The sequence below is a fragment of the Cupriavidus sp. YAF13 genome, from assembly GCF_052113425.1.
GTDB lineage: Bacteria > Pseudomonadota > Gammaproteobacteria > Burkholderiales > Burkholderiaceae > Cupriavidus.
In genome coordinates, this window is record NZ_JBFRDD010000009.1 from 55075 (window position 1) to 112339 (window position 57265).

48 protein-coding genes and 1 pseudogene (2 of these 49 running past the window's edge) are annotated in these 57265 nt (G+C 66.0%); 35 read left to right on the forward strand and 14 right to left on the reverse strand.

What is annotated here, in order from left to right:
- From panC to AB4061_RS10085, 3 genes are all read right to left on the reverse strand, one after another.
- Positions 1-746: the 5' portion of a pantoate--beta-alanine ligase gene (panC, locus tag AB4061_RS10075; protein WP_043348819.1), read on the reverse strand. Its footprint begins 103 nt before the window's first position; only the first 746 of its 849 coding nucleotides appear in the window; the start codon lies at positions 744-746; its stop codon lies beyond the left edge, outside the window.
- Positions 747-884: 138 nt separating this feature from the next.
- The gene (locus AB4061_RS10080) at positions 885-1766 is read right to left on the reverse strand and encodes a segregation and condensation protein A (RefSeq protein ID WP_174422669.1); all 882 of its coding nucleotides are present in this window, start codon (positions 1764-1766) and stop codon (positions 885-887) included.
- Between the two features lie 46 nt (positions 1767-1812).
- Entirely contained in the window at positions 1813-2001 is a 189-nt protein-coding gene (locus AB4061_RS10085) for a DUF3460 family protein (protein ID WP_006160566.1), read from the reverse strand.
- A 254-nt stretch (positions 2002-2255) separates the two neighbouring features.
- Here AB4061_RS10085 and AB4061_RS10090 point away from each other — a divergent pair, with 254 nt between their 5' ends.
- From AB4061_RS10090 to bamE, 3 genes are all read left to right on the forward strand, one after another.
- Positions 2256-4112, forward strand: a complete 1857-nt coding sequence (locus AB4061_RS10090; protein WP_441633285.1) for an autotransporter assembly complex protein TamA — start codon at positions 2256-2258, stop codon at positions 4110-4112.
- A gap of 85 nt (positions 4113-4197) precedes the next feature.
- Positions 4198-8271: a translocation/assembly module TamB domain-containing protein gene (locus AB4061_RS10095; protein ID WP_441633287.1), complete on the forward strand. Its 4074-nt coding sequence runs from the start codon at positions 4198-4200 to the stop codon at positions 8269-8271.
- A gap of 67 nt (positions 8272-8338) precedes the next feature.
- A complete protein-coding gene (gene bamE / locus AB4061_RS10100; RefSeq protein ID WP_441633474.1) occupies positions 8339-8881 on the forward strand; it encodes an outer membrane protein assembly factor BamE domain-containing protein in 543 nt (180 codons plus the stop codon).
- On the opposite strand, the gene AB4061_RS10105 is transcribed toward bamE, so the two are convergent.
- The 3 genes from AB4061_RS10105 to AB4061_RS10115 form a co-directional block, all read right to left on the reverse strand.
- On the reverse strand, positions 8878-10746 hold the full coding sequence (locus AB4061_RS10105; RefSeq protein ID WP_441633289.1) for a SulP family inorganic anion transporter: 1869 nt from the start codon (positions 10744-10746) through the stop codon (positions 8878-8880). The genes bamE and AB4061_RS10105 overlap by 4 nt on opposite strands.
- Before the next feature lie 140 nt (positions 10747-10886).
- The gene (gene metG / locus AB4061_RS10110; RefSeq protein ID WP_441633291.1) at positions 10887-12956 is read right to left on the reverse strand and encodes a methionine--tRNA ligase; all 2070 of its coding nucleotides are present in this window, start codon (positions 12954-12956) and stop codon (positions 10887-10889) included.
- 325 nt (positions 12957-13281) lie between these two features.
- On the reverse strand, positions 13282-13914 hold the full coding sequence (locus AB4061_RS10115; RefSeq protein WP_441633293.1) for an OmpA family protein: 633 nt from the start codon (positions 13912-13914) through the stop codon (positions 13282-13284).
- 328 nt (positions 13915-14242) lie between these two features.
- Here AB4061_RS10115 and apbC point away from each other — a divergent pair, with 328 nt between their 5' ends.
- The 16 genes from apbC (at position 14243) to AB4061_RS10195 (ending at position 31341) form a co-directional block, all read left to right on the forward strand.
- The gene (apbC, locus tag AB4061_RS10120) at positions 14243-15331 is read left to right on the forward strand and encodes an iron-sulfur cluster carrier protein ApbC (protein ID WP_441633295.1); all 1089 of its coding nucleotides are present in this window, start codon (positions 14243-14245) and stop codon (positions 15329-15331) included.
- Positions 15332-15336: 5 nt separating this feature from the next.
- Positions 15337-15909: a DUF3305 domain-containing protein gene (locus AB4061_RS10125; RefSeq protein ID WP_441633297.1), complete on the forward strand. Its 573-nt coding sequence runs from the start codon at positions 15337-15339 to the stop codon at positions 15907-15909.
- A 16-nt stretch (positions 15910-15925) separates the two neighbouring features.
- On the forward strand, positions 15926-16570 hold the full coding sequence (locus AB4061_RS10130; protein ID WP_441633299.1) for a DUF3306 domain-containing protein: 645 nt from the start codon (positions 15926-15928) through the stop codon (positions 16568-16570).
- Between the two features lie 101 nt (positions 16571-16671).
- Positions 16672-18846, forward strand: a complete 2175-nt coding sequence (locus tag AB4061_RS10135; RefSeq protein WP_441633301.1) for a 4Fe-4S dicluster domain-containing protein — start codon at positions 16672-16674, stop codon at positions 18844-18846.
- Positions 18847-18878: 32 nt separating this feature from the next.
- The gene (locus AB4061_RS10140; RefSeq protein WP_441633303.1) at positions 18879-19517 is read left to right on the forward strand and encodes a TorD/DmsD family molecular chaperone; all 639 of its coding nucleotides are present in this window, start codon (positions 18879-18881) and stop codon (positions 19515-19517) included.
- Between the two features lie 136 nt (positions 19518-19653).
- Positions 19654-19872: a formate dehydrogenase gene (locus tag AB4061_RS10145; RefSeq protein ID WP_441633305.1), complete on the forward strand. Its 219-nt coding sequence runs from the start codon at positions 19654-19656 to the stop codon at positions 19870-19872.
- 55 nt (positions 19873-19927) lie between these two features.
- Positions 19928-22951 carry a molybdopterin-dependent oxidoreductase gene (locus AB4061_RS10150; protein ID WP_441633307.1) on the forward strand — a complete coding sequence of 1008 codons (3024 nt, stop codon included), beginning with the start codon at positions 19928-19930 and terminating at the stop codon, positions 22949-22951.
- A gap of 37 nt (positions 22952-22988) precedes the next feature.
- Complete coding sequence (gene fdh3B / locus AB4061_RS10155; RefSeq protein ID WP_441633309.1) at positions 22989-23657, forward strand: formate dehydrogenase FDH3 subunit beta; 669 nt, start codon at positions 22989-22991, stop codon at positions 23655-23657.
- Positions 23654-23887: a hypothetical protein gene (locus AB4061_RS10160; protein WP_441633311.1), complete on the forward strand. Its 234-nt coding sequence runs from the start codon at positions 23654-23656 to the stop codon at positions 23885-23887. Before fdh3B ends, AB4061_RS10160 begins: the two co-directional genes overlap by 4 nt.
- Before the next feature lie 52 nt (positions 23888-23939).
- On the forward strand, positions 23940-25160 hold the full coding sequence (locus AB4061_RS10165) for a formate dehydrogenase subunit gamma (RefSeq protein ID WP_441633313.1): 1221 nt from the start codon (positions 23940-23942) through the stop codon (positions 25158-25160).
- Between the two features lie 36 nt (positions 25161-25196).
- Entirely contained in the window at positions 25197-25598 is a 402-nt protein-coding gene (locus AB4061_RS10170) for a hypothetical protein (RefSeq protein ID WP_441633315.1), read from the forward strand.
- A 13-nt stretch (positions 25599-25611) separates the two neighbouring features.
- Positions 25612-26151, forward strand: coding sequence for a superoxide dismutase family protein (locus AB4061_RS10175; RefSeq protein WP_441633317.1), 540 nt, complete (start codon positions 25612-25614; stop codon positions 26149-26151).
- A gap of 69 nt (positions 26152-26220) precedes the next feature.
- Positions 26221-27051, forward strand: a complete 831-nt coding sequence (locus AB4061_RS10180; RefSeq protein WP_416049447.1) for a formate dehydrogenase accessory sulfurtransferase FdhD — start codon at positions 26221-26223, stop codon at positions 27049-27051.
- A 192-nt stretch (positions 27052-27243) separates the two neighbouring features.
- Positions 27244-27810: a dCTP deaminase gene (gene dcd, locus AB4061_RS10185; RefSeq protein WP_017230746.1), complete on the forward strand. Its 567-nt coding sequence runs from the start codon at positions 27244-27246 to the stop codon at positions 27808-27810.
- A gap of 142 nt (positions 27811-27952) precedes the next feature.
- The gene (locus tag AB4061_RS10190) at positions 27953-30217 is read left to right on the forward strand and encodes an arginine/lysine/ornithine decarboxylase (protein WP_183036612.1); all 2265 of its coding nucleotides are present in this window, start codon (positions 27953-27955) and stop codon (positions 30215-30217) included.
- A 143-nt stretch (positions 30218-30360) separates the two neighbouring features.
- A complete protein-coding gene (locus AB4061_RS10195; protein WP_441633320.1) occupies positions 30361-31341 on the forward strand; it encodes a quinone oxidoreductase family protein in 981 nt (326 codons plus the stop codon).
- 120 nt (positions 31342-31461) lie between these two features.
- Here the strand turns inward: AB4061_RS10195 and AB4061_RS10200 are convergent, their stop codons facing one another.
- The 5 genes from AB4061_RS10200 to AB4061_RS10220 all read right to left on the reverse strand — a co-directional run bounded on the left by AB4061_RS10200 (position 31462) and on the right by AB4061_RS10220 (position 36789).
- Positions 31462-33213: a TRAP transporter large permease gene (locus AB4061_RS10200; RefSeq protein WP_441633322.1), complete on the reverse strand. Its 1752-nt coding sequence runs from the start codon at positions 33211-33213 to the stop codon at positions 31462-31464.
- Entirely contained in the window at positions 33210-33752 is a 543-nt protein-coding gene (locus AB4061_RS10205) for a TRAP transporter small permease subunit (protein WP_183036609.1), read from the reverse strand. The genes AB4061_RS10200 and AB4061_RS10205 overlap by 4 nt, the downstream gene beginning before the upstream one ends.
- Before the next feature lie 217 nt (positions 33753-33969).
- Positions 33970-35379 (reverse strand): argininosuccinate lyase, encoded by a 1410-nt coding sequence (argH, locus tag AB4061_RS10210; RefSeq protein WP_441633324.1) that lies wholly within the window; start codon positions 35377-35379, stop codon positions 33970-33972.
- Positions 35380-35524: 145 nt separating this feature from the next.
- The gene (locus AB4061_RS10215; RefSeq protein ID WP_441633326.1) at positions 35525-36271 is read right to left on the reverse strand and encodes an anti-sigma factor; all 747 of its coding nucleotides are present in this window, start codon (positions 36269-36271) and stop codon (positions 35525-35527) included.
- The gene (locus AB4061_RS10220) at positions 36268-36789 is read right to left on the reverse strand and encodes a sigma-70 family RNA polymerase sigma factor (RefSeq protein WP_441633476.1); all 522 of its coding nucleotides are present in this window, start codon (positions 36787-36789) and stop codon (positions 36268-36270) included. The genes AB4061_RS10215 and AB4061_RS10220 overlap by 4 nt, the downstream gene beginning before the upstream one ends.
- 279 nt (positions 36790-37068) lie before the next feature.
- Here AB4061_RS10220 and AB4061_RS10225 point away from each other — a divergent pair, with 279 nt between their 5' ends.
- Positions 37069-37704, forward strand: coding sequence for a ferritin-like domain-containing protein (locus tag AB4061_RS10225; RefSeq protein WP_441633328.1), 636 nt, complete (start codon positions 37069-37071; stop codon positions 37702-37704).
- A 173-nt stretch (positions 37705-37877) separates the two neighbouring features.
- Here the strand turns inward: AB4061_RS10225 and ppc are convergent, their stop codons facing one another.
- On the reverse strand, positions 37878-40892 hold the full coding sequence (gene ppc, locus AB4061_RS10230; protein ID WP_441633330.1) for a phosphoenolpyruvate carboxylase: 3015 nt from the start codon (positions 40890-40892) through the stop codon (positions 37878-37880).
- A 79-nt stretch (positions 40893-40971) separates the two neighbouring features.
- Between ppc and hemC the strand changes: the two genes are divergently transcribed.
- Genes hemC through AB4061_RS10245 form a run of 3 tightly spaced genes read left to right on the forward strand, consistent with a single transcriptional unit; the run spans position 40972 to position 45339 of the window.
- Positions 40972-41973, forward strand: a complete 1002-nt coding sequence (gene hemC / locus AB4061_RS10235) for a hydroxymethylbilane synthase (protein ID WP_441633332.1) — start codon at positions 40972-40974, stop codon at positions 41971-41973.
- 9 nt (positions 41974-41982) lie between these two features.
- On the forward strand, positions 41983-44145 hold the full coding sequence (gene hemDX, locus AB4061_RS10240; protein WP_441633334.1) for a fused uroporphyrinogen-III synthase HemD/membrane protein HemX: 2163 nt from the start codon (positions 41983-41985) through the stop codon (positions 44143-44145).
- Between the two features lie 3 nt (positions 44146-44148).
- Entirely contained in the window at positions 44149-45339 is a 1191-nt protein-coding gene (locus AB4061_RS10245) for a heme biosynthesis protein HemY (RefSeq protein ID WP_441633336.1), read from the forward strand.
- Between the two features lie 390 nt (positions 45340-45729).
- Here the strand turns inward: AB4061_RS10245 and AB4061_RS10250 are convergent, their stop codons facing one another.
- Positions 45730-47280 carry a cryptochrome/photolyase family protein gene (locus tag AB4061_RS10250; RefSeq protein ID WP_441633338.1) on the reverse strand — a complete coding sequence of 517 codons (1551 nt, stop codon included), beginning with the start codon at positions 47278-47280 and terminating at the stop codon, positions 45730-45732.
- A 183-nt stretch (positions 47281-47463) separates the two neighbouring features.
- Between AB4061_RS10250 and AB4061_RS10255 the strand changes: the two genes are divergently transcribed.
- The 7 genes from AB4061_RS10255 to AB4061_RS10285 all read left to right on the forward strand — a co-directional run bounded on the left by AB4061_RS10255 (position 47464) and on the right by AB4061_RS10285 (position 53175).
- Complete coding sequence (locus tag AB4061_RS10255) at positions 47464-48171, forward strand: pseudouridine synthase (protein WP_441633478.1); 708 nt, start codon at positions 47464-47466, stop codon at positions 48169-48171.
- 137 nt (positions 48172-48308) lie between these two features.
- A complete protein-coding gene (locus AB4061_RS10260; RefSeq protein ID WP_043348720.1) occupies positions 48309-48881 on the forward strand; it encodes a YqgE/AlgH family protein in 573 nt (190 codons plus the stop codon).
- Entirely contained in the window at positions 48874-49311 is a 438-nt protein-coding gene (gene ruvX / locus AB4061_RS10265; RefSeq protein WP_441633340.1) for a Holliday junction resolvase RuvX, read from the forward strand. Before AB4061_RS10260 ends, ruvX begins: the two co-directional genes overlap by 8 nt.
- Positions 49308-49835, forward strand: coding sequence for a bifunctional pyr operon transcriptional regulator/uracil phosphoribosyltransferase PyrR (pyrR, locus tag AB4061_RS10270; RefSeq protein ID WP_174422641.1), 528 nt, complete (start codon positions 49308-49310; stop codon positions 49833-49835). Before ruvX ends, pyrR begins: the two co-directional genes overlap by 4 nt.
- Positions 49836-49940: 105 nt before the next feature.
- On the forward strand, positions 49941-50912 hold the full coding sequence (locus tag AB4061_RS10275) for an aspartate carbamoyltransferase catalytic subunit (protein ID WP_043348713.1): 972 nt from the start codon (positions 49941-49943) through the stop codon (positions 50910-50912).
- A gap of 75 nt (positions 50913-50987) precedes the next feature.
- Complete coding sequence (locus AB4061_RS10280) at positions 50988-52262, forward strand: dihydroorotase (RefSeq protein WP_441633343.1); 1275 nt, start codon at positions 50988-50990, stop codon at positions 52260-52262.
- A gap of 64 nt (positions 52263-52326) precedes the next feature.
- Positions 52327-53175, forward strand: coding sequence for a lysophospholipid acyltransferase family protein (locus tag AB4061_RS10285; RefSeq protein WP_441633345.1), 849 nt, complete (start codon positions 52327-52329; stop codon positions 53173-53175).
- A 23-nt stretch (positions 53176-53198) separates the two neighbouring features.
- Here AB4061_RS10285 and AB4061_RS10290 read toward each other — a convergent pair whose 3' ends face one another.
- Positions 53199-54029, reverse strand: a complete 831-nt coding sequence (locus AB4061_RS10290) for a symmetrical bis(5'-nucleosyl)-tetraphosphatase (protein ID WP_441633347.1) — start codon at positions 54027-54029, stop codon at positions 53199-53201.
- 151 nt (positions 54030-54180) lie between these two features.
- Between AB4061_RS10290 and AB4061_RS10295 the strand changes: the two genes are divergently transcribed.
- The 5 genes and pseudogenes from AB4061_RS10295 to AB4061_RS10315 form a co-directional block, all read left to right on the forward strand.
- Positions 54181-54462: a sugar nucleotide-binding protein gene (locus AB4061_RS10295; protein WP_441633349.1), complete on the forward strand. Its 282-nt coding sequence runs from the start codon at positions 54181-54183 to the stop codon at positions 54460-54462.
- A gap of 180 nt (positions 54463-54642) precedes the next feature.
- Positions 54643-54765 (forward strand): annotated as a pseudogene (locus tag AB4061_RS10300) (dTDP-4-dehydrorhamnose 3,5-epimerase family protein); the annotation flags it as partial.
- Positions 54766-54992: 227 nt separating this feature from the next.
- Positions 54993-55715 carry a WbqC family protein gene (locus AB4061_RS10305; RefSeq protein WP_441633351.1) on the forward strand — a complete coding sequence of 241 codons (723 nt, stop codon included), beginning with the start codon at positions 54993-54995 and terminating at the stop codon, positions 55713-55715.
- A complete protein-coding gene (locus tag AB4061_RS10310; RefSeq protein WP_441633353.1) occupies positions 55712-56656 on the forward strand; it encodes a glycosyltransferase family 2 protein in 945 nt (314 codons plus the stop codon). Before AB4061_RS10305 ends, AB4061_RS10310 begins: the two co-directional genes overlap by 4 nt.
- A protein-coding gene (locus AB4061_RS10315) for a phytanoyl-CoA dioxygenase family protein (protein WP_441633355.1) crosses the window boundary here: on the forward strand, positions 56653-57265 show its 5' portion. It continues 215 nt past the right edge of the window; 613 of the gene's 828 nt are visible here — the first part of the coding sequence; the start codon lies at positions 56653-56655; the stop codon falls past the right edge of the window. The genes AB4061_RS10310 and AB4061_RS10315 overlap by 4 nt, the downstream gene beginning before the upstream one ends.

Sequence of the window (57265 nt, forward strand, 5' to 3'; positions counted from 1 at the left end):
AGGTCCACGCGCTTGCGGATGGATACGTAGTCGGGTTGCCAGCCACGGGCTTGCAGGGCGGCCTTGGCGCTGGCTTCGATGGCGGCGAGGTCCGCGCTGGCGCTGTTGGCGGCCAGGACGGTATCGCGGACTTCGTGCAGTGTCTTGTAGAGCACCGGGGCTTCGGTGCGCTCGTCGGGCGTCAGGTAGCGGTTGCGCGAGGACAGGGCCAGGCCGTCCTCGGCGCGCACGGTTTCGGCGGGGACGATGTCGATCGGCAGCGCGAACTGATGGACCATGCGGCGCACGATCATCAGTTGCTGGTAGTCCTTCTTGCCGAACACGGCAACGCGCGGCTGCGCGCAGGACAGCAGCTTCATCACTACCGTGCACACGCCCTTGAAAAAGCCGGGGCGGAACTCGCCTTCCAGGATGTCGCCCAGGTCGTGCGGCGGCTCCACGCGATATTCCTGCGGCTCCGGGTACATGTCGCGCTCGGTGGGCGCAAACAGCACGTAGACACCTTCCTTTTGCAGCTTCTCGATGTCGTCCTGCAGCGTGCGCGGGTACTTGTCGAAATCCTCATTGGGGCCGAACTGCAGCCGGTTGACGAAGATCGACGCGACCACCGGGTCACCATGCTGGCGCGCCAGGCGCATCAGCGACAGGTGGCCTTCGTGCAGGTTGCCCATGGTCGGCACGAACGCCGCCCGGTTCTGCCCGCGCAACTGGTCCCGCAACTCGTGAATGGAGGAGATGACTTTCATGAAGTTGGTGTGCTGGTCGTGGTAGGAATGCCCCGGCGCGGGGGTGCGCCGGGAGGCCGGTCCGGTGCTCTAGGTGGCGCCGATTGTCGGCGGATTGTAGAACATGTGGCCCGAGGCGGGCGGCGCTATTGGTGCGGCTTAGCTGGGAATGTACGCCAATCGCACATAAATCGGTGCGAAGGGTTCGGCCTGGGTGATCTCGACCAGGGCTTCGCGCGATAGCTCGAGCATCGCGATGAAGTTGACCACCACCACGGGCACGCCCTTGCCCGAACGCACCGCGTCTTCGAAGAGCTCGCTGAACTCCATGAAGCGGGCATGCTGCAGGCGGCGCAGGATGTGGCTCATGTGCTCGCGAACGGACAATTCCTCGCGCGAGATCTTGTGGTGCTGGTTGAGCCTGGCGCGCTTGATCACGTCGGCCCAGGCGGCCTGCAGGTCCACCACTTCCACATCGGGGAAGCGCGGCGCAATGCTCTGCTCGATGTAGACCTGCGAGTGCAGGAAGTCGCGCCCGAGCTGCGGCACCTGGTCGATGCGCATGGCCGCCAGCTTCATCTGCTCGTATTCGAGCAGACGGCGGACCAGTTCGGCGCGCGGATCCTCTTCTTCGTCGTCGCTGTCGGACTTTTTCACCGGCAGCAGCATCCGCGACTTGATCTCGATCAGCATGGCGGCCATCAGCAGGTACTCGGCGGCCAGCTCAAGATTGCTCTTGCGGATCTGCTCGATATACGTGAGGTACTGACGCGTCACTTGCGCCATCGGGATATCGAGGACGTTGAAGTTCTGCTTGCGGATCAGGTAAAGCAACAGATCCAGCGGCCCCTCGAACGCTTCCAGGAAGATTTCCAGCGCATCCGGCGGGATGTACAGGTCCTGCGGCAGCTTGAACAGAGGCTCGCCGTACAGGCGCGCGAACGCCATGCCGTCGACGGCGGCCGGCGTGGAATCCTGCTCGGGCGTCACGCTCGGCAGCTCGATCGCCGGCTTCAGCTTGTCCTGCTCGCTCTGGTTCATCTAGGGGCGGGCGCTCGGAGGTGGGGCGGTGTGGCGGGTAAGGGCTTTAGTCCAGCGAGTAGACGTATGGCTTTTGCGCCACGCGCGAGGCGTCGGCACGGGCACGTTCTTCGAGGTTGATCGGGCTCTTGTCCCACAGCAGGGCGCGGCCCTGGCGTTGTTCCGCTTCCAGGGAAGGGCGCTCGTCCTTGAGCGACTTCAGGAACTGGGTGATATCCGATTCGTAGGCAGCCATGGCGGGAAACAGGGTGAAATTAACAAACAGCGAGGATTTTACCGTATCGGCGGGCCTGGCAACGGGATTGCGCGCGATTCTGCCGTTTTCATCCCGTGCCTAGCCTTCGGCGACGGTTGTGGCGACGGCTGTGGTGACAGTCGCGCCGGTCTTTTTGGCGGCGCCGCACAGGCCGGCCGCGCGGGTGTGGTCAAATATCGACTTTGCGCGACGTGCATCAATCGATGAGGATGGACCCAGGGACCCCGTGCACCATGCCCGCCGGCCTTGCCGCCCCTGCCGGCGGACTGCCGGTGGCGCCGGCCGTGCTGCGCCGCCTGATGCACCCGCTGCTGGCGGCCCTGATGCTATCCGCGTGGCCCGCTGCCGCCGCCTATAAAGTCGAGGTAGACGCGCCCAAGCCGATCAAGGAAATCCTGCAGGACCACCTGGACCTGTCGCGCTACCGCACCCGCGACGATATCTCGCCCGACCAGTTCAACTACATGGTCGAGACGGTGGGCGAGCAGGTCCGCCAGTTCACTTCCACCGAGGGTTATTTCGATCCGCAGACCACCACCAAGGTGGACGGCAGCGGCGACGAGCGGACCGTGCACATCACGGTGGAACTGGGCGCGCGCACGGTGATTCGCGCCGTTGACGTGAATGTGACCGGCCCGGCCGCCAGCCAGTCGCCGGAGCGGATCGCCGAAATCAGGGCCAAGTGGGGCCTGCCGGTAGCCGCGCCGTTTCGCCAGGCGGACTGGGACAAGGCCAAGGAAGATGCGCTGGTGGCGCTGCAGAGCAATACCTACTATGGCGCCCGCCTGACCGGCTCGCAAGCCCGCATCGAGCCGGACGAGCACGCGGCGGACCTGAGCGCGCACTTTGCCAGCGGCCCGGCCTACAGCATGGGGCCGTTGAAGATCAGCGGGCTGCGGCGCTATCCCGAGCAGATCATCCGCAACGTCAATCCGCTGTACGAGGGTGAGCCGTACCGCGTGGAGCGCTTGCTGGAGTTCCAGCGCGCGATCCAGAACCAGCCGTACTTCTCCAATGTGCAGATCGACCTTGGCGAGCAGGAATCGACGGAGGACGGCAAGATTGTCGACACCAATCCGGACCGGGTCGCCGAGCCCAAGGCCGACATGCGCGCCGACAAGGTCACCGTGCCGGTGTACGTCCGGGTGCGGGAGTATCCCGTCAATCGGCTGTCATCCGGCGTGGGCTATACCACCGATACCGGCGCCCAGGTCGAAGGCCGGTATTCGTACTACAACCTGTTCAACCGCGCCTGGCTGTTCGACTCGCAAGCGCGCATCGAACAAAAGCGCCAGTACGCGTTCGGCGAGATCGCGATGCCGCCGGACAGCAGGACGTACCGCAACAGTGCCTACGCCAGCTACGAACGCACCATCGACCTCGAAAGCACCGACCTGACCAGCCTGCGCACCGGCCTGAAACGGTCCCGCTCCCGCGAGAAGTACGACACCACCATCTCGCTCGACTATTACTACGACAACCTGCAGCCCTTCGGCGAGGCGAACCAGCTGAGCCGGGCGCTGGTGCCTGCCTTTGCCTGGACGCGGCGCGACGTGGACAACCCGGTGTTCCCGCGCCGCGGCAACGTGATCAACACGCAGGTGGGGGTGGCCGCCAAGCACATGCTGAGCGACGAAACCTTCTTCCGCCTGTACGGGCGTATCCGCCAGTACGTGCCCGTGGGCAAGCGCGACCTGGTGGTGGCCAGGCTGGAGCTCGGCGCGGATATCACCAACGGCGACGTCACCAAGATCCCCGCCTCGCTGCGTTTCCGGGCGGGCGGCACGGATTCGATCCGGGGCTACGGCTACCAGTCGATCGGTACCCGCAACGGCGCCAGCGTGCTGCCGGCCAAGTACCTCGGCACGGCGGGCCTGGAATACCAGTACTGGTTCCTGCATGACTGGGGCGCCGCGATCTTCTGGGACGTGGGCACCGCCACCGACAACCTGACGGGCGTCAAGCTCTACAACGGCGTGGGCATCGGCGCGCGCTGGCGCAGCCCGGTGGGGCCGGTGCAGCTCGACGTGGGCTACGGCATCCAGGCAAAGCAGTTCCGCCCGCATATCTCGCTGGGAGTCGCGTTCTGATGATTGTTCTGACGATGACGATGACGATGCGGCCCCGCCGCCAGCACGGCGGCCTCCATGAACGCAGTTGCAGGGTATTTGCCACATGAGCATTCCCGACATGCCTCCCGTTCCCGCCTCCGGCGATGTTCCGCCCGGGCCGGCACGGCCGCGGCGCACGCGCCTCGGGCGCTGGCTGGCGTGGTGCGTCGTGGTGCTGTTGCTGCTGGTGCTGGCGGGGCTTGCGGCGGTGGTGCAGGCCTTGCGTACGGAGGCCGGCACGCGCCAGCTGTGGTCGCTGGCCACGCGCCTGTCCTCAGGCGCGTTGTCTGGCAAGCTCGAAGGCGGCACGGTGGCGCATGGCCTGCGGTTGCGCGATGTGGTGTTTGCCAGTGGCGAGACACGGGTGACGATTGACCGTGTCGACGGCAGTTGGGCGCTTGGCTGGTCGCCGACCCGCTTGCATGTCAGCGCGCTGCGCGTGGGCGCCGTCACGCTGCGCTTGCCGCCGTCGCAGCCTGACAGCGCGCCCGCCTCCTTGCCCAAATCGCTCGACCTGCCGTTGGCGGTGGACGTGGATACGCTCACGCTGGACCGCCTGACCTTGCTGCAAGGGCCGCCGGCCACGCCCAGCGAGATGGTGTTTAGCGACCTGGCGGGCTCACTGCATTCCGACGGGCGACGCCACCGCATCAGCGTGGAACGGCTGGTCACGCCGTACGGCAAGCTGGCCGCCAATGCGCAGATCGCCGGCCAGGCGCCGTTTGCGCTGAACGGCGCCGCGCTGCTGGAGGGCAGCTGGCAGAAGGAATCCTTTAGCATCAGCGCCAATGTGCGCGGCTCGCTTGCCGCCCTGCATGCGCAAGCCGAGGCCAGCGGCGATCGCCTGCGCGGCCGTGCCGAGGCGGACCTGACGCCGTTTGGCAAGGTGCCGTTTACCCATGTGCTGGTCAATGGCGAACACATCAACCCGCGCCTGTTCAGCCCGTCGGCGCCGCGCGCCAATCTCTCCGTGCAGGCCGAGTTGCGCCCGGTGGATGGCGCCGCCACGCCGGCCTCCGCTCCCGCTGCCAAGCCTGGCAGCGCCCACGACAACGCGTCCCTGCGCGTGGCGGGCGACGTGCGCATCGTCAACCACGAGGCCGGCAAGCTCGACGCCGAGCGCCTGCCGGTGGAATCGGTGCAAGCGCATATCGAGGTCGGCGAGGCGGCGCAGATGGTGCGCGACCTGCACGTGGCGCTGGCCGGCGGCGGCGAGATCAGCGGCGGCGGTGCGCTGCACGATGGCCGCGGCGGCTTCGACATCGACGTGCGCGACCTCGACCCGCAGGCCCTCTATGGCAGCCTGAAGCGCGTGCGCCTGTCCGGGCCGGTGAGCTTGCGGATGGAGCCCGGCCGCCAGAGCGTGGCGCTGGACCTGGCCGGCGGCGAGTACAAGCTCTTTGCCGATGCGCATCTGGATGGCGAGGCGGTGACGCTGACCTCGCTGCGCGCCGGCATCGGCGCGGGCACGCTCAACGCCGATGGCAAGCTGTCGCTGAAGGACACGCAGCCCTTCAGTTTCAAGGGCAAGCTGATCAATTTCGACCCGGCCCGCGTGGCCGAGGTGGCGCCCGGCCGCATCAATGCGGACTTCACCGCCAGCGGCACGCTAGCGCCGGAGCACCGCGTGGCGCTGGACTTCGCGGTGCGCGACAGCGTCTATGCGGGGCTGCCGATGCGTGGCGAGGGCAAGCTGCGCCTGGCCGGCGAGCGCTTGCTGCCGAGCCAGGCCACGCTGGAGATGGCAGGCAACCAGGCCCAGATCAACGGCAGCTTTGGCGCGCGCGGCGACCGCCTGAAAGTGCATGTGGACGCGCCGCAGCTCGAGCGGCTCAAGTTCGGCGTGGCCGGTGTGCTAAAGCTCGACGCGGACATCACCGGCACGCTGGCGCGGCCCGAGATCGTGGCCAGCTATGCCGCGCTGTCGCTGGTGGTGGGCCCGCACCACGTAGCCAGCGCCAGCGGCAGCGCCGAGTTGCGCGGGGGGCTGAACGGCACGCTCGCGCTGAAACTGAACGCCCGCGACTATCGCGGCCCGGTCGCCACGCTGCGCACGCTCGATGCCTCGCTCAGCGGCACCCAGGCCAGCCACGCCTTCGACCTGAAGGTGGCCGGCGCGCTGCACGACAAGCCGATGCAACTCGCCTTGTCGGGGCAGGGCGCCTGGCAGGGGGCGGCCGGCTGGAAGGGCACCATCCGCACGCTCGAGGAGCGCGGCACGGCCAACGTGCGGCTGATCGCGCCGACGCAGCTGCAGGTGGCGGACCAGCGCGTGCATCTCGGCGCGGCCAGCCTGCAGTTCGAGCGCGCCCGCGTGACCGTGGACAGCTTCGATTTCGACCACGGCCGCATCCGCACCCAGGGCAACCTCGATGGCCTGCAGGTGGCCAACGTGCTGCGCCTGGCCGAGGCCTTGACCGGCGAAGCGCCGCCGGTGCGCTCGGACCTGGTGCTGGACGGCCGCTGGAATATCACGCTGGCCGAGTCTGCCTCCGGCTTTGCCGAGCTGCGCCGGCGCAGCGGCGACGTCTCGGTGAGCGCCGGGCGGGGCTACACCGCGCTGGGCCTGGGCGAAACCGCGCTGCGCGCCGAGTTTGCCGGCAGCCGCGTCAACCTGAAAGGCGGCATCGAGGCCGCACGGGTCGGCAAGGTAGTGGTAGACGCGTCCGCCGGGCTGATCCAGGAGCAGGGCCTGATGACGGTGACGCCGGCTTCCACGCTGGCGGGCAAGGTCTCGCTGGATGTGCCGAAGATCAAGTCGCTGGAGGCGCTGAGCGGCCCGCAGTATGCGTTCGATGGCAAGCTGGCGGCGGTCCTGCAACTGGCGGGCAGCGTCGGGCAGCCCCTGGTTACCGGCAATATCGACGGCACCGGCATCGCCATCACGCTCTACGACCTGGGTATCCAGCTGACCGATGGCATCGTACACGTGGCGCTCGACCAGAACACCATCGAGCTCAAGCAGGTGGAGTTCCGCGGCGGCGACGGCAAGATCGTGGCCACCGGCAACGTGAAGCTGGGCGACACCGATCCCAACCTGACGGGCAAGATCGTGGCCGACAAGCTCCAGCTCTTTGCCAGCCCCGAGCGCACGCTGATCATTTCCGGCGATGCCAGCATCGCCAACGAGAACCGCCAGATCGTGATCCGCGGCAAGTTCCGCGTGGATCGCGGCTTGTTCGACCTGCCCAAGGCCGGCGCTCCGGAGCTGGGCGACGACGTAGTGGTGGTGCGCCGCCGCGACCAGCGCGAGATCAAGACCGCCGCCACGCCGGTGCCGGAGGCCAAGCCGGCCAGCCGCTTCAGCCCGCTGATCGACCTCACGCTCGACCTTGGCGACAATTTCCGCTTCCGCGGGGCCGGCGCGGACCTGCGCCTGGGCGGGCAGCTTGGCGTGCGCAGCGCCCCGCTGACGCCGCTGCGCGCCACCGGCACCATCCGCGTGACCGACGGCACCTATGAAGCGTTCGGGCGCAAGCTCAACATCGAGCGCGGCATCGTCAATTTCAACGGGCCGGTGGACAATCCCAACCTCAATATCCGCGCCATGCGCCGCAACCAGGAAGTGGAGGCGGGGGTGGAGGTGACCGGCACGGTACGCCTGCCGCGCGTCAAGCTGGTGTCCGAGCCGAATGTGCCGGAGGAGGATAAGCTGTCATGGCTGATGTTCGGCTACGGCGCGGAAGGCGCCGCGGCCGGACAGCAGCAGCAACTGAGTGCGGGGGCCCTGGGTGGTGCCGCGCTGGGCATGCTGGGCGGGCGCGCGGGCAAGGGGATCGTGCAGCATCTGGGCATCGACGAGTTTTCGATCGGGCCCAGCACGGCCGGCCTCAACGACCAGCAGGTGGTCAGCGTGGGCAAGGCCGTGACCGAGAAGATCTCGGTGGGCTATGAGCAGAGCCTGACCAGCGCCAGCAACGTGGTCAAGATGACCTGGGCATTCTCGCGGCGCTGGTCGCTGATTGCCAAGGGCGGCTCGATCAACGGGCTCTCTGTGCTGTTTAACCGCCGCTTCGACAGTTGGGGCAATTTGTTCACGGGCGCGTCCAACCGCGCCGGAACCGCGAGGAGCCAGACCGATGCCAGCCAGGATGCCGATAGCAATGCAACGGACGCAGCCGCGCCCGCGCAGCCCTGAGACACGCACCATGATCTGCGTGCCGCCCAACTCCGCCACTGCCGCGTCTTACCGACGCCTTGCCGCCATGGGACTGATTTCCTCCGTGCTAGCCCTGTTCGGGTGCGACCAGCAAAAGGTCGACGAAGCGATGAAGAAGGCGGGCGATACCGCGCACGCCACCTGGAACTCGGTCAAGCCCGACAGCCAGTTGTTCAAGGGCATCGTGGCGGGCGAATCCAGCGAGGACGACGTGCGCAAACAGGCCGGGCGCCCGGAGATCACCTGGGAAGAGGAGGACGGCGGCCGCCGGCTGGAATACCCGCGCGGCCCGGAAGGCGCCACCACCTGGATGGTGACGATCGGCGCCGATGGCAAGGTGCGCAATATCGAGCAGGTGCTGACCGCGGAGAACTTCGCGCGCGTGCGCGCCGGCATGAGTCGCGACGATATCCGCCGCCTGGTCGGCAAGCCGACCAAGGTGGAAGCGTTCGCGCTCAAGAAGGAAGAGGTGTGGGGCTACCGCTGGTGGGAAAGCGCGCAGGAGAAGGCGTTCTTCAACGTGCATTTCGACGCCGACGGCAAGGTGACGCACACCTCGCGCAGCGACGAGAGGCTGCAGGGCGGTTAGCCTGCCGCGGGCCGCTCGGCCCGCTCGGCAAGCAACACGCCGGCCCTGGCGCAGGCTGCGGCCAGCGTGTCGCAATAGTTCGCCGTGCCCATCTGTTCCAGGAAGCCCGCGCGCCGCATCAGCGACATCACCTGTGCTGCCGCGGCGCAGATCACCAGCGTGCCGCCGCGCCGCGCCAGCGTCTTGCGCAATGCGTCCAGCGTGTCCAGCCCGGTGGTGTCCAGCGCCACCAGCTTGCCCACGTCGAGGATCAGCACCGCCGGTACCGGCTGCGTGCGGTCGCGGGGGTCGATCAGCGCTTCCACCTTGTTGACGGCGCCGAAGAAGAGCGCGCCGGTCATGTGATAGGCCGCCACCTCGCCGGCCGGCAGCGGCCTGCCGTCGGCCGCCGGGGGCAGCGCGGCCGGCGTGATCGCCTCGATCTGCGTGAGCGCGGCCATGCGGTAGATGAAGAACAGGCAGGCGAGCACCAGGCCCACCTGCACCGCCACGGTCAGGTCGAACACCACGGTCAGCACGAAGGTGCCGAGCAGGATGATGCGGTAGTTGTTGCTGTAGCGCTTCAGGTGCGTCAGCCCGAACACATGCCACTCGCCCATGTTCCACGCCACGTAGAGCAGGATGGCGGCCAGCGTGGCGAGTGGGATGGCGCTGGCCAGTGGCGCCGCCACCAGCACGATCAGCAGTAACGTGGCGGCGTGGATCATGCCCGCCACCGGCGTGCGCCCACCGCTGCGCACGTTGGTGACGGTGCGGGCGATGGTGCCCGTGGCCGGCAGGCCGCCGAAGAACGGCGTGACGATATTGGCGATGCCCTGCGCCATCAGCTCCTGGTTGGGATCGTGGCGGTCGTCGATCAGGCTGTCGGCCACGCGCGCGCATAGCAGCGATTCGATGGCGCCAAGCAGGGCAATCGTCAGCGTGGGCGCCACCAGTTGCTGGACCAGTTGCCAGCTCAGTTGTGGCAGCGCAAACGGCGGCAGGCCCTGCGGAATGCCGCCGAAGCGCGTGCCGATGGTCTCCACCGGCAAGTGCAGCAGGGCATTGCCCGCGGTGGCTAGCACCAGCGCTATCACTGTGCCTGGAACCATGGCCAGCGCACGGCCAATGCGGCCATGCGCATCGGGCGGGCTTGCCGGATTTGCCGGGTTTGCCGCCATCGTCGGTACAGGGCGCCAGCGCTTGCCCGCCAGCAGGGCCAGGCGCGACCAGGCCGCCACCACTACCAGCGAGCTGGCCGCCAGTGCTACCGTGGGCCAGGACACCGTGGGCAGGGAGCGTCCCAGCACACGCATCTGCGAAAGGAAGTTGCCAGGCAGCTTGCCGGTTTGCAGGCCAAGGAAATCGGCGATCTGCGAGACCATGATCAGCACCGCGATGCCGTTGGTGAAGCCGATCACGATGGCTACGGGGATAAAGCGGATCAGGGTGCCTAGCCGGAACAGCCCCATGGCGAACAGCAGGCCGCCCGCCAGGATGGTGGCGATCAGCAGGTTGGCCACGCCGTAGCGCGCCACGATGCCGTAGACGATGACGATGAAGGCGCCGGCGGGACCGCCGATCTGCACCGGCGAGCCGCCCAGCGCGGCGATCAGGAAGCCCGCGATGATGGCGGTGAACAGGCCGGCCTGCGGTGGCATCCCGGAGGCGATGGCAAAGGCCATCGCCAGCGGCAGCGCCACCACGCCCACGGTGAGCCCGGCGGCAAGGTCCTTGAAGAAGAGGGCGCGGTGGTAGTCGCGCAGGCTGTCGAGCAGGCGCGGGTGGAAGGCGGCGAGGGGGAAGGGCTGGCGCAGGCGTGGCCCGCCGCCAGCAGGCGGCGCTGGCGTGCCAGAAGGGGCGTGGCCGGGAACGCTGTCGGGCATGCCAGGAAATCCCATCAACACCCTGTCGGGCATGGGTGCAGTATGAGCTTCCCGGCGGCGTGGCGTCAATCAGCGCCGGCGCCAATGCGCCATGGCGCATTGGCGGCTCGGCGCTGGCGCGCCTCACCGCCTGTGGCAGGTCAGCCGATGCGCATGCCAGGCACAGCGCCTTCGTGCGGCTCCAGGATCCAGAGGCCCGGCGTGGCCTTCTCATCCGCTGCCGAAGCGGCCAGCACCATGCCCTCGGACAGCCCGAACTTCATCTTGCGCGGAGCCAGGTTGGCCACCATCACGGTGAGCTTGCCTACCAGCTGCTCGGGCGTGTAGGCCGACTGGATGCCGGAGAAGACGTTGCGCGTCTTGCCTTCGCCCAGGTCCAGCGTGAGCTGCAGCAGCTTGCTCGAGCCTTCCACCTTCTGGCAGTCCACGATCTTGGCCACGCGCAGGTCGATCTTGGCGAAGTCGTCGATCGTGATGGTGTCGGCGATGGGCTCGATCGATGCAGCGGCGGCATCCGCTTCACCGGCGGGCGCGGTGGCCTGCAGCGAGTCGCGGTTGGCGGCCAGCAGTGCATCGACCTGCTTGGCATCGACACGCGTCATCAGGTGCGAGTACGGCTGCACCGGGCGCGAGGCCGAGAGTTGCTTGTCGATGCCGCGCCAGTCCAGCGGCTCGATATTGAGGAAGCGCTCCACGCCCGCGGCCATCTGCGGCACCACCGGCTTGAGGTAGACGGTGAGCAGGCGGAAGGCTTCCAGCGAGACCGAGCAGGCAGCGTGCAGTGCCGCGCGCTTGCTTTCGTCGCGTGCCAGCTCCCACGGCTTCTCCGTGTCGACGAAGGCGTTCACCGAATCCGTGAGCTCCATCACCAGGCGCAGCGCCTTGCTGTACTCGCGGGCTTCATAGAACTGTGCCACTTGCGGCGCGGCTTCACGCAATTGCTTGAGCAGCGGGTGGGCCAGAGCGGCCTCGTCCACCACGCCGTCGAAGCGCTTGACCAGGAAGCCGGCGGCGCGGCTGGCAATGTTGACGTACTTGCCGATCAGGTCGCTGTTCACGCGCGCAATGAAGTCATCGAGGTTCAGGTCGAGGTCTTCCATGCTGGCATTGAGCTTGGCGGCGAAGTAGTAGCGCAGCCATTCCGGGTTCATGCCGGTGTCGATATAGCTCTGCGCGGTGATGAAGGTGCCGCGCGACTTGCTCATCTTGGCGCCATCCACCGTCAGGAAGCCGTGCGCGAACACGTTGGTGGGCGTGCGGTAGCCCGAGAAGCGCAGCATGGCCGGCCAGAACAGCGTATGGAAATACAGGATGTCCTTGCCGATGAAATGGTATTGCTCGGCGCTGGAGTGCGGGCCTACCCAGGCGTCGAAATCGATGCCCTTCTTTTCGGCCAGGTTCTTGAAGCTGGCGTAGTAGCCGATCGGCGCATCCAGCCACACGTAGAAATACTTGCCGGGAGCGCCGGGAATCTCGAAGCCGAAGTAGGGCGCATCGCGCGAGATGTCCCAGTCCGACAGCGTGGAAGCCTCGCCTTCGGCGCCCAGCCATTCCTGCATCTTGTTGGCCGCTTCCGGCTGGGCCAGGTCGGCCACCCACTCGCGCAGGAAGGTTTCGCAGCGCGGGTCGGACAGCTTGAAGAAGTAATGCGCAGAGGACTTGCGCACCGGCGTGGCGCCCGACACCACCGAGTACGGGTTTTTCAGGTCGGTGGGCACGTAGGTGGTGCCGCAGACTTCGCATGAGTCGCCGTACTGGTCCTTGGCGCCGCACTTCGGGCATTCGCCCTTAATGAAGCGGTCCGGCAGGAACATGTTCTTGACCGGGTCGTAGAACTGCTCGACCTCGCGCTCGGCGATCAGGTCCTCGGCCTTCAGCGCCAGGTAGATCTTCTCGGAGAGCTGCTTGTTCTCATCCGAGTCGGTGCTGTAGTAGTTGTCGAACGACACCATGAAGCTGTCGAAGTCGCGCTTGTGCTCGGTCCACACGCGATCGATCAGCTGCTTGGGCGTTATGCCTTCCTTCTCGGCCCGCAGCATCACCGGGGTGCCGTGCGTGTCGTCCGCGCCGACGTAGTAGACCTCGTTCGCCATCATGCGCTGGAAGCGCACCCAGATGTCGGTCTGGATGTATTCCACCAGGTGGCCGATATGGATCTGGCCGTTGGCGTAGGGCAGGGCAGAAGTAACGAGGATGCGACGTGCGGTCATGGAAAAATTGCCGGTCAGGAGGGGGGTGGACGGAAAGGCGGGGGGGCGTCGCCACCAAGGTCGGGCGGGCACCGTGAGAGGGCTATTCTAACAAGCGGGGCGGGCAGCGCGTGCACTGCGCGGGGGCGTGGCGGGAAGAGCGTGCTTTGGCTCGAATTTAGTGACGCAAAGCGCACTCAATAAGCTGAGGACAAAAAAAGCGCCGGTCAGAGCCGGCGCAGCTTTCCACAACGGAAAAGGAGGAGAAATCAGGTACCGCCCGGGAGGTCAGCCACCCATCGCGAGCCAGCAACGGTGACAAGCGGTACCTATTTCTATGACCGCATCATCTCTGAATTGGTTTCAAATAAATTTCGACCCGGCGATTTTGTGCGCGCCCGGCCTCGGTGGCGTTGTCCGCAACCGGCTGGGTCTGGCCCCGTCCTTCGGCTGCCAGGCGGGGCCGGGCGACGCCTCGGTCACCCAGGTAGGTCGCGACGCTCTGGGCGCGGCGCTGCGACAGCTGCATGTTGTAGTTCGGGTTGCCGGTGCTGTCGGTATGGCCTACCACGGTGGCGGAGACGTCCTGTTGCTGGGCAAGGGTCTGCGAGACCTGGTCGAGCACCGAGCGGAACGACGGCTTGATGGTGGCGCTGTCCGTATCGAAGGTCACCTGGCTTGGGATGTTCACCTTGAGCGAGCCGTCCGGCTGCTCGGTGATCTGCGTGCCCGTGCCCGCCGTGTCCTTGCTCAGCTTGCCGCGGATTGCGTTCCAGTTGTAACCCGTGGCCCCGCCCAGGGCCCCGCCGACCGCCGCGCCGACGAGCGTGCCGGTGGTATTGCCGCCGATCAGGTTGCCCAGGCCGGCGCCGACCGCTGCGCCCACGCCAGTGCCGACCGCGGTCTGGGTGCCTTGTTCTGTGGCGCAGCCCGCGGCAAGGGTGGCGACAATGGCAAGGCTGACGAGCTTGAGTTTCATGCTTTCTCCTTCAGGACGAAGCGTTTTGTTTTGGCTGATTTTGACGTGGTGCGCGCAACACCGCTAGAAATAACGCGGAAGACACCCGAATACAAGGGCCTGGACCGTATTCACCGGGCTCGCGTTCCTGGCGCACTACAATAAGGAGATGATGCCGGGTGCACAAGCCTGTTGCTGTGACAGTTGTAAGTGCGTGTAATTCCACGTGCGGATCATGGGCCTGCCGCCCTCGCGTTACCCTCACGTTACCCTTGCGCCGCACTTCGCTCATACTTTGATACAGTACGCGCCTTCCCCCATATTCCCATATTCAGTAGCGGAGATTGTCTTGAGCCTCACCGTCGACCAGGTTACCGAAGTCCTGCGCACCGTGATCGACCCCAACACGGGCCGGGATCTGGTGTCCACCCGTTCAGCTCGCAATGTGCGGGTCGAAGGCGGCGATGTGTCGCTGGAAGTGGAGCTGGGTTATCCCGGCAAGAGCCAGCTGGAACCGATTCGCAAGCAAGTGGTGGATGCGCTGCGCCAGTTGCCTGGCGTGGCCAATGCCAACGTGGCCGTCAGCATGAAAATCGTGGCCCATGCGGTGCAGCGCGGCGTCAAGCTGCTGCCGGGCGTCAAGAACGTGATCGCCGTGGCGTCGGGCAAGGGCGGCGTGGGCAAGTCCACCACCGCCGTCAACCTGGCGCTGGCGCTGTCCGCCGAGGGTGCCCGCGTGGGCATGCTCGACGCCGACATCTACGGCCCGAGCCTGCCCATGATGCTGGGCATCGATGGCCGCCCCGAGTCGTCCGATGGCCAGACCATGGAGCCGCTCGAAGGCCATGGCCTGCAGGCCAACTCGATCGGCTTCCTGATCGAGCAGGACAACCCGATGGTGTGGCGCGGGCCGATGGTGACCTCGGCGCTGGAGCAGTTGCTGCGCCAGACCAACTGGCACGATCTCGATTACCTGATCGTCGACATGCCGCCGGGCACCGGCGACATCCAGCTGACGCTGTCGCAAAAAGTCCCGGTGACGGGTGCTGTCATCGTCACCACTCCCCAGGATATCGCCTTGCTGGACGCCAAGAAGGGCCTGAAGATGTTCGAGAAGGTGGGCATCCCCATCCTCGGCATCGTCGAGAACATGGCTGTCTACTGCTGCCCGAGTTGCGGCCACGTCGAGCATATCTTCGGCGAGGGCGGTGGCGAGAAGATGTGCGAGGACTACGGCGTGGACCTGCTGGGCAGCATGCCGCTTAACCGCTCGATCCGTGAGCAGGCCGACAGCGGCCGGCCCACCGTGGTGTCCGATCCTGACAGCCCGATCGCCGAGCTGTACCGCACCATGGCGCGCAAGGTGGCCATCAAGGTGGCCGACCGCGCCCGCGATATGACCAGCAAGTTCCCCAGCATCGTGGTGCAGAACACCTGATCCCCATGGACACGCCAGCCGACTCCGCTGCAGGCAACCCGGCCCCCGACGCCGTGCCCGCCGGCCGGCCCGGCGTGACCATGGCCGTGGTGATGCACCGCGTGCCGCTGGCCAGCCGCTGGCAGCCTTGGAAATGGGAACTCGGCGCCGTGCTGCCGGATCTTGGCGAATTCGGCGCCGTGCCCCACTGCCTGGCGCAGGACGAACACGGCGCGCGCTGGCTGTACCCGGGCTACGCCGTCACGCTGTTCCGCGACGAGGCCGAGGGCTATTACCTCAACCTCACTTCCACCGCGCCCTGCTGGTTCGTGCTGTGGCGCATGGCAGAGGAGGGCGGGCAGGCTGCCGTGCCGACGTCGCGCGACGGCGAGCCGCTGCCGGTGCCGGTGACGGTGACACTGTCCTACAACGAGGCCGGACGCTGGCTCGACGCCGGCGAAACCGTCGAGAACGTGCCGCTGGCCCCTGACCAGCAGGAGTGGCTGCAAGCCTACGTGGCCCAGTACTACCACCCCGAGCCCAAGAAACGCCGCCGCCCGGAATCATTCAAGGCGCCGGAGGACAGGGCGCGCTACTGATGCAGGCAGGCCGCGCATGAGCGATGCTTCCTTCCTGTCGCGCTGGTCCCGCCGCAAGGCCGCGGCGCGCGACGGCAAGCCGCTTGAGGCTGAGCCACCCCTGCCGGCGGAGTCGTCCGTGCCTCCCGGCAGGGAGGCGCCGGTAGCCCAGGCACTGCCAGACCCCGTTCCACCTACCCCAGCCGCTGAACCGCTCCCCACGCTAGCCGATGCCGCCTTGCTGCAGCCGGGCGACAGCATCGCCCGCTTCGTCGTGCGCGGCGTGGACGAAGACGTGAAGCGCGCCGCGCTCAAGACCTTGTTCGCCGATCCGCATTTCAACGTGATGGACGGCCTCGATACCTATATCGACGACTACAGCCAGCCCGATCCGATTCCGCTGGATGTGCTGCGGCGCATGCGCCAGTCCGAGACGCTGGGGCTGTTCGCGCCCACCGACGAGGAACTGGCGGCGGCTCGCGCACAGCAAGAAGGGCCCGATGTGCAAGACGCTGCCCTGGCGACGCCCGAGCCATCTGCTGCATTGCCACAACCAGCCGGCGAGGCTGGGGAGGCCGGCATTGCCACCGCCACCGCCACCGATGCCGCCACCGATGCCGATGCCGGCTTGCCTCCTGCCGCGTCCCCGGCCGACCATTCCGCCCCAGGCAAACACGCGTAGTCGCTGCCCTCGGCGCGGCCTACAATAGGCTTCCCCCCACATTCCGCCGGCGGCAAGACTCCCGACAAAGGGAGCGGCCAGGCCGGCCAGCCGCACTCTCCATGCCGACGCTGATCTGCAATTGCAACGACACGATGCCGCTTGATGGGGCGGCATTGTCGGGCAATGTTCCCGCGCCCGCGGGTGGCGTGAAGACGCCACTCAAGGTCCATCACCTGCTGTGCCGCCGCGAGATCGGAGACTTCACCGCCGCGCTCGCCGGCACCGACGATGTCATCGTGGCTTGCACGCAGGAGCGCGCGCTGTTTACCGAGGTAGCCGCCCGGCGCCAGGCCGAGGGCACCATGACGGCGCCCGTGCGCTTCGTCAATATCCGCGAGACCGGTGGCTGGTCGCAGGGGGCGCGGCGCGACCCGAAAACCGCCAACGCCAAGATCGCCGCCTTGCTGGCCGCCGCCGCGCTGCCGGACCCGGATCCGGTGCCCGTGGTGGACTACCGCTCCGGCGGCGCCGTGCTGGTGCTAGGCCCCGCCGACCGCGCGATCCCCTGGGCCGGTAAGCTGGCCGAAGCCGGCATGGATGTTTCGGTGCTGCTCAGCGCCGCCGCCACAGGGGCCATGGCCCCGGCCGGCCTGCCCGCCTCGCGGGCATTCCCCGTGCACAGCGGCAAGCTGGTCAAGCTCGGCGGATGGCTGGGCGCCTTCGAGGCCAGCTGGGAGACCGGCGCGGGACGCAGCAACCCGATCGACCTGGACCTGTGCACGCGCTGCAATGCCTGCATCGACGCTTGCCCGGAAGACGCCATCGATTTCAGCTACCAGGTGGACCTGGACCGCTGCCGCTCGCACCGCGCCTGCGTGAAGGCCTGCGGCGCCGCCGCCGCGATCGACTTCGACCGCCCGGGCGCCACTGCCACGGAACGCTTTGACCTGGTGTTCGACCTGGCCGACACGCCGGCCTTCCTCATGCACGCGCCGCCGCAGGGCTACCTGTACGCCGGCGCGGATGCGCTGCGCCAGCATGCGCAGGCATTGGCACTGGTCCAGCTGGTGGGCGAGTTCGAGAAGCCGAAGTTCTTCCAGTACAAGGAGAAACTTTGCGCGCATGGCCGCAACCAGACCACGGGTTGCACGGCCTGTATCGACATCTGCTCCACCGAAGCGATCCGCTCGCAATGGCACGACGGGCGCGGCCGCATCGAGGTCACGCCGCACCTGTGCATGGGCTGCGGCGCGTGCACCACGGTGTGCCCGAGCGGCGCCATCAGCTATGCCTATCCCAAGCCGGATCACCTCGGCGAGCGGCTGCGCACCCTGATCTCGACCTACCGCGCTGCGGGCGGGCGCGACGCTGTGCTGATGCTGCATGGCGAGGAGCACGGCAATGCGCCCATCCTGGCGCTGGGCCGCGCCGCGCGCGCCGGACAGGCCCACGGCATGCCACCCAATGTGATTCCGGTGGGGTTGTTCCACCCGGCTGCGTGCGGGCTTGAGCTGTGGCTGGCGGCCATTTGCTGGGGCGCTGGCCGCGTCGCCGTGATGCTCACCGGTGACGAGGCTCCGCAATACCGTACGGCGCTGGCCGGGCAGGTAGCCGTGGGGCAGGCCATTCTGGCGGGCCTCGGCTATGACGGCGAACGCCTGTCGCTGGTGGACGGCCCGGATGCCGCCACGCTGGATGCGCAACTATCGGCCTTGGCCGCGCCGGGGGGCGACCGGCCAGCCGCGCCACCCGCCGTGTTCCACGCTGCGGCCGCCAAGCGCGAGACGCTGGATTTTGCGCTTGATCATCTCGTGCGCAATGCGCCGCGCCCGGCCGCCAGCGTTGCGCTGCCTGCCGGGGCGCCGCTGGGCGCGGTGGCGGTGGACACCGGGCGTTGCACGTTGTGCATGGCCTGCGTTGGCGCCTGTCCCTCGCAAGCCCTGCGCGATAATCCCGAGCAGCCAGTGCTGGGCTTCCTGGAGCGCAACTGCGTGCAGTGCGGCTTGTGCGAGAAGACCTGCCCGGAAGACGCCATCACCCTGGTGCCGCGCTTGCTCACCGGTGAGCAAGCGCGGCGCACCGTGACGTTGGCCGAGACCCAGCCCTTCCATTGCATTCGCTGCGCCAAGCCGTTTGGCACCGCCCAGATGGTGCATGCCATGCTGGCCCGGCTGGCGAGCCACCCGGCGTTTGCCGGCGAGGCCGCCGAGCGCCTGAAGATGTGCGGCGATTGCCGCGTCGTCGATATGCTGGAAAAGAACGGCGGCGAGGCCAGCGGCAACGCCTTGCAATAGCCAAGCAGGCCATCCTTGAGAATCATCACGACATGACAGATTTCCAGCCTATCCAGCTGATCCCTCCGGTCGCCCACGCGGCGCCCGACGCAGAAGACACCGCCCGGGCGGACCTTTACGGCCTGCTGGCCACGCTGCTGTATCGCGCGCCGGATGCCGCTCTGCTGCACCATATCGCCGCCAACCGCGCGCACGGCGAGGACGCCGCCACGCCGCTGGGCGACGCCTGGAATGATTTGTGCGACGCAGCATCGGTCACCACGGCCGAGGAAGCCGGCGACGAATACCAGGAATTGTTCGTCGGCGTGGGCAAGCCGGAAGTCCTGCTGTACGGCTCCTACTACCAGACCGGCTTCCTCAATGAGCGCCCGCTGGTGGCGCTGCGCGACGACCTGGCGCGCTATGGCCTGGTGCGCCAGGACAATGTCAGCGAGACCGAGGATCACATCGCCACATTGTGCGAGGTGATGCGTTTCCTGGTGGCGGGCGAGGATGCCGGCGTGGCAAACCTTGCCGAGCAGCAGCATTTTTTCTCGCGCCATCTGCAGTCATGGGTGGAAACCCTGTGCGACAGCGCGGCGGCGCATCCGCACGCGCGCTTCTATGCCAGCGTGGCCGCGCTGCTCAAGGCCTTCATGGCGGTCGAGGCGATCGCGCTGGAAATGCATTGATCGCACGCAAGTTCTTGATTGCCATCATGGAAATCCCGTGGATCCATGGTCTTTCGGCACATATCATTCTAAAATAGGCAATAGCGTTCATAACAGGATTGGTAATCGGTCTGGACAGGCCGAGGAGCCCCCCAAAATGAAAGACAAGCAGCCGAAGGCCGCGCGCCGCGCCTTCCTTGCCGGCACCGGGGTTGTTGCCGCTGCCGGCGCCGCCGCCGCGCTGACGTCGCGCGGCCCGGCCATGCCCGCCGTGCCCAGCCTGGCCGCGGCCATTCCCGATGCCACGCCGACCGACGGCGACGGCTACCGGGTCACAGAACATATTCGCAAGTACTACCGGACTACGCTGGTGTGAGTGGTCGCGCCCGGCGCACGCCTCGCTCTACCTCGTTTCCATCCTGGGGTGATACATGATCTTGACCCGCAAACGCGCGGCGCAGGGCAGCGCATCTTCGCAACTGGCTAGCGGCTCGGGCGAGCGCGCTGGCGGCCGGCTCTCCGAGCGTCTGGCTGCGGGGCTGGCGGGTGCCATGCCCACCATGGACCGGCGCAGCTTTCTCAAGCGCTCCGGCATCGGGGTGGGCGTGGGGCTGGCGGCTTCGCAGCTGACGCTGCTGCGCCGGGCCGATGCCGCGGATGCGTCAGGTGCCGCCGGCACTGGCGAAGGCCAGGGCAATATCGTTGTGCGCCGCACCGTATGCGGTCACTGTTCGGTGGGCTGCGCTGTCGACGCCGTGGTGCAGAACGGCGTGTGGGTGCGCCAGAACCCGGTCTTCGATTCGCCGATCAACATGGGCGCGCACTGCGCCAAGGGCGCCGCGCTGCGCGAGCACGGCCACGGCGAGTACCGGCTGAAGTACCCGATGAAGCTGGTGAACGGCAAATACCAGCGCGTCAGCTGGGATCAGGCGCTCGACGAGATCACCGCCAAGATGAAAGAGATCCGCCAGCAGACCGGGCCGGACTCGATGTTCTTCGTCGGCTCCTCCAAGCACAGCAACGAAGGGTCCTACCTGCTGCGCAAGTGGGTATCGTTCATCGGCACCAACAACACCGATCACCAGGCACGCATCTGCCACTCCACCACGGTGGCCGGCGTGGCCAATACCTGGGGCTATGGTGCGATGACCAACTCGTACAACGATATGCAGAACGCCCGCGCGGCGCTGTATATCGGCTCCAACGCGGCCGAGGCGCACCCGGTGTCGATGCTGCACCTGCTGCACGCCAAGGAGAGCGGCTGCAAGGTGATCGTGGTCGATCCCCGCTACACCCGCACGGCCGCGAAGTCCGATTACTACGTACGGGTCCGCTCGGGCACCGATATCGCATTCCTGTTCGGCGTGCTGTACCACATCTTCAAGAACGGCTGGGAAGACCAGAAGTACATCAACGATCGCGTCTACGGCATGGACAAGGTCAAGGAGGAAGTCCTTGCCAAGTGGACGCCGGACAAGGTCGAGGAAGTCTGCGGCGTGCCCGAAGCGCAGGTCTACCAGGTGGCGGAGATAATGGCCAAGAACCGGCCCAGCACGCTGGTGTGGTGCATGGGCCAGACCCAGCACACCATCGGCAACGCCATCGTGCGCGCCTCCTGCATCGTGCAGCTGGCGCTGGGCAATATCGGCGTGTCGGGCGGCGGCGCCAACATCTTCCGCGGCCACGACAATGTGCAGGGCGCGACCGACGTGGGCCCCAACCCGGATTCCCTGCCAGGCTACTACGGCCTGGCCACTGGCGCGTGGAAACACTATGCCGCGGTGTGGGGCGTCGACTACGAATGGATCAAGAAGCAGTACGCCTCGCAGGCGATGATGGAGAAGTCCGGCACCACGGTGTCGCGCTGGATCGATATCGTTACCGAGAAGCCTGAGCTGATCGACCAGGACAACAACGTCCGCGGGGTGTTTTTCTGGGGCCACGCGCCCAACTCGCAGACGCGCGGGCTGGAGATGAAGAAGGCGCTCGACAAGCTCGACCTGCTGGTGGTGATCGACCCTTATCCGTCGGCCACCGCCGCGATGGCCAATATGCCGCCGGCGGAAGGCGACAAGGTCAACCCGAACCGAGCGGTCTACCTGCTGCCGGCCTGCACGCAGTTCGAGACCACCGGGTCCTGCACGGCCTCCAACCGCTCGCTGCAGTGGCGCGAGAAGGTGATCGAACCGTTGTTCGAGTCAATGCCGGACCACACCATCATGCAGGCCTTCGCCGACCGGCTCGGCTTTGGCAAGGAGCTGTCGAAGAACTTCAAGCTCAACGAGGTCAAGCGCGCGGGCCGGACCTGGATGGAGCCCGAAGTCGAATCCATCCTGCGCGAGATCAACGCCAGCAACTGGACCATCGGCTACACCGGGCAATCTCCCGAGCGGCTCAAGTCTCATATGCGCAATATGGAGAAGTTCGACGTGCGCACGCTGCGTTGCCTGGGCGGAAAGGATCCGCTGACCGGCTACGACCTGACCGGCGATTATTTCGGCCTGCCGTGGCCGTGCTATGGCACGCCGGAGCTCAAGCACCCCGGCTCGCCCAACCTGTATGACACCAGCCGCAACGTCATGGACGGCGGCGGCAACTTCCGCGCCAACTTCGGCGTGGAGCGCGACGGCGTCAGCCTGCTGGCCGAGGACGGCTCATACTCGAGGGGCGCGGACATCACCACCGGCTATCCGGAGTTCGACCACGTGCTGCTCAAGAAGCTGGGATGGTGGGATGAGCTGACGGACGCCGAGAAGCAGAAGGCCGAAGGCAAGAACTGGAAGACGGATTTGTCCGGTGGCATCCAGCGCGTGGTGCTGAAGAATCATGGCTGCCACCCCTTTGGCAACGCCAAGGCGCGGGCCATCGTGTGGAACTTCCCCGACCCGATCCCGCAGCACCGCGAGCCGCTGTATTCCACCCGGCCCGACATGGTCGCCAAGTACCCCACGCACGACGACAAGATGGCGTTCTGGCGGCTGCCCACGTTGTACAAGTCGCTGCAGCAGCGCAACGTGGAGAACAAGCTCTACGAGAAATTCCCGATCATCCTCACTTCCGGCCGCCTGGTCGAATACGAGGGCGGGGGCGAGGAAACCCGGTCCAACCCGTGGCTGGCTGAGTTGCAGCAGGAGAATTTCGTCGAGATCAACCCGCGCGCGGCGTCCGATCGCGGCATCCGCAACGGCGACTTCTGCTGGGTCAGCACGCCCACCGGCGCGCACATCAAGGTGCGCGCGCTGGTGACCGAGCGCGTCGGCGTGGATACCGCCTTCATCCCGTTCCACTTCTCTGGCTGGTGGCAGGGCAAGGACCTGAAGGACTACTACCCGGAGGGCGCGATGCCGATCGTGCGCGGCGAGGCCGTCAACACGGCCACCACCTACGGCTATGACTCGGTGACGATGATGCAGGAAACCAAAACCACGATCTGCCAGATCGCACGGTTCGCCTGATCGAAAGCAAACGCGAGAGCAAGGGCAAGGAACGACCATGGCACGCATGAAATTCATCTGTGACGCCGAGCGTTGCATCGAGTGCAACAGCTGCGTCACCGCCTGCAAGAACGAGCACGAGGTGCCGTGGGGCGTCAACCGGCGCCGCGTGGTGACCATCAACGACGGCATCGTCGGCGCCGAGAAATCGATCTCGGTTGCCTGCATGCACTGCTCGGACGCGCCTTGCATGGCGGTGTGCCCGGTCGACTGCTTCTACCGTACCGACGACGGTGTGGTGCTGCACGACAAGGACGTCTGCATTGGCTGCGGCTACTGCTCCTACGCCTGCCCGTTCGGTGCCCCCCAGTTCCCCAGCGCCGGGACCTTCGGCGTGCGCGGCAAGATGGACAAGTGCACGTTCTGCGCCGGCGGGCCGGAGAAAAACGGCAGCGACGAAGAATTCGAGAAGTACGGACGCAACCGGCTGGCCGAAGGCAAGCTGCCGCTGTGCGCGGAAATGTGCTCGACCAAGGCGCTGCTGGGTGGCGACGGCGACGTGATTGCCGACATACTGCGCAACCGCGTGATCAAGCGCGGCAAGGGCGGCGATGTGTTCGGCTGGGGCACGGCCTACGGCAACAAGGGCGCCGCGCAGGGTACCGCGGGCGCGGCGCCGCCCGCCGCGCCACCCGCTTCAGGAGCTTCAGGAGCGCAGCCATCATGACCCGCCTGTTGCTGATCCTGCTGGCCGCCGGCTGCACCGCGCTGGCCGCCTGCGGCGAGCGCGCGCAGACCGCCACGGCGGCGTACAAGAAATCCGACGCGCCGGCGTACGAGGGCGCGCGGGGCGACCCCTTCGTGGCCAAGGGCTGGACGCCGGGCGACAAGACCAGCTGGCAAAACCAGATCCGCGAGCGCAACCAGTACCAGAACGAATACAACCGCACGCCATGACAGCGGCGATGCGAAGCCCGGGGCGCACCCTGGCCGACCCGACGGAGGGCCTATGAAGCCGATGCACAATCCTGGCTGGTTCCGCTTCCTGGCGGGCGTAGCCTGCGCGCTGGCCTTGCTGGCCGTGCTCGCCATGCTGGCATCGCCAGGGGCCGCGCGGGCGCAGGCTCCCCAGGCCGCCTCCGCGCCACAGGCCGCCGGCGCACCCGCCGATGCCAACAACCCCGCCACGCATCCGGCCCAGCCCTTCGCGGGCATTGCCTCCGAGAATATCTTCAACGTGCCGCGCCGCGACCTCGCGGCCGAGGCGCAGGCCCAGCAGGCGCGTACCAAGGCGCAGCCTGGCAACAATGCGCCGGTCTGGCGCGAGGCGAATTCCGACCAGGCGCACTACAGCAGCCTGCCAGCCAAGGAAGCCGGGGTGCTGATCCAGCGCACCGGGCAGAAGTGGCGCCTGTTCCGCAACGGGGTGATCACCGTCTGGGGCGGCTGGCTGATCGTGGTCGTGCCCGCCGCGATCCTGGCCTTTTTCTTCTGGCGCGGCACGATCCCGCTCAAGACGCCGCGTACCGGCCGCATGATCCAGCGCTTCACGCCGCTGGAGCGCATGGTGCACTGGACCATGGCGATTTCATTCGTCACGCTGGCGGTCTCGGGCATCGTGATGCTGTTCGGCAAGCATTTCCTGCTGCCGCTGACGGGCCACACCTTGTTCGGCTGGCTCACCTACCTGCTGAAGAACGTCCATAACATCGTCGGCCCGGTCTTTACCTTGTCGGTGATCGTCGGCTTCGTGATCTTCGTGCGCGACAACTTCCCCGCCCGGGAGGACTGGCAGTGGCTCGTCAAGCTTGGCGGGCTCGTGTCCGGCAAGCACGTGCCAAGCGGGCGCTTCAACGCTGGCGAGAAGGCCTGGTTCTGGGGCGGGCTGGTGGTCTTCGGCCTGATCCTGTCGGCCTCCGGCTGGGTGCTCGACATGATCGTGCCTGGCATGGATTTCTACCGCGCCACCATGCAGATCGCCAACATCATCCATGGCATCGCGGCGGTGCTGATGATCGCCATGGCTTGCGGCCATATCTACATGGGTACCATCGGCATGGAAGGGGCCTACCGCGCCATGCGCGACGGCTGGGTCGATGAAGCCTGGGCCAAGGAGCACCACGAGCTCTGGTACGACGATATCAAGGCAGGCAAGATCCCCGCGCAGCGCGCGGCTGAGCCGGAGCCGGGCGAGCGTGCCGGCGGCCGGGCCAGCCCGGGCGAAGTTTGAGCGCGCACGGCCGATCCCCAACGAGGAGCCCGATCCATGAACCGCATTCTGCTGGTGCTCGCCCTGGCCCTTGGCGGCACAGGCGCCCTGGCCAAGCTGCCGCCGCCCACGGAGGCGCAAAAGCTCAAGGCCGACGAGGCCAAGGCGCGCGCCGGCTGGGCCGACAAGGTGGCCGCCTATCAGCTCTGCCGAGCACAAGACAAGGCGGCGGCGCGCTACTACAGCGACATGCAGGCCAAAGGCAAGGCGGTGCCGGCGGCTGCCACGTCCGCGCCGTGCGCCGATCCGGGCCCGTTCGTGGCGCAAGCGCCGGCTGCGCAAGCCGCAGCAAGCACTGCTGGAGGGCCTTCCACCGCACCTGCCGCCACGCCTTCGGATCACAAACCGGCCGCAGCGCCGGGCACGGGAGCGGTACAATCGCCCCGGACATCACCGTGAGAGGAGGTTCGGCATGAAGCGTGTACGTGTACTTTTCAGTCTGGCGGTAGCGGGCACCCTGGCAGGCACTCTGGCTGGCTGCGGGGGCATGGGGATGGGCAGCTCCGATACCGCGGTCGCCGCACTGGCGTCCAAGAGCGGCACCGCGACGCAGGGCAGCATCACCTTCACCCAGCGCGGTGACAAGGTGCTGGTCAAGGCCGACGTAACCGGTCTGCCGCCCAATACCGAGCACGGCTTCCATGTGCACGAGAAGGGCGACTGCTCGGCCCCCGACGCCATGAGCGCGGGCGGCCACTTCAACCCGACGGCCAAGCCGCACGGCTCGATGTCGATGCCCGACCATCATGCCGGCGACATCAACAACCTCAAGGCCGACGCTACCGGCCGCGCCCAGGCCAGCTTCGAGCTGACCGGCGTGACCTTGGGCGCCGGCCCCACCAGCCTGGTGGGCCGCGCAGTGGTCGTCCACAAGGACCCGGACGACTACAAAACCCAGCCCACCGGCAACTCCGGCGGCCGCATCGCTTGCGGCGTGATCGCCAAGTCCTGACGGATGGGGCGGGGCGGCACGGGCCGGCGGTTCCCGGCGCGCGCCGTCCATCCCGCATCCCCCACGCCCATGCCCCTGCGCCCTGAAATGACCCACGCGTGCGTCCCCCTGATCGAAGAGGTCGAGGTGGTCGACGAGCAGGGGCGCGTGCGCCAGGCCTTCCTGCCCGGCGAGCGCCCGCTGACGGTCTACCTGGACAAACGCGAGCTGGTGACGCTGATGACGCTGGGCGGGGCGCCCGAGGCCCTGGTGCTGGGCTACCTGCGCAACCAGCGCCTGGTCGAATCGGTCGAGGATATCGCCGCGATCCAGGTCGACTGGGAAACCGAATCCGCCGCCGTCACGACCCGCACGGGCGTGGATCGCATCGAGGAGCGCACGGCGCGCCGGGTGGTGACCACCGGCTGTGGCCAGGGCACCGTGTTTGGCTCGTTGCTGGACGAAGTGGACAACATCCGGCTGCCGGACGACGCCACCCTGGACCAGGAAACGCTCTACGGCATCGTCGACACCATCCGGCTGCAGCAGTCGGTCTACAAACAGGCTGGCTCCGTGCATGGCTGTGCACTGTTCCGCGGGCGCGAGCTGCTGATGTTCATCGAGGATGTGGGCCGGCACAACGCCGTGGATGCCATCGCGGGCCTGATGTGGCTCGAAGGCATGAGCGGCGCCGACAAGGTGTTCTACACCACCGGGCGGTTGACTTCGGAGATGGTGATCAAGGGCGCCCAGATGGGCATCCCCTTCCTGCTGTCGCGCTCGGGTGTCACGCAGATGGGCTACCAGATGGCCCAGCGCGTCAACCTGGCCCTCTTTGCCCGGTGCACGGGGCGCCACTTCCTGCTCTATACCGGCCGCGAACGCTTCCGGCACCAGTTGCCGGAGCAAGCCACGGCCTGACACCCGGGGGTGGACGGCCCGTTCCGGGGCCGGGGTGGCATTTAAGGCGGTGATGCCGGATTTTGGTTGTACAATGCGGCCCATCGCAAGGCCCCGGCAGGTCCGGCGCGCCTGTGAGCAAATGCGAGCAGCGTTCCCGGTCAGCATGGACCGCGCCCGAGCCTGCCCTCATTTGTTCATCCCGATACCCCTATGAGCATCAAATCCGATAAGTGGATCCGCCGCATGGCGGAACAGCACGGCATGATCGAGCCCTTCGAGCCCGGCCAGGTACGGGAAGAAGACGGCCGCAAGATCGTTTCGTACGGCACCTCGAGCTACGGCTACGACATCCGCTGCGCCGACGAATTCAAGATCTTCACCAATATCAACAGCACCATCGTCGATCCGAAGAACTTCGACGAAAAGTCCTTTGTCGACTTCAAGGGCGATGTCTGCATCATCCCGCCGAACTCCTTCGCGCTGGCCCGCACGATGGAGTATTTCCGCATTCCGCGCAGCGTGCTGACCATCTGCCTGGGCAAGAGCACCTACGCGCGCTGCGGCATCATCGTCAACGTGACCCCGTTCGAGCCGGAATGGGAAGGCTATGTGACGCTGGAGTTCTCGAACACCACGCCGCTGCCTGCCAAGATCTACGCCGGCGAAGGTTGTGCCCAGGTGCTGTTCTTCGAGAGCGACGAGATCTGCGAGACTTCCTACCGCGATCGCGGTGGCAAGTACCAGGGTCAGCAAGGTGTCACACTGCCGAAGACCTGATCGCATACAATGCGCGCGTTGCGGTGTTACGGGTAACCCCGGGGCCGCGCGCCAAGCCTGAACGTCGAGCCACATGCCGACCCAGGGGGACGAATCCCCGGGCCATGTGGCTCAAGTCCTTCTTGCCGTCCAAGGATGCCAAATGAAATTCCGCTTCCCCGTCATCATCATCGATGAAGACTTCCGCTCCGAGAACATTTCCGGCTCGGGCATCCGCGCGCTGGCGCAGGCCATCGAGCAAGAAGGCATGGAGGTGATGGGCCTGACCAGCTATGGCGACCTGACCTCCTTCGCCCAGCAGTCCAGCCGCGCCTCCTCGTTCATCGTGTCGATCGACGACGACGAGTTCGTCAGCGAAGACGACCGGCCCGAAGCCGCGGCCATCGAGAAGCTGCGCGCCTTCGTCAACGAAGTGCGCCGCCGCAATACGGACCTGCCCATCTTCCTGTATGGCGAGACGCGTACCTCGCGGCATATCCCCAACGATATCCTGCGCGAGCTGCACGGCTTCATCCACATGTTCGAGGACACGCCGGAATTCGTCGCGCGCCACATCATCCGCGAAGCCCGGGTCTACCTGGACTCGCTGGCGCCGCCGTTCTTCAAGGCGCTGATCGCCTACGCGCAGGACAGCTCGTATTCGTGGCATTGCCCCGGCCACTCGGGTGGCGTGGCGTTCCTGAAGAGCCCGGTCGGCCAGGTGTTCCACCAGTTCTTCGGCGAGAACATGCTGCGCGCCGACGTCTGCAATGCCGTCGACGAGCTCGGCCAGCTGCTCGACCACACCGGCCCGGTGGCGGCCTCGGAGCGCAATGCCGCGCGCATCTTCAACTCCGACCACATGTACTTCGTCACCAACGGCACGTCCACCTCGAACAAGATGGTGTGGCATGCCAACGTGGCGCCGGGCGACATCGTGGTGGTGGACCGCAACTGCCACAAGTCGATCCTGCACGCGATCATGATGACGGGCGCGATTCCCGTGTTCCTGATGCCCACGCGCAATCACTACGGCATCATCGGCCCGATCCCGAAGAGCGAGTTCGATCCCGAGACCATTCGCCGCAAGATTGCCGCGCACCCGTTCGCCAGCCAGGCCAAGAACCAGAAGCCGCGCATCCTGACCATCACCCAGGGCACCTACGACGGCGTGCTGTACAACGCCGAACAGATCAAGGAAATGCTGGCCACCGAGATCGACACGCTGCATTTTGACGAAGCCTGGCTGCCGCACGCGGCATTCCACGACTTCTATCGCAACATGCACGCGATCGGCAAGGACCGCCCGCGCAGCAAGGACGCGCTGGTGTTCGCCACGCAGTCCACCCACAAGCTGCTGGCCGGCCTGTCGCAGGCATCGCAGATCCTCGTGCAGGATTCGGACACGCGCAAGCTGGACCGCTACCGGTTCAACGAGGCGTACCTGATGCACACGTCCACCAGCCCGCAGTACTCGATCATTGCCTCGTGCGACGTGGCGGCGGCGATGATGGAAGCCCCGGGCGGCACCGCGCTGGTCGAAGAAAGCATCCAGGAAGCGATGGACTTCCGCCGCGCCATGCGCAAGGTGGAAGGCGACTACGATGCCGGCAACAACGGCGACTGGTGGTTCAAGGTGTGGGGCCCCGAGGCGCTGGTCGAGGACGACATCGGCGACCGCGAAGAGTGGATGCTCAAGGCCAACGAACGCTGGCACGGCTTCGGCGACCTGGCCGATGGCTTCAACCTGCTCGACCCGATCAAGGCCACCATCATCACGCCGGGCCTGGACGTGGACGGCGAGTTCAGCGACCGCGGCATCCCTGCGGCCATCGTCACCAAGTACCTGGCCGAGCACGGCATCATCATCGAGAAGACCGGGCTGTACTCGTTCTTCATCATGTTCACCATCGGCATCACCAAGGGCCGCTGGAACTCGCTGGTGACCGAGCTGCAGCAGTTCAAGGACGACTACGACCAGAACCAGCCGCTGTGGCGCGTGCTGCCGGAATTCGTCGGCAAGCATCCCCAGTACGAGAAGCTCGGCCTGCGCGACCTGTGCGACGCGATCCACAGCGTCTACAAGGCCAATGACGTGGCCCGCGTGACCACCGAGATGTATCTGTCGGACATGGAACCGGCGATGAAGCCGTCGGACGCGTGGGCGATGATGGCGCACCGCGAGATCGAGCGCGTGGCCGTCGACGAGCTGGAGGGCCGCGTCACCGCCATCCTGCTCACGCCGTACCCGCCGGGCATTCCGCTGCTGATCCCGGGCGAGCGCTTCAACCGCATCATCGTGCAGTACCTGAAGTTCGCGCGCGAGTTCAACAAGCTGTTCCCCGGCTTCGAGACCGACATCCACGGCCTGGTCGAGGAAGAGGTCGAGGGTGGTGGCAAGGCGTATTTCGTCGACTGCGTGAAGTAACGCAGGCTGGCGGCAGGAAAGAGGGCCTCGCACGCGCGAGGCCTTTTTTCTGCGCTCGCCCAGTCCTTGCGCACGGCCGACGCGCCGCGCGAGATTGCGATAGAGTGGCGCTCACAAATCTATGCAACCTCGACGGAGTGGAAATGACATCAGCACGCGTGGTGGAATTGACGGAGTTCGGCGGCCCCGAAGTGATGCGCCTGGTGAATGCCGAGTTGCCCGCGCCGGCGGCCGGCCAGGTGCAGTTGCGCCAGACCGCCATCGGCTTCAATTACATCGACGTCTACCAGCGCTCGGGCAAGTACCCGCTGCCATCGCCGACCGGGCTGGGCCATGAGGCCGCCGGCGTGGTCGAAGCGGTGGGCGAGGGCGTGACCGCCCTGCGCGAAGGCGACCGCGTGGTCTACATGCATGCTGGCATCGGTGCCTATGCCAGCCGGCGCAACGTGCCCGCCGACAAGCTGGTCAAGCTGCCCGACAGCATTGACGATCTCACCGCCGCCGCGGTCTTCTTCAAGGCCATGACCGCGCAATACCTCGTGCGCAAGACACATCCCGTGCAAGCCGGCGACATCGTGCTGGTGCATGCCGCCGCAGGCGGCGTAGGGCAGATCCTCAGCAGCTGGGCCAAGGCGCTCGGCGCCACCGTGATCGGCACCGCCGGCTCGGCCGAGAAGTGCGAAGTGGCCCGCGCGGCAGGGTGCGATGCCGCCATCGACTATTCGCAGGCGGACTGGGTGGCGCAGGTGATTGCTGCCACCGGCGGGCGCAAGGCGCGCGTGGTCTACGACTCGGTGGGCAAGCATACCTTCATAGGCTCGCTGGACTGCGCGGCGCCATTCGGGCTGGTGGCGCTCTATGGCGCCGCCTCGGGCCCCGTGCCGGCGTTCGAGCCGGAACTGCTCAGCAAGAAGGGTTGCCTGTTCCTGACGCGGCCATCGGTGTTTCCGCACAACGCCGACGCGCAGACGTTCCGCGCCAACGCGGCGGACGTGTTCCAGGCGATCGGGCAGGGCGCGATCCGGGCAGCCATTGGCGCGCGCTTCCCGCTTGAGCAGGTGGCCGAGGCGCATAGGGTGGCCGAGGCGCGCGCGACCACGGGCGCTATCCTGCTGCTGCCGTGACCTGAACTAACCAGACAAGACGCGGGGGCAACCCCGGAAATCAAAAAAAGGCCTCGGGTTTGAACTGAACCCGAGGCCTTTTTCCATGCCAGCGACCGAAGCCCCCGGCGATTTCACTAACTACTTCTTCTTGTCGAACTCGAACTGCGGCGTGGTGGGCTCGCTGTCGGCAGGCGCCGACGGCAGCTCCAGCGTGCCCGGCTCGCTACGCCCGCCCGGCACCGGCGCCGGCACCGAGGCCGCACCGCCCGGCGGACTCTCACCGCCCAGCGGGATCGAGACCTCCGCCGCATTGCTATGGTGCAACGACCCCTTGTCCAGGAACATCGTCACCAAGCCCGGCCAGAACATCACCAGCACGACCATGATCAGCTGCAGGCCGACCCAGGGCAGCGCGCCCCAGTAGATGTCAGAGCTCTTCACTTCCTTGGGCGCGATGCCGCGCAGGTAGAACAGCGCGAAGCCGAAGGGCGGGTGCATGAAGGAAGTCTGCATGTTCACGCACAGCATCACGCCGAACCACACCAGCGCCGCAGTGGCCGCCGCTTCCGGGTTGCCGCCCATCGAATCGGCGACGACCGGGGCCAGCACCTTGACCGCAACCGGCGCCAGCATCGGCACCACGATGAAGGCGATCTCGAAGAAGTCCAGGAAGAAGGCGAGGAAGAAGATGAACAGGTTGACCACCAGCAGGAAGCCGATCCAGCCGCCCGGCAGCGAGGTGAACATGTGCTCCACCCAGGCGCCGCCATCCACGCCCTGGAACACCACCGAAAAGCAGGTGGAGCCGATCAGGATGAACACCACCATGGCGGTGATGCGCGCCGTGGACTGGTAAGCCTCGATGATCAGCCCGCGCAGCGCGCTCAGTTGCCCGGCGCGCAGCAGCAGCCACGTGATCACGAGGTAGACCACAGCCAGCGGAATGCGGAAGGCATGCGAGCCGAACGCGACGGTGCCGGCGATGATGGCCACGCCCGTGGCGGCAAGGCCGATGCGGTACAAGGTACGGTCGAGCTTGCCAAAGCCGGGGTCGCGCAGCACCGCCAGCACCAGCGCGCCGACTGCGCCCATGGCGCCGGATTCGGTCGGCGTGGCGATGCCCAGCATGATCGTGCCCAGCACCAGGAAGATCAGCACCGCGCAGGGAATGATGCCGCGCAGGCATTTGCGCCACAGCGGCCAGCCGCGCAGCGTGCGTTCTTCCACCGGCACCGGCGGCAGCCAGTCGGGTTTGACGCGCGTCAGCACGAAGGTATAAAGCGCGAACAGCGCGATCTGAATCACTGACGGGCCCCAGGCACCCAGGTACATGCTGCCCACGTCGGCGCTGCCCATCGGCGTCTTGAGCTGGTCGGCCAGCACGACCAGCACCAGCGACGGCGGCACCAGCTGCGTGATGGTGCCCGACGCCGCCAGCACGCCGGTGGCGTACTTCATGTTGTAGCGGTAGCGCATCATCACCGGCAGCGAGATCATCGCCATGGCGATCACCTGCGCCGCCACGGTGCCGGTGATGGCGCCGAGGATGAAGCCCACGATGATCACCGAGTAGCCCAGGCCGCCGCGCACCGGGCCAAACAACTGGCCCATGGAGTCCAGCATGTCCTCGGCCAGCCCGCACTTCTCCAGTATCGCCCCCATGAAGGTGAAGAACGGGATGGCGAGCAGCAACTCGTTGGCCAGCACGCTGCCGAACACGCGGCTCGGCACCGCCTGCAGGAAACTGACCGGGAAGTAGCCGAACTCGATGGCCAGGATGCCGAAGGCAAGGCCCACCGCCGACAGCGAAAATGCGACCGGAAAACCGATCAGCATGAATACCACCAGGCCGCCGAACATCAGCGGCGGCATATATTCCAATGGAATCATTGCACCGGCCTCTCGTATTTCGATTCGATGCGCACCAGGCCCTTGAGGGCGGCGATGCGCTTGATCAGCTCGGACACGCCCTGCAGACCCAGCAGGACAAAGCCGAGGGGCACCACCAGCTTGATCGGGTAACGCGGCAGGCCGCCGGAATTACCGGATTGCTCGAGGATGCGCCACGAGGGCAGGAACAGGGAATCCCACGACAGCCAGGCAAACAGCACGCACGAAGGCAGCAGGAAGAAGATGATCCCGAAGATGTCGATCCAGTGTTGCGCGCGCTCCGATACGTTGCCGTAGATCAGGTCCACGCGCACGTGTTCGTTGCGCTGGAATGTGTAGGAGGCGCCGAACATCACCGCGATGGCAAACATATACCACTGCAATTCGAGCGGCCAGTTGTCGCTGAGGTTGAAGCCGTAACGCAGCAGGGCGTTGCCTGCGCTGATCAGGCACGACAGCAGGATCATGATGTTTGCAAGCCTGCCCGTGTGCTGATTCAACCTGTCGATCTGTCGTGACAGACCAAGCAAGTAATACATGGGTTGTCTCCCCTGTTTTTGCGGCGATTAGTTTATCTGTAACAAAATACTTCGGCGCTTGGGGCTAATACCTACCGCATCGCGCAAAAATCAAAAGAGCCGGGAGGCAATAAAAAAAGCCGCCAGGAGGGGCCTGCCCTGGCGGCATTCTTTCAAAATAAAACTTACGTGAAACTTACATCGGCACGCTGCGCTGCATGGAATCCGCAGCCTGTGTTTAGAGCGTGGCGCGCGCCGCGGCAATCGCCGCGCGCACCTGCGCCGGCGCGGTGCCGCCGATATGGTTACGCGCCGCGACCGAACCCTCCAGCGTCAGCACCGCGTGCACGTCATCGCCGATCAGCGCGGCCTTGTCGCCCAGGCCGGTGACGTCGCGCAGCTCGGCCACGGTCAGGTCGGCCAGGTCGCAGCGACGGTCGTCGCAGGCGCGCACCGCGTGGGCCACGGCTTCGTGGGCATCGCGGAAGGGCAGGCCGTGCTTGACCAGGTAGTCGGCCAGGTCGGTGGCGGTGGCGTAGCCTTGCAGCGCAGCGGCGCGCATGGCGTCCGGCTTGACCGAGATGCCCGGCACCATGTCGGCGAAGATGCGCAGCGTGTCGGCCACGGTGTCGACCGTGTCGAACAGCGGCTCCTTGTCTTCCTGGTTGTCCTTGTTGTACGCCAGGGGCTGGCCCTTCATCAGGGTCAGGAGGCCGATCAGGTGGCCGTTGACGCGGCCGGTCTTGCCGCGCGCCAGTTCGGGCACGTCCGGGTTCTTCTTCTGCGGCATGATCGAGCTGCCCGTGCAGAAGCGGTCGGCGATGTCGATAAAGCCCACGCGCGGGCTCATCCAGATCACCAGTTCTTCGGAGAAGCGCGAGATGTGGGTCATCACCAGCGCGGCGGCGGCGCAGAACTCGATGGCGAAGTCGCGGTCGGAGACGGCGTCCAGCGAGTTGCGGCACACGCCGTCGAAGCCCAGCTGCTGCGCCACGAACTCACGGTCGATCGGGTAGCTGGTGCCGGCCAGCGCGGCGGCGCCCAGCGGCAGGCGGTTCACGCGGCGGCGGCAGTCGGCCATGCGCTCGGCGTCGCGCGTGAACATTTCCACGTAGGCCAGCAGATGGTGCCCGAAGGTGACCGGCTGGGCGACCTGCAAGTGGGTGAAGCCCGGCAGGATGGTGTCGGCGTTCTTCTCGGCCAGGTCCAGCAGCGCGCCGCGCAGCGCGCCCAGCAGGCCGATGATGGTGTCGATCTCGCTGCGCAGCCACAGGCGGATATCGGTAGCGACCTGGTCGTTACGCGAGCGGCCGGTGTGCAGGCGCTTGCCGGCGTCGCCGACCAGCGCGGTCAGGCGCGCTTCGATATTCAGGTGGACGTCTTCCAGGTCGAGCTTCCACTCGAAGCTGCCGGCCTCGATCTCGCCACGGATCTGCGTCATGCCGCGCTCGATCTCGGCGCGATCGGCCTCGGCGATGATTCCCTGCTTGGCCAGCATGGCGGCGTGCGCCAGCGAACCCTGGATGTCGAAGAGAGCCAGGCGCTTGTCGAAGAACACCGAAGCGGTGTAGCGCTTCACCAGGTCGGACATCGGTTCGGAGAAGCGGGCGGACCAGGCTTCGCCTTTCTTGGCAAGTTGGGAGGTCATGGGCGGTAAGGCTGGGTTAGCTCGCAAGCCGGCGGCGGGCCGCGGGGCGAACGAGAAAATTCGGGGAAAGCGCGATTATATCGCTGCCGGGCCCTACGCAGACGGTAGCGGGTCCGGGAGAGCCTCCCGGCCTGCCCTATACGCCCTATAAGGTGTTGTCGATGACCTGGCCCTTGAACACCACCGGCCCGGTGGGGCCGTTGGGATCGGGCGAGCCGCCGCGCGGCTCCACGCTGATGGCCAGCGCCGGCACCTTGCCCAGCGCCTGGGCGACCGCCAGGCGCAACTGGCGCTGGTGCCCGATCACGCCGAGCGACTGCGGCTTGCCGCTGGCCGGGAGGGCCCAAAGCTGCAGGGCCTGCGCATCGTTCAGTGGCAGGTGATCCAGGCGCCGCAAGGTCAGTGCTTGCGAACGTGCATCCCAAGTCACAAGCACGGCGGCCTGGGCGCGATCGTCGTTGAGCACGGCCACCGCATTGACCAGCGGGGCAGTGTCCAACTGGCGGGCCATCCGCACGTTGAGGCCGATTGCCACGGCCGCCAGCACGGCGGTCGCCATGGTGGCGCCGCGCCAGAAGCCGGGGGCGGCCCACAGCCGTTGCCACCAGGCTGCGGGTGCCTCACCGGCTGGGCCCGCCGCGTCGGACGCCTTCATGGCTTGCCAGCCCAGCCGTTGTTCGATCCCGCACCACACCTTCTCCACCGGCGCCGATGCAGGCTGGAGTTCGGCAAGGCCAGACAGCCTGGACTGCCAGTGGCTGATGGCCGCGCGGATCGCGGGTTCCTCGCGGGCGAGCGTTTCCAGCCGGCGGCGCGCGCCCCCGCGCAACACGCCCAGCGCATACTGCGCGGCAAGGCGGTCGATCAGGTCGGGACGGCGGCTGAGGTTCATGGCAGGCTTTCCAGGCACGTGCGCAGGCGCTCCAGGCCGCGCCGTATCCATGACTTGACGGTGCCAAGCGGCACCTGCAATTGTTCAGACAGCTCGCTATGGCTCATGTCCTTCAGGTAGGCCAGCGAGATAGCCTGCCGCTGCGGCTGTTCCAGCCGCTGCAGGCACTGGTTCAATGCCCGCGCTTGCTGGCTGGCGAGCGCAAGTTCCGCCGGGCCGGCCGCTTCGTCGGCCAGCCACTCGCCGAGGCTGTCGTCCAGCTCCACGGTCTGGCTGGTGCGGGCAGCTGCCTGGCGGCGCAGGCAATCCAGCGCCCGGTTGCGCACGATGGCTGTCATCCAGGTCATCGGGGCAGCCAGGTGCGGCCGGTAGTCGCCGGCGTGATGCCAGATGCTGACGAAACTCTCTTGCACCACATCCTCCGCCCAATCGTGCCTGCTGGTTATACGCAGCGCGAGGCCAAACAGTTTCGTTGCGGTCTGGTCGTAGAGCTGCCGCAAGGCGTGCCGGTCTCCCATGGCCGCGCCTTGCAGCAACGCGGCAAGCAGGTCGGCGTCGGCCGGCCTGGGGGCAAAAGAGGAGTCGGCGGAGGAGGAGGGCACCGGGGGCGGATATCAGCAAGTGACGTTCCCGGATTATAGGCACGGCTTGCGCGCGGCATGCGAAGGATCGCTGCATCCGATGGCCAATTGCGCGCGTAGAAGAGACAGGCGCCGCCGTTGCAGCCGCGATGCAAGCCGCATCCGAGTGCATGCGACCCCATGAGGGCGCCATCCACCCCTATACAGGAGAGCACCATGGAACGCATGCAGTCGAGCACCGCGCAGCACGAACGCCGGGCCGGCGAGGACACGGACAGCCGCATCCTTGTTGCGCCGGATGCGCGCCGGCGCGGCTTGCTGAAAGTCCCCGGCCTGTTCGCGCTGGGATCGCTGGCGGTCATGAGCCTGGGTGAGTCGATGCCAGCATGGGCGCAGGTTCAGTCCGGCAGCACCAAGGACGATATCGCCATTCTCAATGTTGCCCTCGGGCTGGAATACCAGGCCATCGCGGCCTATCAGGTTGGCGCGGAGAGCGGTTTGCTGCAAAAACCCGTGCTGGAAACCGCGGTCAAGTTCCAGACGCACCACAAGGCACACGCACAGGTGCTGGCTGGCACGGTGTCCAAGATGGGCGGCAGCCCCGTGATGACCAAAAAGCCGGGTGAATACGGCTTCCCGACCGACCAGCTGAAGACCCAGGCCGATGTATTGCGCTTTGCCGCAGGCCTTGAGAAAGGTGCCACCGCGGCCTACCTGGGTGTATTGCCGAACTTCCACAATCGCGAGCTGACCAAGGCCGCCGGCAGCATCCTGGGTGACGAAGCGATGCATTGGGCCATCCTGCTCTCGGTGCTCGGAGAAGACCCGGTGCCGGGCGCGTTCGTCGGCTGAAGCCTGGCCGCCAACATCGGATGGCGCGCCCGATCTGCCGTTTCTGCCCGGATAGCCGCTATCCTCGGTAGACGAGCCGCACTCTGCGCCGTCCGGCCTGCTGGCGGGACGGGTTCCCCGCCATGGTGCCAGCCACCATGGCGGTTTTTTTGCGCAGTGCGCGCAGCCTCGCCTTAGCCGCTGTTGCGCAGGCCCGCCGCCACCCCGTTGATGGTCAGGTGAATGCCGCGCCGCACGCGGATGTCGTCCCCGTCCTTGCCCGAGCGGTAGCGCTTGAGCAATTCCACCTGCAAGTGGTTGAGCGGGTCCAGGTAGGCGAAGCGGTTCTTGATGGAACGCGCCAGCAGCGGATTGTCGGCGAGGCGCTCGTGGCGGCCGGTGATCAGGGCCAGCATCTCGCACGTTAGGTGCCACTCGGCGCTGATGCGCGCGAACACCGTCTTGCGCAGCGCGGCGTCTTCGCACAGCTGGGCGTAGCGCGAGGCCACGGCCAGGTCGGTCTTGGCCAGCACCATGTCCATATTGGACAGCAGCGTGGTGAAGAACGGCCAGGTCTTGACCATGCGGCGCAGCGTGGCCACGGCGGCCTTGTGCGCGCGCTCGTCCGGCGCCTCGTCCAGCAGCGCCTTGACCGCGCTGCCAAAGCCGTACCAGCCCGGCAGCAGCAGCCGGCATTGCCCCCAGGAAAAGCCCCAGGGAATCGCGCGCAGGTCTTCGATGCGGCGCTGCTTCTTGTCCATCAGCTTGCGCGAGGCCGGGCGCGAACCCAGGTTGAGGTCGGCGATCTCGGTGATCGGCGTGGTGGCGAAGAAGTAGTCCTTGAAGCCGGGCGTGTCGTACACCAGGTGACGATACGACGTGAACGCGCGATCCGAGAGCTGCTGCATCACGGCCTCGAACGTCGCCAGGTCCTTCGGCGCGTTTTGCGTCGGCAGCAGCGAGGCTTCCAGCGTGGCGGCGATCACCGTTTCCAGGTTGCGCCGGCCGATCTCGGCGTTGGCGAACTTGCTGTTGATGATCTCGCCCTGCTCGGTCAGGCGGATCTGGCCGTTGACCGTGCCCGGCGGCTGCGACAGGATGGCCTGGTAGGTCGGGCCGCCGCCGCGGCCAACGGTGCCGCCGCGGCCATGGAACAGCCGCAGCTTCACGCGGCGCGCCTCGAACACCTGCACCAGTGCCAGCTCGGCCTTGTACAGTTCCCAGTTGGAGGTCAGGAAGCCGCCGTCCTTGTTGGAGTCGGAGTAGCCCAGCATCACTTCCTGCTCGCCGCCATGGTGGGCGATCACCGAGGCAAAGCCCGGCAGTTCCAGCAGCGATTGCATGATGCCGGCAGCGTTGCGCAAGTCTTCGATGGTCTCGAACAGCGGGATCACCATCAGTTCCGGGCGCGCCGGGTTGGTCTTGCTGCCCAGCGTGCCGTGCAGCATGCCGGTTTCCTTCTGCAGCAGCAGCACCTCGACCAGGTCGGACAGCGTCTCGGTGTGCGAGATGATGTAGTTGCGGGCCACGCGCGCGCCATAGCGGGCGCGCAGCTCGCGCGCCATGTTCAGGATGGCCAGCTCGCTGCGGGTCTGCTCGGAATAGGCATGCCAGGGCAGCGTCAGCAGGCGCGGCTGGCGCAGCTCGGCCAGCAACAGTTCCAGCTTGCGGGCTTCCGTCAGGCCGGCATAGTCGGCCTCCACGCCGGCTGCGGCGAACAGTTCCGCGATCACCGCCTCGTGCACGTCGGAGACCTGGCGCATGTCGATCGAGGCCAGGTGGAAGCCGAACACGGCGATGGCCTTGGCCAGCGCGTCGATGCGGGTGCGCGCCAGCGCCTCGCCGTGGTGGGCGCGCAGCGAGTCGATCACGACCTGCACGTCGGCGGCAAAGGATTGCGCGTCGGCATAGGGCGCGGAGTCGGCCACCGGGTGGCGCGGCGCGGCCTGCCCGGTGACGGCCTGGCAGGTTGCCGCCAGGCGCGCATAGATGCCGATCAGTGCGCGGCGGTAAGGTTCGTCGGCGCGATGCTCGGAGTGGTCGGGCGAGGCATCCGCCAGCGCCAGCAGTGCCGGGCTGGCCTCCACCATCAGGCTCGACATTGACAGTTCGGCGCCCAGCGCGTGGACTTCGTCCAGGTACCACTCCAGGATCAGCGACGATTGCTGGCTGGCGGCGTGTTGCAGCGTGTCGGCAGTGACATTGGGGTTGCCGTCGCGATCGCCGCCGATCCAGGAGCCCATCTGGAAGAAGGGCGCGAGCTGAGTAGAGGCGGCCGGCGCACCCTTGCTCTTGCGCGTGGCGGGAAACACCGCGGCGATGTCCTCTTCCAGCTCGCTCATCAGTTGCGGGATGCCGCGCAGGAAGCAGGTGCGGTAGTAGGACAGCGCATTCTCGATTTCGTCCACCACCATCAGCCGCGTATTGCGCAGCATGCGGGTCTGCCACAGCGTGGTGACGCGCGCGCGCAACAGCGCGGTGTTGTGTTCGCGCTCACGCGCGGTCATGGGCAGGTCGCGCTCGGCCAGCAAGCGGGCGATCTCGCGCTCGGCGTCGAGAATGCTCTTGCGCTGGACTTCGGTCGGGTGGGCGGTCAGCACTGGCACGATCAGCGCTTCGTCGAAGAACTTGCGCAGTGTCTTGCCGGTCACGCCAGCCGCGTCGATGGCCTGTAGCGCATGCGCCAGGCTGCCTGGCTGCGGCGGCGATCCGGCCAGCGCGTGCACGCGACGGCGGCGGTTGTGGTGCTGGTCCTCGGCGATATTGGCCAGGTGCGAGAAATAACTGAAGGCGCGCACCACCGAGTTGGTCTGGTCGCGCGACAGGCGCTTGAGCAGGCGATCCAGCTCCGCGCCGGCGGCGCGGTCGTTCTCGCGGCGAAAGCGCACGGCGGTCTGGCGGATGGTCTCGACGACCTCGAAGGCGGCTTCGCCTTCTTGCTCGCGCACGCAGTCGCCCAGCAAGCGGCCCAGGAAGCGGATGTCTTCGCGCAAGGGCACGTCCTTGTCGCTGGCGCGGCGAGCCGGCGTCGTGGCGGGCGCTGCTTCAGGCTGCGCGGCGCTGGCGCGCCTGGTACGGGTGGCCTTGGCGGATGGGGCAGATGGGGCGGTCGCGGGAATCGAGGCGGAAGCCAATGCGGTGTCGGGGGCGTCTGCCCGGCTGGCGGTTGGCTTGCGCCGGCCTGCGGGGCGCGCAGCTTGCTGCGTCATGCAATCTCCTGTCGTTTCTTATCTATTGTGTATTGTCTGTTGGCCCGGAGCGGCTTGGGGTGCGTGCTAACATTCGCGGATGCAAGCATCCGTCTCCCCGTCGTCTTCCAGCGCCGCGCCGCGCAAGCTAGTCATTGCCTCCCGTGAAAGCCGTTTGGCTATGTGGCAGGCCGAGCATGTGCGTGCTGCATTGCAACAATACTATCCCGCGTGCGATGTGTCCATTCTCGGAATGACTACGCGCGGAGATCAGATTCTAGACCGTACTTTGTCCAAGGTTGGCGGCAAGGGCCTGTTCGTCAAGGAACTCGAGATCGCGATGGCCGAAGGCCGCGCCGACCTTGCCGTGCACTCCCTCAAGGATGTGCCGATGGAGTTACCTGAGGGGTTTGCCCTGACTGCCATCATGGAGCGCGAGGACCCGCGCGATGCGCTGGTCTCAAGCGGCTTCGCCTCGCTGGACGACATGCCCGCCGGCACCGTGGTAGGCACCTCCAGCCTGCGCCGCGAGGCCGCGTTGCGCACCCGCTACCCCCACCTGGTGATCCAGCCGCTGCGCGGCAACCTGGATACCCGCCTGGCCAAGCTCGACCGTGGCGACTACGGCGCTATCATCCTGGCCGCCGCCGGCCTCAAGCGGCTTGGCCTGGTCAATCGTATCCGTGCCGTGCTGGATCCGGTCAGCTCGCTGCCGGCAGCCGGGCAAGGTGCGCTGGGCATCGAGATCCGGTCCGGCCGCCCCGAGCTGGCCGCTTGGCTGGCGCCGCTGAACCATGCGCCCAGCGCGCTGGCCGTGACCGCCGAGCGTGCCGTGTCGCGCATGCTGGGCGGTTCGTGCCAGGTGCCGCTTGCCGCGCATGCGCGCTGGGACGGCGCGCAACTGCACATCGACGCCTTCGTGGCGCTGCCCGATGGCAGCCGCTGTGTGCGGGCCCAGTCCGCCGCCGTGGTGGAAGGCGCCGATGCATCCAGCCAGGCCGAAGCGCTTGGCAAGGCCGTTGCCCAGGACCTGTTGGGGCAGGGCGCGGCTGACATTCTCGCGGCGCTGGCGGATCCGGCGTCCCCCCAAGCCCCTGCCTGAGACCGGCCCATGCCCCGCCCGACCGTCGTTGTAACACGACCCGCCGGGCAGTCCCGGCAACTTACCGAGGCCTTGTCGGCCGCCGGCCTGGACGTGCTTGGCTTTCCGCTGCTGGCGATCGGCCCCGTGGCCCACGATGCCCCCTTGCGCGCGGCGCTGGCGCAACTGGCGGACTTCGCGCTGGTGGTCTTCGTCAGCCCCAATGCCGTGGCCTTCGCGCTCGATGCACTGGCCCAGGTGCAGGACAAGCCCGCGCCGCAGTGGCCGGCATCCGTAGCGGTAGCCGTGGTTGGCCCTGCCAGCGTGGCTGCGCTGGCCGAGCGCGGGATTGCCGCGCCCAACTGCCGCGTGATCGCCCCGGCCGGCTGCACAACCGGCCATGAGGCAGACAACGGCGACGCCGCCAACGGTGGCGACGGCACCGCGGCGCGCTTCGATTCCGAGGCGCTGTGGCAACAGCTCGAAGCCCAGCTTGGCACCGGGGCGCTTGCCGGGCGGCAGGTCCTGATCATCCGTGGCAACGGCGGACGCGACTGGCTGGCCGAGCGCCTGCGCGCCGCCGGCGCCGAGGTGCTGGCGGTCGAGGCTTACCAGCGCTCTGTCCCCACGCCCGGCAGCATGCAATGGCAGGCCGTGCGCGACGCTCTCAAGCCGGGCGCGGCACCGCAGGCCTGGCTGCTGACCAGCTCCGAAGCCGTGCGCAATCTCGATGAGATGGCGCGCCAGGCCCTGAGCCCGCAAGAGCTCGCCTGCCTGCGCCAGGTGCAGTGCATCGCGCCCCATGCGAGAATCGCCGAACAGGCCTTGGCCCTTGGCTTCACGCACCTGCTGCGCGCGGCGCCCGGAGACGAAGGCCTGCTGGCGGCTTGCCGCCAGTGGGCGCAGGCGCATGCCGGCCCGCCGGCGCCGATGCCTGTCGCGGCGCCGCCGGCTGCCGCCGCGCCCGTCCCGCTCGCCACGGTGCCGCCGCCGCTCCCGGCAGCACCACCAGTCAACCCACCGCCCGCAACGTCAACGAAGGTCGATCGCGTGACGCAAGACAATACCGCTCCTCCCGCCTCCAGCCCGCCTCCCGCGGCTGGCGCCCCGCTGCCCGCGCGCGGCGCGCCCCGCGTCAATCCGTGGTGGCTGCTGCTGTTCCTGCTGATCCTCGCCATAGGCGGCGGTTTCTGGTGGCTGCAGCAGCGCGTGGACCACCTGACCCAGGAACTGGCGCGGCGCCAGCAGAGCAACGATGCGCTGGTGCAGGAAACCCGGGTGCTCTCGCGCAATGCGCAGGACACCGTCAAGGAACTGCAGGCCAAGGTTGGCGCGCTGGACGGCCAGGTGGGCGAGGCGCGCGACAAGCAATCCGCGCTGGAGCAGGTCTACCAGGACCTGATGCGCAACCGCGACGACTGGGAGATCGCCGAGATCCAGCAACTGCTCACCAACGCCGGCCAGCAACTCCAGCTGACGGGCAATGTGCAGGTAGCGCTGGCCGCGCTGCAAAGCGCCGACACGCGCCTTGCACGGACCGACAAGCCGCAGTACAACCTGTTGCGCCGTGCCATCGCGCGCGACGTGGCGCGCATGAAGGCCGTGCCGGATACGGACCTGACCGGCGCTGCGATCAAGCTCGACGAAGCCATCAACCAGATCGATACGCTGCCGTTGCTGTCGAGCGAGCGCATGCTCGAGCGCAGTGAAGCGGACGCGCGCAAGACGGACGCGAAGGCCGAGGCTGTCGACAAGCCCGCCAAGCCCGCCGGCGCCAAGGCTGGCAAGAATGCCGCCAAGGACGAGGCAGTGTCGGCCGGCAACGCGATCGGCAACTGGTTTGGCCGCCTGTGGGGCAGCGTGCGCGACGAGCTGATGCAAGTCATCCGCATCCGCCGCGTGGATGATGCCCAGGCACTGCTGCTGACCGGCGACCAGGGCTGGTTCCTGCGCGAGAACGTCAAGCTGCGCCTGCTCAATGCGCGCCTGGCGCTGCTGTCGCGCAACGAGCCCGTGTTCCGCAATGACCTGGCGGCCGCGCAAGCCATGATCGGACGCTATTGCGACACCAAGTCGCGCCGCGTGCAGGCCGTGCTGACCCTGCTCAAGCAGGCCCAGGCCGGCGCCGTGACGGTGCAGTTGCCCACCATGGCGGAAAGCCTCGGCGCGCTGCAAGCGCTCAAGAAGGAGTAGCGCATGCGGCTTCTTTTCTGGGTAGCTATCTTGTTTGGCGGCGCGGTCGGGCTCGCGCTGTTCACGCAATTCAACCAGAGCAATCTGGTCCTGTTCTACCCGCCTTACCGGGTTGAGCTGTCGCTGAACCTGGCGCTGGCCCTGCTGTTGCTGGCCTTCTTCGTGGTCTGGACCATCCTCAGCACCGCGCGCCATCTGTCCGAGATGCCGGCGCGTGCCGCGGCCTACCGCGAGCGCAGCCGCATGAGCCGCGCGCAGGCGGCCTTGCGCGAGTCCATCGAGAACCTGTTCGCCGGCCGCTTTGCCCGTGCCGAGCGTACCGCGCGCGAGGCCCAGGCCTGGCCCGAGCAGGCCCAGACGGCGGCGCTGATTGGCGCCCGCGCGGCGCACCGCATGCAGGAAACCGAGCGGCGCGACGCCTGGATGGCGCAGGTGACCGACCCCGAGCGCGAGCAGGCCCGGCTGGTGTCGATGGCCGAGTTGCTGGTCGACGCGCGCGATGCCGACGGCGCGCTGGAAACCATCGCGCAGCTGCAGGCCCAGGGCGCGCGCCAGATCCATGTGCAGCGCATCGCGCTGCGTGCCCACCAGCACCTGAAGAACTGGACCGAAGTCCTGCGCCTGGCGCGCTCGCTGGAAAAGCGCAACGCCCTGCATCCTGTGCTGGCGCTGCGCCTCAAGCAACTGGCCTGCGAGGCCCTGCTGGAGGAGCGCCGCCACGACGTGCAGGGCCTGCAGGATTTCTGGCGTTCATTGTCCACCGACGAACGCCGCGCAGCCCGCATCGCCGAGCCCGCGGCGCGCTATTTCGCGGCGCTGGGCCGTCAGGATGAAGCGCGCAAGATCGTGGAGGACGCGCTCAAGGTCAACTGGGATAGCCGGCTAGTCTTGCGCTATGCCGACTGCGCGGAGCCGGGACGTGCGCTGCCGCAGATTCAGCAGGCCGAGAAATGGCTGACGCAGCATCCGGTGGATGCGGATCTCTACTTCACGCTTGGCGTGTTGTGCCTGGGCGAGAAGCTATGGGGCAAGGCGCAGTCCAGCTTTGAGCGGGCGTTGAAATATGCGGATGCTGACCTGCAGCGCAGGTTGCGGGTTCGGGCGCATCTGGCGTTGGCCAAGATGTTCGAGGAGACTGAGCGGCCTGAGGAGGCGCAGCGGCATTATCGGGAAAGTGCGATTTTGGCGGCTTGAGGAGTCGAGTTTGGGTTGATGTCAACTGCAACTGCAAAATCGGCTTAAGCTTCAAGGGCTTAGCGTCAACTGCAACTGCAGCTTCACCACCCCTGCGGGGCGGCGACCTACTTTTTTGTCTTGCCAAAAAAGTAGGCAAAAAAGGCGCGCCGGATGGGGCGACACCCCCTCGGGATTCGACGAAAAGAGCGGCCGGGACCCAAACTCGCATCGCCTTAAGGCGATACTCAAACATGGGTCCCTCTTTTCCGCGCTTTTCGCCGAATCCCGAGGCGCCCCATACGGCCTTGGCACACCTCCACGGCTCGCTTCGCATCGCGCACGGGTGATTCCCGCCCTCCGGGTGGGAATCACGGCCGCAACGAATCGTCGCTTACGGCTCCTCGGTTCTCAGTCGCCCTCGGGCTGTGCAGAGTCGGTTCCTCGCTTTTCCTTCACTACCGCATACCGCGCCAGGGTCTCCTTGCGTGCCACGTCGTGTTGCACGATCGGCCGCGGATAGTTTTCCCCTAGCTTGACCCCGGCTGCGAACAACACGTCTTCCGAGGCTGTCCACGGTGCATGTATGTACTTGTCCGGCAGGCGCGCCAGTTGCGGCAGGTACTTCCTGATAAATCGTCCCTGCGGGTCGAATTTCTCAGACTGCGTGGTCGGGTTGAAGATGCGGAAGTAGGGCTGGGCATCGCAGCCGGTGGAGGCGGCCCACTGCCAGCCGCCGTTGTTGGCGGAGAAGTCGAAGTCGTTGAGCTGGTCGGCGAAGTACTGCTCGCCGCGCCGCCAGTCCACGCCGAGGTCCTTCACCAGGAAGCTCGCTACCACCATGCGCAGCCGGTTATGCATGTAGCCGCTTTGCCGGATCTGCAGCATGGCGGCGTCCACCAGCGGGTAGCCGGTCCTGGCGTCGCACCAGGCCTGGAAGTAGCGCTCGCCGGTGTTGCCATCGATCCAGCGGATGGCATCGTAGGCGGGATGGAAGGCGCACCCAACTGCGACGCGGGGGTGGTGGTGCAGGATCATGAAGTAGAAATCGCGCCAGATCAGCTCGGACAGCCAGGTAGCGGCGCCAGCGCTCTCGGCGCCGCCGCGCAGCGTGGCGGCGTGGGCGGTGCGGGCGAGCGTGCGGATCGACAGGGTGCCAAAGCGCAGGTGCACCGACAGGTAGCTCGGGCCGCGCAGGGCGGGGAAATCGCGCCGGCGCGTGTAGTCGCCTATGCGCTCGCAGAACTCGTCGAACAGCGCGTGGGCGCCGGCGCTGCCGGTGGGCATGGTGATCTCGGCCAGGTTGGAGGGGGCGAAGCCCAGTGCCTCCAGCGTGGGCAGCGGCCGTACGTAAGCCTTCGGCGGGACGGCCAGCGACTTCAGATAAGGCTCGACCGGGTAGGGCTTGAGGTCGAACGCAAGCAAGGCCTTGAGCCAGGCGTTCTTGTAGGGCGTGAAGACCGAGAAGGGTTTGCCCTGGCCGGTCAGGATCTCGTCGCGCTCAAAGATCACCTGGTCCTTGAAGCTGAAGCAGGCGCAGGACTGGCCCGCCAGCGCTTGCCTGACCTCGGCATCGCGGGCCAGCGAGGCGGGCTCGTAGTCGTGGTTGGCGAACACGGCGGTGACGCCAAGCTCGGCGGCCAGCTCGGGAATGGCTGTGCGCGCGTGGCCGTGCAGCACGATCAGGCCGCCGCCGGCCGCGCGCAGCGCTTCGTCCAGCGGGGCCAGCGAGGCCAGGATGAACGCCACCCGGCGGTCGGCCGCCAGGCCGCGCGCCAGCAGCGGATCCAGGATCTCGCGGTCGAAAACGAAGACGCACCATACCTGGCGGCAGTGCTTGAGGGCATAATGCAGCGCCGCGTGATCGTCGGCGCGCAGGTCGCGCCGGAACCACACCAGGCCGCGCTCGAACTGCCGGTCGATCCGATAGGGTAGGCGGGCGTCGGAGGGGGATGGGGGCAAGATCGGGCGTTCCGGAAGTTGGGCTGGCGAAGCCTGTTACCCTACCATAGCGTCAGGCATGCGCCGCGCGCGCGGGCTGGCCCGGCATGCCGGCCGGCGTTGTCCGCAGCGCCGAACAGGCCGGCCCGTATTTCAGTAATCCAGCAATCCAGTCATTCAGATATCAAGAAGCAAGCCATGGCCATGACACTCGACCGCATCCTCCAATCCCAAGGCTTCGGCACCCGCCGCTATTGCGGCGACCTGATCGGGGCCGGCCTGGTGGAGGTCGACGGTACCCTGTGCGAGGATCCGGGCGCCAAGTTCGAGGTCGACGGCCTGCGCCTGACTGTGGACGGCGAGGATTGGATCGGCCACACCAAGGCCTACATCCTGCTGAACAAGCCAGTGGGCTACGAATGCTCGCAGCGCCCGCGCCACCATCCCAGCGTGTACAACCTGCTGCCGGTGCCGCTGCGCCAGCGCGAAGTGCAGGCGGTCGGGCGGCTGGACCAGGACACCACCGGCCTGCTGCTGCTCTCGGACGATGGCCAGTTCATCCACGCCCAGACCTCGCCCAAGAAGAAGGTGCCCAAGGTCTACGAAGTGACGACCGCCGAGCCGGTCACCCAAGAGCAGGTCGATGCGCTGGTGGCGGGCGTGCAACTCGAGGACGAGCCGGCCCCGATCGCGGCGGCCGCCTGCGAGGCTACCGGCGAGCGCAGCCTGCGCCTTAGCCTGACCGAGGGCAAGTACCACCAGGTCAAGCGCATGGTGGCCGCGGCTGGCAACCATGTGGAAGCCCTGCACCGCAGCGCCATCGGCGGGCTGGTGCTGGAGCCGACCCTGGCGCTGGGAGACTGGCGCTGGCTGACGCCGGAAGACCTGGCCGCGCTGACGCGCAAGGAATAGGCGGGCGGCGGCAAGCAAGCATTGACGCTGGCACAGAGGCCAGCAAGCAAGCGCACCGGGCAAGCGTCGGAATGTTGCGTTGCGGCATTCCGCGAATCTTTTCCGGACGGATGGCAACGATTTGATAAAATGCAGGAATGGCGACGCTGGAAGCCCCAATCAATCTCACCAATCAGTTCCTGATTGCCATGCCCGGCATGGCAGACCCGACTTTTTCGGGTTCCGTCGTCTACTTGTGCGAGCACAACGACCGCGGCGCGCTGGGCCTGGTGATCAATCGGCCTATCGATATCGATATGGCCACCCTGTTCGACAAGATCGACCTCAAGCTGGAGATCCAGCCGGTGGCGCAGCAGCCGGTCTATTTCGGCGGACCGGTGCAGACCGAGCGCGGTTTCGTGCTGCATGATCCGGTCGGCATCTATGTCTCGTCGCTGGCCGTGCCCGGCGGACTCGAGATGACCACCTCCAAGGATGTGCTGGAGGCCGTGGCCAACGGCAGCGGCCCGCAACGCTTCCTGCTCACGCTCGGCTATGCCGGTTGGGGTGCGGGCCAGCTGGAGGAAGAACTCAGCCGCAATGGCTGGCTGACCGTCCAGGCCGACCCCGAAATCATCTTCAGCGTGCCCCCCGAGGAACGCTTCGCCGCCGCCATACGCCTGTTGGGCATCGACTTCACCATGCTCTCGGGCGAGGCTGGGCATGCCTGACGACGGGGCGACGCCAGCGCCGCGCCAGTTGCCCACCGACGGCACCGTCCTGGCCTTCGATTACGGCGAAAAGAAGATCGGCGTTGCGCTTGGCAACTTCGTCACGCGCGAGGCGCGTGCGCTCGTCATCATCCCCAATATCACCGTGGAAGGCCGCTTCGAGGCGGTGACCGCACTGATCAATGAGTGGGCGCCGGTGCAGCTGGTGGTGGGCATGCCCACCAATCCGGACGGCAGCCAGCAGCCATCGATGCGGCTCGCACGCCGCTTCGGCAACCAGTTGAACGGCCGCTTCGGCCTGCCGGTGGCCTGGGTGGACGAAAGCTACACGTCGATCGCCGCCGAGATGGCCGGCGCCCGCAAGGGCGCGCTCGACGCCGAGGCCGCCAGCATCATCCTGCAACAGTACTTCGACCAGCATCCGCTATGACCCAGACTTCCTCTCTCGACGCCGAGGCGCTCTACCGTACGCTGCGTGACCAGGTGCAGGCCGCGCTGCCTGAGGCCGAACGCGCGCAATGGTCGGTCGCCGGCATCTATTCCGGCGGCGCCTGGATTGCCGAGCGGCTCGCCGCGGACCTGCAGCTGGCGGCCCATGGGGTCATCAACGTTGCCTTCCACCGCGACGACTATGCCAAGAAGGGCCTGCACAGCCAGGCCCAGCCGACCACGCTGCCCTTTGACGTGCAAGACCGCAAGATCCTGCTGATCGATGACGTGCTGGCCACCGGGCGCACCATCCGTGCTGCCGTCAACGAGCTGTTCGACTATGGCCGCCCGGCCCGCGTGGCGCTGGCCGTGCTGGTCGATCGCGGCGGCCGCGAACTGCCGGCGGCTGCGGACTTTGCTGCCACGCACGTCGCGTTGCCGCCCGGGACCACGCTGGTGCTGTCGCATGAGGGCACCGGCTCCGACATGCGCTTTGCCTTCGCCGACGAGGCCACCGGCAACTAAGCCTGCCCAGCCCACCGGCCGGCGCGCCCGCAACGGCACGCCGGCAAGCCAGACCCAGACCTGCCCAGACCAGCCACCGCCACCGCCCGGCCCTTTCTACCTGCCATGATCAAGACGTTCCGCAACCCGCAACTGACCAAGAACGGCGAGCTCAAGCACCTGCTTTCGATCGAGGGCTTGTCGCGCGAGATGGTCGCGCACATCCTCGACACTGCCAGCCAGTTCGTCTCGCTGTCTGACTCCGACCGCGAAGTGAAGAAGGTGCCGCTGCTGCGCGGCAAAAGCGTGTTCAACCTGTTCTTCGAGAACTCCACGCGTACCCGCACCACCTTCGAGATTGCCGCCAAGCGGCTGTCGGCGGACGTGCTCAACCTGAACATCAACGCCTCGTCCACGAGCAAGGGCGAGTCGCTGCTCGACACCATCAACAACCTGTCGGCGATGTCGGCCGACATGTTCGTCGTGCGCCATGCCAGCTCCGGCGCGCCGTACCTCATCGCCGAGCACGTTGCGCCCCATGTCCATGTCATCAACGCGGGCGACGGCCGCCACGCGCACCCCACGCAGGGGCTGCTCGACATGTACACGATCCGCCACTACAAGAAGGATTTCACCAATCTCACGGTCGCCATCGTGGGTGACATCCTGCACTCGCGCGTGGCGCGCTCGGACATCCACGCGCTGACCACGCTGGGCGTGCCCGAAGTGCGCGCCATCGGGCCGCGCACGCTGCTGCCCTCGGGGCTGGAGCAGATGGGCGTGCGCGTCTTCCACAATATGGAAGAGGGGATGAAGGGCGTGGACGTGGTGATCATGCTGCGCCTGCAGAACGAGCGCATGAGCGGCGCGCTGCTGCCCTCGGCGCAGGAATACTTCAAGGCCTATGGCCTCACACCCGAGCGTCTGGCGCTGGCCAAGCCCGATGCCATCGTGATGCATCCGGGCCCGATGAACCGTGGCGTGGAGATCGACTCCGCCGTGGCCGACGGGCCGCAGTCCGTGATCCTCAACCAGGTGACCTTCGGCATTGCGGTACGCATGGCCGTGATGGGCATCGTGGCCGGAAACCACGACTGACCTCATGACGGATAGCGCCCGACCGACAAGGTCCAGGCAAGCCAGAACAACCGAATACAAGCCAAGCGACACGATATGAAGATCCACATCAAGGGCGGCCGCCTGATCGACCCGGCCGCGAACGTCGATGCGCAGCAAGACCTCTACATTGCCGCCGGCAAGATCGTCGGCGTGGGCAGCGCGCCGGCGGACTTCCACGCCAACAAGACCATCGACGCGGCCGGGCTGATCGTCTGCCCCGGCCTGGTCGACCTGTCCGCGCGGCTGCGCGAGCCGGGCTATGAATACAAGGCCACGCTCGAATCCGAAGTGGCGGCGGCCACCGCCGGCGGCGTGACCAGCCTGGTCTGCCCGCCCGACACTGACCCCGTGCTCGACGAGCCGGGCCTGGTCGAGATGCTCAAGTACCGCGCCCGCACCCTTAACCAGACGCACGTCTATCCGCTGGGCGCGCTGACGCTGGGCCTCAACGGTGAAACGCTGACCGAGATGTCGCAACTGACTGAGGCCGGCTGCATCGGTTTCTCGCAGGCCGAGGCGCCGATCCGCAATACCCAGGTGCTGCTGCGCGCGCTGCAGTATGCGAAGACCTTCGGCTTCACGGTCTGGCTGCGCCCGGAGGATCCCTACCTCGGTGGCGGCGTGGCCGCCAGCGGCGCCGTGGCATCTCGCCTGGGGCTGTCCGGGATGTCGGTGATCGCCGAGACGGTGCGCCTGCACACCATTTTCGAGCTGATGCGCAGCACCGGCGCGCGCGTGCACCTGTGCCGGCTGTCCTCCGCCGCCGGCATCGAGCTGGTACGCCAGGCCAAGCGCGAAGGCCTCGCGGTCACCTGCGACGTCAATATCCACCACGTGTCGTTGACCGATATGGACATCGGCTACTTCAACTCGCAGATGCGCTTCTCGCCGCCGCTGCGCAGCGCGCGCGATCGCGACGCCATCGTGGCGGGTCTGGCCGATGGCACCATCGATGCCCTGTGCTCGGACCACACCCCCGTGGACGACGACGAAAAGCTGCTGCCCTTCGCCGAAGCCTCGCCAGGCGCCACCGGGCTGGAACTGCTGCTGCCGCTGACACTGCGCTGGGCCGAGGAGCACAAGGTGCCGCTGGGCAAGGCGCTCGCCCGCATCACGGCCGAGCCGGCCCGCGTGCTCGGCCTGGCTGCCGGCACACTGGCCGCAGGCAGCGCCGCCGATATCTGCATCTTCCATCCTGAGCAGGAATGGAAGGTCGAGCGGCGCGCGCTCAAGAGCCAGGGCAAGAATTCGCCGTGGCTCGGCTACGAGATGCGTGGGCGCGTGCGCACCACGCTGGTCGGCGGCCACGTCGTCTACGAACTGCACTGAGCGCCATGCCGGGCCGAGGGAAGTCGGACAAGATGGCGCAAGCGAGTTCGTCAGTGGGGCAGGCATGATCTGGCTGCGCAAGATCGCTCTGATCCTCCATCTGCTGCGCGGCCTCCTGACCTGCGCGGTGCTGTTCCCCTGGCTCGGCGTAGAGTCGCGGCAATCGCACATCCGGCGCTGGTCGCGCCGGTTGCTGCGGATCTGCGGGGTGACGGTCGAGGTGCTGGGACTGGGGCCCGGGGAGCAGCCCCCGCATGGGGCTATGGTGGTGTCCAACCACATCTCCTGGCTGGACATCTACGTCATCAATTGCTGGCAGCCCGTGCGCTTCGTGGCCAAGTCGGAAATTCGCGACTGGCCCGTGATCGGCTGGCTGTGCGGGCAGACCGGCACCATCTTCATCGAACGGGCGCGCAAGCGAGATGCGCATCGGGTACTGCATGCCATCACCGATGTGATGCTGCAGGGCGATTTGGTTTGCGTGTTTCCCGAGGGGACCACCACGGATGGCAGCAGCGTGCTGCCGTTCCATGCCAATCTGATGCAGGCGCCGATCTCGGGCGGGCTGCCGGTGCAGCCTGTTGGGCTGGCTTATCTGGATGCGGCTACAGGGCAGCCAACCACGGCGCCGGCGTATATCGGGGATCTGACTCTACTGCAGACGCTCGATTCCATCCTGCGGGCGCCGCCGATCATCGCCAGGCTTTGCTTCGCCCCGGCCTTGACTGCCGCCAGCGCTAGCCGGCGCGAACTGGCCGAGGCCGCGCGGGAAGTGGTGACCCACCTGAGCCAGGGTGCGCAAGAGCATGCCGCAGAACTGGCGGGGCGCGTCAATGGCGGCGCCGGAAACGAACCTGACGTCAGAGAGGCGGGCGAAGCTGCGGATTCGCCCGCGCCGGCTGCCGCGCCGTAATTTGCCCCTGCGCGGCCGTTGGCTCAAGCGAGTGGATCGCAGTATTGCGGGCAATCCACCTGGATCAGTGAGCGCTGCGCCGGGTCCGGCGCCAGCCGCGCCGCCGTGAGCTTGCCACCCCAGACGCATCCCGTGTCCAGCGCCATGAGGTTGGGGCGCATTACCAGCCCAAGCGTGGACCAGTGTCCGCAAACCACGGTGGTGTCTTCGGTCAGGCGGCCTGGAACGTCGAACCAGGGCAGCATGCCCGCGGGCATGCTGCCGGGCCCATCCTTGGCCTTCAGGTCCATCACGCCGTCCGCGCTGCAAAAGCGCAGGCGGGTGAGGGCGTTGACCACTACGCGGTGGCGCTCGATGCCGCGCAGGGCCGCATCCCAACGGACTGCCGCGTTGCCGAAGATGTTGGCCAGGAAAGCCTGCCAGTTGGGGCCGCGCAGTTCTTGCTCGACTTCTGCCGCTAGTTCCATCGTCTGCCCGGCCGTCCATTGCGGTAGTACGCCGGCATGCACGAGCAGGAAGCCGTCCTCATGGATGGCCAGGGGGCGATGTCGCAGCCATGTGATCAATTCGTCGCAATCTGGTGCATCAAGGATGTCGTCGAGTGTGTCGGTGCGGCCGCGCTTGCGCACGCCGGCAGCGACTGCCAGCAGGTGGATGTCGTGGTTGCCGAGGACGGATTCAGCGCGCGCGCCGATTTGTCTCACAAGGCGCAGAGTCTCTGCGGAAGCGGGACCGCGGTTGACTAAGTCGCCAACAAAGCGCAGTTTCGCTGTCGGCGGCAGCTGCTCGAGCAGTTCAAGGAACGACGTGGAGCAGCCCTGCAGATCTCCAATGGCATATTTTTGTAGGGTCATTCGGATCTATTGACTCTGTTGGACTATTGGGGCACGCCGTACTGATGGGCCGCCATGGAATCGGTTCGGATAGAATATCGCCACTCGCGGCAGGCTAGAGATTCTAGCCATTCTCTCGGCGGTGCAGGGTAGGTACTGTCGGAATACTGTCGTGGGCCGCGGGGCGCACGGCTGGAATTTCACAAAGACGATACTTGCCTCGGCGCGCAAGGGTGATCAGTTGCAGGTGGTCATGGACGAATTTGACGCGCCGGCCACTGCCGCGCTTGTCGTGGGTACAACTGCGCTGAATGTTCTGCGCAACTGGCTAAATGACGATTGGGCCAGTATCCCTTCGAGCACATTTCACCTCACCACTGCCGGGCAGAGCTTCCGGCACGGCTATGCATTGCGAAAGGCATGCGTCACGCGCAGGCGTGGGGTGTGGCGTTAAGGATGCGCCTGTAAGGCGCCCGGTCGATGGAGACATGCGACGCGGCACGGTTGGTGCTGCGCTCCTCTAATTCCGACCTCGAGCGGCCAGGCCGCAAGAGACGTGCCAGATTGGACGCAGGGTGTCCGTGTGCTGATGGACCAGATATATTCGTGAGATATTCGGCGTGCCGCTCGCGGCATACGGCTAGGCTCCGTAACGTTTAGAAGGTGGGTAGGAGTGAATTTGACTGCAGAGAACTTGCGCCAGATCTGGGCGCCGCAAGGGTTTGCCCACGGGTTCCCCATATTGGAGCAGAGTGCGGTTGGCGGTTGGTTGGCTTACATGGCAAAGCAGACGTCCGAGGCTGCGCTGACTGTGATTTCGGCGCTCAACCCCCATGGCCCGCGCCCAATTTCACTAGACGTTCTGGCCAGCGTTGCGGCTGATGGGCGGGGGGACTTTAAGATGGTCGGTACTCTTGGGTTCCCCAACGGCCAAATTCAGCAGTTGCACAAGCCCAGTCATAGCGCTGATGCGGCAGTGGCTGCATGCGAGGAACAAAGGAAGGCCGACTCTTGAAGAAAATCGCTATCCTCCAGTCCAACTATATTCCCTGGAAGGGATATTTCGACATGATTGCCGCAGTGGATGAATTTATCCTCTATGACGACATGCAGTACACAAAACGCGACTGGCGCAACCGTAATCAGTTCAAGACACCTCAAAATGTGCAGTGGCTTACCGTGCCGGTCCAGGTTAAAGGAAGGTACGATCAAAAAATCAAGGACACGGAGATTGACGGTGCGGCTTGGGCACTTGCTCATTGGAAAACACTCGAGCAAAACTATCGGCGTGCAAAATGCTTTGACGAAATCAAGAGCTGGCTCGCGCCGCTCTATCTCGATGAGCGTTACACACATCTCTCGCAATTGAATCGCCGGTTTATCGATGCCATTTGTAAATATCTGGGGATCGATACAGTCATTTCAAACTCATGGGACTACGTGCTTAGTGATGGAAAGACTGAGCGGCTGGCGGACCTTTGTGCCCAGGCCGGGGGTACAGAGTATATCTCCGGGCCCTCGGCCAAGGATTACATCGAAGAAAGTGTATTCAGCGAGAAGGGGATCAAAGTATCCTGGTTTGATTACTCTGGTTATCCTGAGTATCCGCAGCTTTGGGGCGAGTTTGTCCATGGGGTCAGCATTCTTGATTTGCTGTTTAATTGCGGTAGTAGCGCATCCCGGTACATGAGGTATGTAAACTCATGAAGCTCTCCATTGTCGCGACCCTCTATCAGTCGGCACCTTATATTGTTGAATTCTATCAACGAGCGAGTGCTGTCGCCAGGCAGCTTGCGGGTGATGACTACGAGATCGTTTTGGTAAATGACGGGTCACCCGACCATAGCCTGGATCTGGCAATAAAACTTGGCGAATCGGATGCGCATCTTGTAGTCGTCGATTTGTCTCGAAATTTCGGCCATCACAAGGCAATGATGACGGGGTTGGCGAACGCCCGAGGCGAAAGAGTCTTCTTGATCGATAGCGATCTTGAGGAGGAGCCGGAATGGGGAATTAGCTTTCAAAAGCAGATGGATGCCGAAGCAAGTGATGTTGTTTTTGGCGTTCAATCCAGGCGAAAGGGCGGATACTTCGAGCAGGCTGCGGGCGATTTGTTCTATCGGCTATTTCGCGTACTTACTGGAATAAGGCAGCCTAACAACATCGTCACCGCGCGACTTATGTCGAGACGCTATGTCGACGCACTACTCCTGCACAGGGAGCGCGAGCTCAATATTGGTGGGCTGTGGATCGTTACGGGGTTTAAACAATGCCAACAGATTGTCCATAAACACTCTACCAGTCCTACGACTTATTCGCTTTCGCGAAAATTTAGTCACCTAGTCAATGCGGTTACATCTTTCAGTAGCCTGCCGCTGGTGTTTACATTCTACACGGGGCTGCTTATCTCAATCTCGGCGCTAGGATATATTGCTTACCTGGCTGTCAGGTATTTCTTTATTGCATCGCCGCCGGATGGGTATACGTCCATTATTGCGTCGATCTGGTTTTTTTCGGGCCTGATAATTTTCTTCATGGGAATCCAGGGGATTTATATTTCCAAGGTCTTCTCCGAGGTTAAGCGGCGGCCATATTCAATAGTGCGGCAGATTTATCGGGGTTCGCAGGAATCCGATTTCCAGAAATGACTACAGCGAAGCATTTTCCTAGCGCATCCTACGGCATACTGCAGCGGACCCAGTGCGAGTCCGACCTTGACGAGATTGCCGAGCAAGTCAGGAATATCGGATATGCGATTTTGCATTCGGGATATTCGGTAGCGGAACTCCAAAATATATCGGAGGAATTTGATCGTACTCGAGAGCGCTACATCGAAACCTATGGGGAGCTAAGGCTCAGAGCGCTTAATGAATATCATGCTATGCGATCGCCGCTCACGCATGGAGGTGAAGTTTTTCTTAGACTTGCGCTAAATGAAAACCTGCTATTCGTGCTGAAGAAGCTGATTCTCGGGAAATTTATTCTCAATCAGCAAAACGGCGTAATCAACCCTCCTCAAGAAACCTACAATCAGGGTGCGTGGCATCGCGATTTGCCTTATCAGCATTTCGTGTCGTCGAGACCACTTGCTATTAATGCACTGTTTTGCCTTGACGACTTTACATGCGAAAATGGGGCCACCATTGTACTGCCGGCGTCACATAAATCTGAGGAGTTTCCTTCTCCAGGTTACGTGCAGAAAAATGCTGTTCAGATCGAGGCAAGGGCGGGGTCATTCATTTTGCTTGACTGTATGC

Bases quoted from the DNA above. Each gene is read 5' to 3' on its own strand.
- AB4061_RS10080 (WP_174422669.1), bottom strand. From the start codon at position 1,766: ATGAACCAGAGCGAGCAGGACAAGCTGAAGCCGGCGATCGAGCTGCCG.
- AB4061_RS10085 (WP_006160566.1), bottom strand. From the start codon at position 2,001: ATGGCTGCCTACGAATCGGATATCACCCAGTTCCTGAAGTCGCTCAAG.
- AB4061_RS10090 (WP_441633285.1), top strand. From the start codon at position 2,256: ATGCCCGCCGGCCTTGCCGCCCCTGCCGGCGGACTGCCGGTGGCGCCG.
- AB4061_RS10095 (WP_441633287.1), top strand. From the start codon at position 4,198: ATGAGCATTCCCGACATGCCTCCCGTTCCCGCCTCCGGCGATGTTCCG.
- bamE (WP_441633474.1), top strand. From the start codon at position 8,339: ATGGGACTGATTTCCTCCGTGCTAGCCCTGTTCGGGTGCGACCAGCAA.
- AB4061_RS10105 (WP_441633289.1), bottom strand. From the start codon at position 10,746: ATGCCCGACAGCGTTCCCGGCCACGCCCCTTCTGGCACGCCAGCGCCG.
- metG (WP_441633291.1), bottom strand. From the start codon at position 12,956: ATGACCGCACGTCGCATCCTCGTTACTTCTGCCCTGCCCTACGCCAAC.
- AB4061_RS10115 (WP_441633293.1), bottom strand. From the start codon at position 13,914: ATGAAACTCAAGCTCGTCAGCCTTGCCATTGTCGCCACCCTTGCCGCG.
- AB4061_RS10125 (WP_441633297.1), top strand. From the start codon at position 15,337: ATGGACACGCCAGCCGACTCCGCTGCAGGCAACCCGGCCCCCGACGCC.
- AB4061_RS10130 (WP_441633299.1), top strand. From the start codon at position 15,926: ATGAGCGATGCTTCCTTCCTGTCGCGCTGGTCCCGCCGCAAGGCCGCG.
- AB4061_RS10135 (WP_441633301.1), top strand. From the start codon at position 16,672: ATGCCGACGCTGATCTGCAATTGCAACGACACGATGCCGCTTGATGGG.
- AB4061_RS10140 (WP_441633303.1), top strand. From the start codon at position 18,879: ATGACAGATTTCCAGCCTATCCAGCTGATCCCTCCGGTCGCCCACGCG.
- AB4061_RS10145 (WP_441633305.1), top strand. From the start codon at position 19,654: ATGAAAGACAAGCAGCCGAAGGCCGCGCGCCGCGCCTTCCTTGCCGGC.
- AB4061_RS10150 (WP_441633307.1), top strand. From the start codon at position 19,928: ATGATCTTGACCCGCAAACGCGCGGCGCAGGGCAGCGCATCTTCGCAA.
- fdh3B (WP_441633309.1), top strand. From the start codon at position 22,989: ATGGCACGCATGAAATTCATCTGTGACGCCGAGCGTTGCATCGAGTGC.
- AB4061_RS10160 (WP_441633311.1), top strand. From the start codon at position 23,654: ATGACCCGCCTGTTGCTGATCCTGCTGGCCGCCGGCTGCACCGCGCTG.
- AB4061_RS10165 (WP_441633313.1), top strand. From the start codon at position 23,940: ATGAAGCCGATGCACAATCCTGGCTGGTTCCGCTTCCTGGCGGGCGTA.
- AB4061_RS10170 (WP_441633315.1), top strand. From the start codon at position 25,197: ATGAACCGCATTCTGCTGGTGCTCGCCCTGGCCCTTGGCGGCACAGGC.
- AB4061_RS10175 (WP_441633317.1), top strand. From the start codon at position 25,612: ATGAAGCGTGTACGTGTACTTTTCAGTCTGGCGGTAGCGGGCACCCTG.
- AB4061_RS10180 (WP_416049447.1), top strand. From the start codon at position 26,221: ATGCCCCTGCGCCCTGAAATGACCCACGCGTGCGTCCCCCTGATCGAA.
- dcd (WP_017230746.1), top strand. From the start codon at position 27,244: ATGAGCATCAAATCCGATAAGTGGATCCGCCGCATGGCGGAACAGCAC.
- AB4061_RS10190 (WP_183036612.1), top strand. From the start codon at position 27,953: ATGAAATTCCGCTTCCCCGTCATCATCATCGATGAAGACTTCCGCTCC.
- AB4061_RS10195 (WP_441633320.1), top strand. From the start codon at position 30,361: ATGACATCAGCACGCGTGGTGGAATTGACGGAGTTCGGCGGCCCCGAA.
- AB4061_RS10200 (WP_441633322.1), bottom strand. From the start codon at position 33,213: ATGATTCCATTGGAATATATGCCGCCGCTGATGTTCGGCGGCCTGGTG.
- AB4061_RS10205 (WP_183036609.1), bottom strand. From the start codon at position 33,752: ATGTATTACTTGCTTGGTCTGTCACGACAGATCGACAGGTTGAATCAG.
- argH (WP_441633324.1), bottom strand. From the start codon at position 35,379: ATGACCTCCCAACTTGCCAAGAAAGGCGAAGCCTGGTCCGCCCGCTTC.
- AB4061_RS10215 (WP_441633326.1), bottom strand. From the start codon at position 36,271: ATGAACCTCAGCCGCCGTCCCGACCTGATCGACCGCCTTGCCGCGCAG.
- AB4061_RS10220 (WP_441633476.1), bottom strand. From the start codon at position 36,789: ATGGGAGACCGGCACGCCTTGCGGCAGCTCTACGACCAGACCGCAACG.
- AB4061_RS10225 (WP_441633328.1), top strand. From the start codon at position 37,069: ATGGAACGCATGCAGTCGAGCACCGCGCAGCACGAACGCCGGGCCGGC.
- ppc (WP_441633330.1), bottom strand. From the start codon at position 40,892: ATGACGCAGCAAGCTGCGCGCCCCGCAGGCCGGCGCAAGCCAACCGCC.
- hemC (WP_441633332.1), top strand. From the start codon at position 40,972: ATGCAAGCATCCGTCTCCCCGTCGTCTTCCAGCGCCGCGCCGCGCAAG.
- hemDX (WP_441633334.1), top strand. From the start codon at position 41,983: ATGCCCCGCCCGACCGTCGTTGTAACACGACCCGCCGGGCAGTCCCGG.
- AB4061_RS10245 (WP_441633336.1), top strand. From the start codon at position 44,149: ATGCGGCTTCTTTTCTGGGTAGCTATCTTGTTTGGCGGCGCGGTCGGG.
- AB4061_RS10255 (WP_441633478.1), top strand. From the start codon at position 47,464: ATGACACTCGACCGCATCCTCCAATCCCAAGGCTTCGGCACCCGCCGC.
- AB4061_RS10260 (WP_043348720.1), top strand. From the start codon at position 48,309: ATGGCGACGCTGGAAGCCCCAATCAATCTCACCAATCAGTTCCTGATT.
- ruvX (WP_441633340.1), top strand. From the start codon at position 48,874: ATGCCTGACGACGGGGCGACGCCAGCGCCGCGCCAGTTGCCCACCGAC.
- pyrR (WP_174422641.1), top strand. From the start codon at position 49,308: ATGACCCAGACTTCCTCTCTCGACGCCGAGGCGCTCTACCGTACGCTG.
- AB4061_RS10275 (WP_043348713.1), top strand. From the start codon at position 49,941: ATGATCAAGACGTTCCGCAACCCGCAACTGACCAAGAACGGCGAGCTC.
- AB4061_RS10280 (WP_441633343.1), top strand. From the start codon at position 50,988: ATGAAGATCCACATCAAGGGCGGCCGCCTGATCGACCCGGCCGCGAAC.
- AB4061_RS10285 (WP_441633345.1), top strand. From the start codon at position 52,327: ATGATCTGGCTGCGCAAGATCGCTCTGATCCTCCATCTGCTGCGCGGC.
- AB4061_RS10290 (WP_441633347.1), bottom strand. From the start codon at position 54,029: ATGACCCTACAAAAATATGCCATTGGAGATCTGCAGGGCTGCTCCACG.
- AB4061_RS10305 (WP_441633351.1), top strand. From the start codon at position 54,993: ATGCGAGGAACAAAGGAAGGCCGACTCTTGAAGAAAATCGCTATCCTC.
- AB4061_RS10310 (WP_441633353.1), top strand. From the start codon at position 55,712: ATGAAGCTCTCCATTGTCGCGACCCTCTATCAGTCGGCACCTTATATT.